This is a genomic window from Paracoccus sp. N5 (assembly GCF_000371965.1).
Lineage (GTDB): Bacteria > Pseudomonadota > Alphaproteobacteria > Rhodobacterales > Rhodobacteraceae > Paracoccus.
The window spans coordinates 931,831-987,244 of sequence record NZ_AQUO01000002.1 but is presented as its reverse complement, the minus strand read 5'-3'; the positions used below and the strand labels follow the sequence as shown (position 1 = coordinate 987,244).

At 67.6% G+C, this 55,414-nt stretch carries 54 protein-coding genes, 1 pseudogene and 1 riboswitch (2 of these 56 running past the window's edge); of the genes and pseudogenes, 25 read left to right on the top strand and 30 right to left on the bottom strand.

Annotated elements, in window-relative coordinates; translation table 11 throughout:
• Positions 1-427 carry the 3' portion of a nitrilase-related carbon-nitrogen hydrolase gene (locus PARN5_RS0119080; protein WP_018001374.1) on the top strand. The gene continues 359 nt to the left of window position 1, outside the view, so only the last 427 of its 786 coding nucleotides appear in the window; the start codon falls outside the window, past its left edge; its stop codon occupies positions 425-427.
• A 51-nt stretch (positions 428-478) separates the two neighbouring features.
• On the opposite strand, the gene PARN5_RS24625 is transcribed toward PARN5_RS0119080, so the two are convergent.
• From PARN5_RS24625 to PARN5_RS0119060, 4 genes are all read right to left on the bottom strand, one after another.
• The gene (locus PARN5_RS24625; RefSeq protein ID WP_198289623.1) at positions 479-655 is read right to left on the bottom strand and encodes a hypothetical protein; all 177 of its coding nucleotides are present in this window, start codon (positions 653-655) and stop codon (positions 479-481) included.
• 161 nt (positions 656-816) lie between these two features.
• Complete coding sequence (cysN, locus tag PARN5_RS0119070; protein WP_018001372.1) at positions 817-2,739, bottom strand: sulfate adenylyltransferase subunit CysN; 1,923 nt, start codon at positions 2,737-2,739, stop codon at positions 817-819.
• A 1-nt stretch (position 2,740) separates the two neighbouring features.
• Positions 2,741-3,679: a sulfate adenylyltransferase subunit CysD gene (gene cysD, locus PARN5_RS0119065; RefSeq protein ID WP_018001371.1), complete on the bottom strand. Its 939-nt coding sequence runs from the start codon at positions 3,677-3,679 to the stop codon at positions 2,741-2,743.
• Between the two features lie 161 nt (positions 3,680-3,840).
• Complete coding sequence (locus PARN5_RS0119060; RefSeq protein WP_018001370.1) at positions 3,841-4,338, bottom strand: cell wall hydrolase; 498 nt, start codon at positions 4,336-4,338, stop codon at positions 3,841-3,843.
• Between the two features lie 322 nt (positions 4,339-4,660).
• Here PARN5_RS0119060 and glpD point away from each other — a divergent pair, with 322 nt between their 5' ends.
• From glpD to PARN5_RS25020, 9 genes and pseudogenes are all read left to right on the top strand, one after another.
• Positions 4,661-6,208 carry a glycerol-3-phosphate dehydrogenase gene (glpD, locus tag PARN5_RS0119055; RefSeq protein WP_018001369.1) on the top strand — a complete coding sequence of 516 codons (1,548 nt, stop codon included), beginning with the start codon at positions 4,661-4,663 and terminating at the stop codon, positions 6,206-6,208.
• A gap of 38 nt (positions 6,209-6,246) precedes the next feature.
• Positions 6,247-7,323 carry an ABC transporter ATP-binding protein gene (locus PARN5_RS0119050; protein WP_018001368.1) on the top strand — a complete coding sequence of 359 codons (1,077 nt, stop codon included), beginning with the start codon at positions 6,247-6,249 and terminating at the stop codon, positions 7,321-7,323.
• A gap of 1 nt (position 7,324) precedes the next feature.
• The gene (locus PARN5_RS0119045) at positions 7,325-8,401 is read left to right on the top strand and encodes an ABC transporter ATP-binding protein (protein ID WP_018001367.1); all 1,077 of its coding nucleotides are present in this window, start codon (positions 7,325-7,327) and stop codon (positions 8,399-8,401) included.
• A complete protein-coding gene (locus PARN5_RS0119040) occupies positions 8,401-9,288 on the top strand; it encodes a sugar ABC transporter permease (protein ID WP_018001366.1) in 888 nt (295 codons plus the stop codon). The genes PARN5_RS0119045 and PARN5_RS0119040 overlap by 1 nt, the downstream gene beginning before the upstream one ends.
• Positions 9,288-10,091 carry a carbohydrate ABC transporter permease gene (locus PARN5_RS0119035; protein WP_018001365.1) on the top strand — a complete coding sequence of 268 codons (804 nt, stop codon included), beginning with the start codon at positions 9,288-9,290 and terminating at the stop codon, positions 10,089-10,091. Before PARN5_RS0119040 ends, PARN5_RS0119035 begins: the two co-directional genes overlap by 1 nt.
• A gap of 134 nt (positions 10,092-10,225) precedes the next feature.
• Positions 10,226-10,507, top strand: coding sequence for a DUF2160 domain-containing protein (locus PARN5_RS0119030; protein ID WP_026155572.1), 282 nt, complete (start codon positions 10,226-10,228; stop codon positions 10,505-10,507).
• Between the two features lie 27 nt (positions 10,508-10,534).
• Positions 10,535-12,259, top strand: coding sequence for an ABC transporter substrate-binding protein (locus PARN5_RS0119025; RefSeq protein ID WP_026155571.1), 1,725 nt, complete (start codon positions 10,535-10,537; stop codon positions 12,257-12,259).
• 55 nt (positions 12,260-12,314) lie between these two features.
• Positions 12,315-13,802 carry a glycerol kinase GlpK gene (gene glpK, locus PARN5_RS0119020; RefSeq protein ID WP_018001362.1) on the top strand — a complete coding sequence of 496 codons (1,488 nt, stop codon included), beginning with the start codon at positions 12,315-12,317 and terminating at the stop codon, positions 13,800-13,802.
• 181 nt (positions 13,803-13,983) lie between these two features.
• A pseudogene (locus PARN5_RS25020) lies at positions 13,984-14,654 on the top strand (IS5/IS1182 family transposase).
• Between the two features lie 13 nt (positions 14,655-14,667).
• On the opposite strand, the gene PARN5_RS0119015 reads toward PARN5_RS25020, so the two are convergent.
• Entirely contained in the window at positions 14,668-15,903 is a 1,236-nt protein-coding gene (locus PARN5_RS0119015) for a PLP-dependent aminotransferase family protein (protein WP_051071045.1), read from the bottom strand.
• A gap of 129 nt (positions 15,904-16,032) precedes the next feature.
• On the opposite strand from PARN5_RS0119015, the gene PARN5_RS0119010 reads away from it, so the two are divergent.
• Positions 16,033-16,479, top strand: coding sequence for an Lrp/AsnC family transcriptional regulator (locus tag PARN5_RS0119010; RefSeq protein ID WP_018001360.1), 447 nt, complete (start codon positions 16,033-16,035; stop codon positions 16,477-16,479).
• 69 nt (positions 16,480-16,548) lie between these two features.
• Entirely contained in the window at positions 16,549-17,514 is a 966-nt protein-coding gene (locus PARN5_RS0119005) for a bile acid:sodium symporter family protein (RefSeq protein ID WP_018001359.1), read from the top strand.
• Here PARN5_RS0119005 and nrdF read toward each other — a convergent pair.
• The 4 genes from nrdF to nrdH form a co-directional block, all read right to left on the bottom strand.
• On the bottom strand, positions 17,511-18,482 hold the full coding sequence (gene nrdF, locus PARN5_RS0119000) for a class 1b ribonucleoside-diphosphate reductase subunit beta (protein WP_018001358.1): 972 nt from the start codon (positions 18,480-18,482) through the stop codon (positions 17,511-17,513). The two genes, PARN5_RS0119005 and nrdF, sit on opposite strands and share 4 nt — an antisense overlap.
• 73 nt (positions 18,483-18,555) lie before the next feature.
• Entirely contained in the window at positions 18,556-20,682 is a 2,127-nt protein-coding gene (gene nrdE, locus PARN5_RS0118995) for a class 1b ribonucleoside-diphosphate reductase subunit alpha (protein WP_018001357.1), read from the bottom strand.
• Entirely contained in the window at positions 20,664-21,089 is a 426-nt protein-coding gene (gene nrdI, locus PARN5_RS0118990; RefSeq protein WP_018001356.1) for a class Ib ribonucleoside-diphosphate reductase assembly flavoprotein NrdI, read from the bottom strand. Before nrdI ends, nrdE begins: the two co-directional genes overlap by 19 nt.
• Before the next feature lie 4 nt (positions 21,090-21,093).
• Positions 21,094-21,315: a glutaredoxin-like protein NrdH gene (gene nrdH / locus PARN5_RS0118985; RefSeq protein ID WP_018001355.1), complete on the bottom strand. Its 222-nt coding sequence runs from the start codon at positions 21,313-21,315 to the stop codon at positions 21,094-21,096.
• Between the two features lie 90 nt (positions 21,316-21,405).
• Positions 21,406-21,548, bottom strand: a riboswitch (cobalamin riboswitch).
• A 181-nt stretch (positions 21,549-21,729) separates the two neighbouring features.
• Here nrdH and PARN5_RS0118980 point away from each other — a divergent pair.
• On the top strand, positions 21,730-22,491 hold the full coding sequence (locus tag PARN5_RS0118980) for an SDR family oxidoreductase (protein ID WP_018001354.1): 762 nt from the start codon (positions 21,730-21,732) through the stop codon (positions 22,489-22,491).
• On the opposite strand, the gene PARN5_RS0118975 is transcribed toward PARN5_RS0118980, so the two are convergent.
• Together PARN5_RS0118975 and PARN5_RS0118970 are read right to left on the bottom strand one after the other, a co-directional pair.
• A complete protein-coding gene (locus tag PARN5_RS0118975) occupies positions 22,488-23,312 on the bottom strand; it encodes a DUF6635 family protein (RefSeq protein ID WP_018001353.1) in 825 nt (274 codons plus the stop codon). The two genes, PARN5_RS0118980 and PARN5_RS0118975, sit on opposite strands and share 4 nt — an antisense overlap.
• A gap of 61 nt (positions 23,313-23,373) precedes the next feature.
• Positions 23,374-24,393 (bottom strand): YeiH family protein, encoded by a 1,020-nt coding sequence (locus PARN5_RS0118970; RefSeq protein ID WP_157404084.1) that lies wholly within the window; start codon positions 24,391-24,393, stop codon positions 23,374-23,376.
• 102 nt (positions 24,394-24,495) lie between these two features.
• Here PARN5_RS0118970 and PARN5_RS0118965 point away from each other — a divergent pair, with 102 nt between their 5' ends.
• Positions 24,496-25,374 carry a LysR substrate-binding domain-containing protein gene (locus tag PARN5_RS0118965; RefSeq protein WP_026155570.1) on the top strand — a complete coding sequence of 293 codons (879 nt, stop codon included), beginning with the start codon at positions 24,496-24,498 and terminating at the stop codon, positions 25,372-25,374.
• A 101-nt stretch (positions 25,375-25,475) separates the two neighbouring features.
• On the opposite strand, the gene PARN5_RS0118960 is transcribed toward PARN5_RS0118965, so the two are convergent.
• A complete protein-coding gene (locus PARN5_RS0118960; RefSeq protein ID WP_018001350.1) occupies positions 25,476-26,801 on the bottom strand; it encodes a C4-dicarboxylate transporter DctA in 1,326 nt (441 codons plus the stop codon).
• Between the two features lie 116 nt (positions 26,802-26,917).
• Here PARN5_RS0118960 and PARN5_RS0118955 point away from each other — a divergent pair, with 116 nt between their 5' ends.
• A complete protein-coding gene (locus tag PARN5_RS0118955) occupies positions 26,918-27,841 on the top strand; it encodes a LysR family transcriptional regulator (protein WP_026155569.1) in 924 nt (307 codons plus the stop codon).
• A 132-nt stretch (positions 27,842-27,973) separates the two neighbouring features.
• Complete coding sequence (locus tag PARN5_RS0118950) at positions 27,974-30,046, top strand: DEAD/DEAH box helicase (RefSeq protein WP_026155568.1); 2,073 nt, start codon at positions 27,974-27,976, stop codon at positions 30,044-30,046.
• On the opposite strand, the gene PARN5_RS0118945 is transcribed toward PARN5_RS0118950, so the two are convergent.
• The 3 genes from PARN5_RS0118945 to PARN5_RS0118935 all read right to left on the bottom strand — a co-directional run bounded on the left by PARN5_RS0118945 (position 30,043) and on the right by PARN5_RS0118935 (position 33,029).
• On the bottom strand, positions 30,043-31,275 hold the full coding sequence (locus tag PARN5_RS0118945) for an Hsp70 family protein (RefSeq protein WP_026155567.1): 1,233 nt from the start codon (positions 31,273-31,275) through the stop codon (positions 30,043-30,045). The two genes, PARN5_RS0118950 and PARN5_RS0118945, sit on opposite strands and share 4 nt — an antisense overlap.
• An 85-nt stretch (positions 31,276-31,360) precedes the next feature.
• Complete coding sequence (locus PARN5_RS0118940; protein WP_018001346.1) at positions 31,361-31,786, bottom strand: heme-binding protein; 426 nt, start codon at positions 31,784-31,786, stop codon at positions 31,361-31,363.
• 28 nt (positions 31,787-31,814) lie between these two features.
• A complete protein-coding gene (locus PARN5_RS0118935) occupies positions 31,815-33,029 on the bottom strand; it encodes a cyanate transporter (RefSeq protein WP_018001345.1) in 1,215 nt (404 codons plus the stop codon).
• A gap of 241 nt (positions 33,030-33,270) precedes the next feature.
• Here PARN5_RS0118935 and PARN5_RS0118930 point away from each other — a divergent pair, with 241 nt between their 5' ends.
• The gene (locus PARN5_RS0118930; RefSeq protein ID WP_018001344.1) at positions 33,271-34,659 is read left to right on the top strand and encodes an L-cystine transporter; all 1,389 of its coding nucleotides are present in this window, start codon (positions 33,271-33,273) and stop codon (positions 34,657-34,659) included.
• A gap of 75 nt (positions 34,660-34,734) precedes the next feature.
• Here PARN5_RS0118930 and PARN5_RS0118925 read toward each other — a convergent pair whose 3' ends face one another.
• Positions 34,735-35,922 carry a multidrug effflux MFS transporter gene (locus tag PARN5_RS0118925; RefSeq protein WP_018001343.1) on the bottom strand — a complete coding sequence of 396 codons (1,188 nt, stop codon included), beginning with the start codon at positions 35,920-35,922 and terminating at the stop codon, positions 34,735-34,737.
• Positions 35,923-36,295: 373 nt separating this feature from the next.
• On the opposite strand from PARN5_RS0118925, the gene PARN5_RS0118915 reads away from it, so the two are divergent.
• The 3 genes from PARN5_RS0118915 (at position 36,296) to PARN5_RS0118905 (ending at position 39,163) form a co-directional block, all read left to right on the top strand.
• Positions 36,296-36,988 carry a FadR/GntR family transcriptional regulator gene (locus PARN5_RS0118915; RefSeq protein ID WP_232419463.1) on the top strand — a complete coding sequence of 231 codons (693 nt, stop codon included), beginning with the start codon at positions 36,296-36,298 and terminating at the stop codon, positions 36,986-36,988.
• 189 nt (positions 36,989-37,177) lie between these two features.
• A complete protein-coding gene (locus PARN5_RS0118910; RefSeq protein ID WP_018001340.1) occupies positions 37,178-38,143 on the top strand; it encodes an asparaginase domain-containing protein in 966 nt (321 codons plus the stop codon).
• A 66-nt stretch (positions 38,144-38,209) separates the two neighbouring features.
• Positions 38,210-39,163 (top strand): LysR family transcriptional regulator, encoded by a 954-nt coding sequence (locus PARN5_RS0118905; RefSeq protein WP_036745004.1) that lies wholly within the window; start codon positions 38,210-38,212, stop codon positions 39,161-39,163.
• On the opposite strand, the gene PARN5_RS0118900 is transcribed toward PARN5_RS0118905, so the two are convergent.
• The 9 genes from PARN5_RS0118900 to ada form a co-directional block, all read right to left on the bottom strand.
• Positions 39,160-39,438 (bottom strand): hypothetical protein, encoded by a 279-nt coding sequence (locus PARN5_RS0118900; protein ID WP_198289622.1) that lies wholly within the window; start codon positions 39,436-39,438, stop codon positions 39,160-39,162. The genes PARN5_RS0118905 and PARN5_RS0118900 overlap by 4 nt on opposite strands.
• On the bottom strand, positions 39,435-40,127 hold the full coding sequence (locus PARN5_RS23005) for a hypothetical protein (RefSeq protein ID WP_018001337.1): 693 nt from the start codon (positions 40,125-40,127) through the stop codon (positions 39,435-39,437). Before PARN5_RS23005 ends, PARN5_RS0118900 begins: the two co-directional genes overlap by 4 nt.
• A gap of 2 nt (positions 40,128-40,129) precedes the next feature.
• The gene (locus PARN5_RS0118890) at positions 40,130-41,521 is read right to left on the bottom strand and encodes an amino acid permease (RefSeq protein ID WP_018001336.1); all 1,392 of its coding nucleotides are present in this window, start codon (positions 41,519-41,521) and stop codon (positions 40,130-40,132) included.
• Position 41,522: 1 nt separating this feature from the next.
• On the bottom strand, positions 41,523-41,696 hold the full coding sequence (locus PARN5_RS23890) for a hypothetical protein (protein ID WP_018001335.1): 174 nt from the start codon (positions 41,694-41,696) through the stop codon (positions 41,523-41,525).
• An 8-nt stretch (positions 41,697-41,704) separates the two neighbouring features.
• Positions 41,705-42,082 carry a hypothetical protein gene (locus tag PARN5_RS0118880; protein ID WP_018001334.1) on the bottom strand — a complete coding sequence of 126 codons (378 nt, stop codon included), beginning with the start codon at positions 42,080-42,082 and terminating at the stop codon, positions 41,705-41,707.
• Positions 42,075-42,347, bottom strand: coding sequence for a hypothetical protein (locus PARN5_RS0118875; protein WP_018001333.1), 273 nt, complete (start codon positions 42,345-42,347; stop codon positions 42,075-42,077). Before PARN5_RS0118875 ends, PARN5_RS0118880 begins: the two co-directional genes overlap by 8 nt.
• Positions 42,348-42,656: 309 nt before the next feature.
• Positions 42,657-43,070 carry a universal stress protein gene (locus PARN5_RS0118870; protein ID WP_018001332.1) on the bottom strand — a complete coding sequence of 138 codons (414 nt, stop codon included), beginning with the start codon at positions 43,068-43,070 and terminating at the stop codon, positions 42,657-42,659.
• Positions 43,071-43,224: 154 nt separating this feature from the next.
• A complete protein-coding gene (locus PARN5_RS0118865; protein WP_018001331.1) occupies positions 43,225-44,202 on the bottom strand; it encodes a siderophore-interacting protein in 978 nt (325 codons plus the stop codon).
• A 62-nt stretch (positions 44,203-44,264) separates the two neighbouring features.
• Entirely contained in the window at positions 44,265-45,326 is a 1,062-nt protein-coding gene (gene ada, locus PARN5_RS0118860) for a bifunctional DNA-binding transcriptional regulator/O6-methylguanine-DNA methyltransferase Ada (RefSeq protein ID WP_018001330.1), read from the bottom strand.
• 393 nt (positions 45,327-45,719) lie between these two features.
• Between ada and ugpB the strand changes: the two genes are divergently transcribed.
• From ugpB to PARN5_RS0118840, 4 genes are read left to right on the top strand one after another with little or no spacing between them, the layout of a single operon-like run.
• Complete coding sequence (gene ugpB, locus PARN5_RS0118855; protein WP_018001329.1) at positions 45,720-47,015, top strand: sn-glycerol-3-phosphate ABC transporter substrate-binding protein UgpB; 1,296 nt, start codon at positions 45,720-45,722, stop codon at positions 47,013-47,015.
• Positions 47,016-47,070: 55 nt separating this feature from the next.
• A complete protein-coding gene (ugpA, locus tag PARN5_RS0118850; RefSeq protein WP_018001328.1) occupies positions 47,071-47,952 on the top strand; it encodes a sn-glycerol-3-phosphate ABC transporter permease UgpA in 882 nt (293 codons plus the stop codon).
• A complete protein-coding gene (ugpE, locus tag PARN5_RS0118845) occupies positions 47,945-48,808 on the top strand; it encodes a sn-glycerol-3-phosphate ABC transporter permease UgpE (protein WP_018001327.1) in 864 nt (287 codons plus the stop codon). The genes ugpA and ugpE overlap by 8 nt, the downstream gene beginning before the upstream one ends.
• The gene (locus PARN5_RS0118840; protein WP_018001326.1) at positions 48,809-49,873 is read left to right on the top strand and encodes a sn-glycerol-3-phosphate import ATP-binding protein UgpC; all 1,065 of its coding nucleotides are present in this window, start codon (positions 48,809-48,811) and stop codon (positions 49,871-49,873) included. It abuts the gene before it with no gap.
• A 214-nt stretch (positions 49,874-50,087) separates the two neighbouring features.
• On the opposite strand, the gene PARN5_RS0118835 is transcribed toward PARN5_RS0118840, so the two are convergent.
• The 5 genes from PARN5_RS0118835 to cyoA are packed head-to-tail and all read right to left on the bottom strand — an operon-like array spanning position 50,088 to position 54,993.
• Positions 50,088-50,798: an SURF1 family protein gene (locus PARN5_RS0118835; RefSeq protein ID WP_018001325.1), complete on the bottom strand. Its 711-nt coding sequence runs from the start codon at positions 50,796-50,798 to the stop codon at positions 50,088-50,090.
• A complete protein-coding gene (gene cyoD / locus PARN5_RS0118830; RefSeq protein WP_018001324.1) occupies positions 50,795-51,157 on the bottom strand; it encodes a cytochrome o ubiquinol oxidase subunit IV in 363 nt (120 codons plus the stop codon). Before cyoD ends, PARN5_RS0118835 begins: the two co-directional genes overlap by 4 nt.
• On the bottom strand, positions 51,157-51,774 hold the full coding sequence (gene cyoC, locus PARN5_RS0118825) for a cytochrome o ubiquinol oxidase subunit III (RefSeq protein ID WP_018001323.1): 618 nt from the start codon (positions 51,772-51,774) through the stop codon (positions 51,157-51,159). The genes cyoD and cyoC overlap by 1 nt, the downstream gene beginning before the upstream one ends.
• Before the next feature lie 3 nt (positions 51,775-51,777).
• On the bottom strand, positions 51,778-53,784 hold the full coding sequence (gene cyoB / locus PARN5_RS0118820; protein ID WP_018001322.1) for a cytochrome o ubiquinol oxidase subunit I: 2,007 nt from the start codon (positions 53,782-53,784) through the stop codon (positions 51,778-51,780).
• Between the two features lie 12 nt (positions 53,785-53,796).
• Complete coding sequence (cyoA, locus tag PARN5_RS0118815; RefSeq protein WP_018001321.1) at positions 53,797-54,993, bottom strand: ubiquinol oxidase subunit II; 1,197 nt, start codon at positions 54,991-54,993, stop codon at positions 53,797-53,799.
• Between the two features lie 211 nt (positions 54,994-55,204).
• Here cyoA and PARN5_RS0118810 point away from each other — a divergent pair, with 211 nt between their 5' ends.
• Positions 55,205-55,414, top strand: the 5' end (the start) of a protein-coding gene (locus PARN5_RS0118810) for an MFS transporter (RefSeq protein WP_018001320.1). It continues 1,119 nt past the right edge of the window; the window shows 210 of its 1,329 coding nt (coding positions 1-210); the start codon lies at positions 55,205-55,207; its stop codon lies beyond the right edge, outside the window.

Below are 55,414 nucleotides of genomic sequence, written 5' to 3'. Positions count from 1 at the left end.
GGGCTTCCGGCGCGGCACCGAACTGCCACCGGTCTTTCAACTGGCGGGGCAAGGTGCGGCGACGCTGGTCTGCTATGACATCGAATTTCCCGGCCATGCCGCCGCACTGGCCCGGGACGGGGCAAGGCTGATCCTGGTGCCGACCGCCAATCCGCTGGGCTTCGAGCATGTCCAGCGCGTGCTGGTCCCGGCCCGCGCGCATGAGAGTGGCGCAGTGGTGGCCTATGCGAATTACGCGGGCGCCGAGGCCGGGCTGGACTATGGCGGCCTGTCGGTCATCGCCGGACCGGACGGCCAGCCTTTGGCCATGGCGGGCGCGCGGGGCGAGGCGCTGCTGGTCGTGGACCTGGCCGCGGCCGATGCCGTGCCGCCCGAAGGTCGGGCCGCGCTGGCGCGGGAATACCGCCCCGGCGGCAAGGGCGCCTGAGACACGCGCACCGGGCCGCATCGGCCCGGCACGAGGTTCATCCCGCCGGGATCAGCCCAGCCAGAGGTCGCGCAGCAGCGCCTGGGCCAGGTGATCGACCTGGCCGCCGTCGATGCGCACCAGCCGCTCCTGCCCGTCATAGAACACCCGCAGCCGGTCGCCGGTGACTTCGTATTCCCCGGACACCAGCGCGCCCCTGCGACCCGTGATCGTGACCGTGCCTTTCATGGTCATCTCCTGTTGTTCTTTCCCCAAGCCTGCCTCGCGGAACAGGGGAACAACAATACCACTTTCGGACAGTGTTGCCGAAACGGCGCAAGGCAAGGGCGGTGCCGTTGCCGACACCGCCCCTTTGCCTGGCTTTTACGTCAATCCTTAGGCATCCGGCCTCAGCTCATCCGGGTCAGCACATATTGCACGATGCGCTCGGCGGCGTCCTCGGGGGTCAGGTCGACGGTGTTGACGGTGATCTCGGCCTGCTGCGGCAGTTCATAGGGGCTGTCGATGCCGGTGAAGTTCTTCAACTGGCCGGCGCGCGCCTTCTTGTAGAGACCCTTGACGTCGCGCGATTCGGCGACCGCCAGCGGCGTATCGACGAAGACCTCGACGAACTCGCCCGGCGCCATCAGGTCGCGCACCATCTGCCGTTCCGAGCGGAAGGGCGAGATGAAGGCGGTCAGCACGATCAGCCCGGCATCGGTCATCAGCTTGGCCACCTCGCCCACGCGGCGGATGTTTTCCACCCGGTCGGCATCGGTGAAGCCCAGGTCGCGGTTCAGCCCGTGGCGGATGTTGTCGCCGTCCAAGAGGAAGGTGTGCTTGCCAAGCGCGTGCAGCTTCTTCTCGACGATATTGGCGATGGTCGACTTGCCCGAACCCGACAGGCCGGTGAACCAGACCACGGCGGGCTTCTGGTTCTTCAGGCTGGCATGGGCCTCGCGGTCGACATCCAGCGCCTGCCAATGCACGTTTTGCGAGCGGCGCAGCGCGAAATGGATCATGCCGGCCGCGACCGTGGCATTCGTCATTCGGTCGATCAGGATGAAGCCGCCCAGGTCGGGGTTCTGGGCATAGGCCTCGAAGGGGATCGGCCGGTCGGTCGAGATGTTCACCACGCCGATCGCGTTCAGGCCCAGCGTCTTGCTGGCCAGGTGCTCGAGCGTGTTGACGTTCACCTCATACTTCGGCTCGGTCACGGTGGCGGTCACGGTCTGGGTGCCGATCTTCAGGATATAGGGCCGGCCCGGCAGCATCTCCTGCTCGGCCATCCAGACGAGCGTCGCCTCGAACTGGTCGGCCACTTCGCAGGGCGCGTCCGACCGCACGATCACGTCGCCGCGCGAGCAGTCGATCTCATCGGCGAAGGTGATGGTGACGGATTGCCCGGCCACCGCCTGGTCCAGATCGCCGTCGAAGGTGACGATGGACTTGACCGTGGTGGTCTTGCCCGAGGGCAGCACCCGGATCGCGTCACCCGGGGCGACCTGCCCGGCGCCGATCTGGCCGGCGAAGCCGCGGAAGTCGAGGTTCGGCCGGTTGACCCATTGCACCGCCATGCGGAAGGGCTGTTCCTGCATGCGGGCGTCATTGACCGGCGCCTCTTCCAGGTGGCCCAGCAGGGTCGGGCCCTGGTACCAGGGCATCGCCGGGCTCCTGGTGACGATATTGTCGCCCTTGAGCCCCGAGATCGGGATCGGCAGGAAGCTCTCCATGCCGATCTGCTTGGCGAAATGGCTGTAGTCGCTGACGATCTCGTAGAACCGCTCGGCCGAGTAGTCGACCAGGTCCATCTTGTTCACCGCCAGCACCACGTTCTTGATGCCGAGCAGGTTCACCAGATAGCTGTGCCGCCGGGTCTGGGTCAGCACGCCCTGGCGCGCGTCGATCAGGATCACCGCCAGGTCGGCGGTCGAGGCGCCGGTGACCATGTTGCGGGTGTATTGTTCATGGCCGGGCGTGTCGGCGACGATGAACTTGCGCTTGTCGGTGGCGAAGAAGCGATAGGCCACGTCGATGGTGATGCCCTGCTCGCGTTCCGCCGCCAGCCCGTCGACCAGCAGCGCGAAGTCGATCTCGCCGCCCTGGGTGCCGACCGATCTGCTGTCGTTTTCCAGGCTGGCCAGCTGGTCCTCGAAGATCATCTTGCTGTCATAGAGCAGCCGGCCGATCAGCGTCGACTTGCCGTCATCGACCGAGCCGCAGGTGATGAAGCGCAGCATGGTCTTGTGCTGGTGCTTCAGCAGATAGGCGTCGATGTCCTCGGCGATCAGCGCGTCGGTGACGTAGACGGGGTCTTTGTCTTGAAGGTTCATTTCAGAAATACCCCTCTTGCTTCTTCTTCTCCATCGAGGCGGACTGGTCGTGGTCGATGGCGCGGCCCTGGCGTTCCGAGGTCGTGGTCAGCAGCATCTCCTGGATGACCTCGGGCAGGGTGCGGGCCTCGGATTCGACGGCGCCGGTCAGCGGATAGCAGCCCAGCGTGCGGAAACGCACCGATTTCATCATCGGCACCTCGCCCTCGCGCAGCGGGAAGCGCTCGTCGTCGACCATGATCAGCAAGCCGTCGCGTTCCACGACCGGGCGCTTCTCGCTGAAATACAGCGGCACGATGTCGATGCCTTCCAGGTGGATGTATTGCCAGATGTCGAGCTCGGTCCAGTTCGACAGCGGAAAGACCCGGATCGATTCGCCCTTGCCCTTGCGGGTGTTGTAGAGCTTCCACAGCTCGGGGCGCTGGTTCTTGGGGTCCCAGCGATGGTTGGCCGAGCGAAACGAGAACACCCGCTCCTTGGCGCGGGATTTCTCCTCGTCGCGCCGCGCGCCGCCGAAGGCCACGTCGAAATTGAACTTGGTCAGGGCCTGCTTCAGCCCGTCGGTCTTCCACATATCGGTGTGCAGGCTGCCGTGGTCGAAGGGGTTGATGCCCTTTTCGATCGCCTCGGGGTTGTGATGGACGATCAGCTCCATGCCGGCCGCGGCGGCGGCGCGGTCGCGCAGCTCGTACATGGCGCGAAACTTCCAGGTCGTGTCCACATGCAGCAGCGGGAAGGGTGGCGGCGCCGGGTAGAAGGCCTTTTTCGCCAGATGCAGCATGCAGGCCGAGTCCTTGCCCACCGAATAGAGCATCACCGGATTGTCGGCGGTGGCGACCACCTCGCGCATGATCTGGATGCTCTCGGCCTCAAGCCTTTGAAGGTGGGTCAGCGTGGCCGCCCGACCCTCGGTTTCTCTCTCGATGCTGCTCATCTGCATGGCCCCCGTTCAACGTTGCGCGTCCTTTGCCAGATTTCGCCGGCAATACCAAGACCACCACAGCGGGAATCCGCCTTGCCCGGCCGGCATATCCGGCAGACGGTCGCCGTGCCGCGCGCGCGCCTTTCGCAAATCTTCGCATCGGTTCGTTTGGCGCCGGCTTACCAGCCGGTAATGCCTTCGACCGGGCGCGGCGGCACCGGCTGGCTGACCAGGTGGCTCTTGCGCTTTTCGTAAAACGCATTGCCGCCCGCGACCAGAACGTAATGCATGTTGTCATAGCCGAAGCGGTGGCTGGCGGCGTGGAAGAACATGGCATTGCCGATCATCGGGTGACGCTCGCCGCGCAGGACGGCGCGGGCGGCCTCGCGCACCATGGGCAGGCCGCGGTCGTTCATGCGCCGCGTCATGATGCCCGGCGCGAACTGTCCGCGCTGACCGACGACACCGCAGATCGAGCGCGGATATTGTCCGGATTCGACCCGGTTCATCACCACGCTGCCCACGGCGATCATGCCGTCGCGGCTGGAGCGGTTCGATTCGAAATACATCGCCCGCTCCATGCATTCCAGCGGGCTGTGGCGCCGCAAGCCGCAACCCGCCAGCATCAGCAGGGCAAGGCCGGTCAGCAGCGCGGGCCGAAAGCTCGGGAAGGGCATGGCGGTTCCTTTGACGCGCGGCGCAGGGCCGCATTCGCCCGATGCTTAGCAAGAGCCACGCCGCTGCTTCAACCGTCATCGCGGCGATTCGCGGCGCCGCTTCGCCACGCGAAACGAAAGAAACCGCGTATGGACGCGGACGCCACGCTGCAATTGCAGCAATCCTGCCCGGATTTTTCTGCATTGCCGCGCAATTCAGTTCGTTTTTGCGCGAATCTACCAAAAAGCGAAAATCAATGCTTGACCGGGGTCACGCAGCCGTTACAAGTTTTCGGCAAGACAGGGGCGTGGCACCGGCGGAGGGGTTGGCGTGTCATCGGCAATGCGGCCAACGGCCGATCTTTTCATCATCGGCGGCGGCATCAACGGCTGCGGCATCGCGCGCGACGCGGCCGGCCGCGGGCTGACGGTGACGCTGGCCGAGATGGGCGATCTGGCGCAGGCGACCTCCTCGGCCTCGACCAAGCTGTTCCACGGCGGGCTGCGCTATCTGGAATTCTTCGAGTTCCGCCTGGTGCGCGAGGCGCTGGAGGAGCGCGAGACCCTGCTGCGCGCCATGCCGCATATCAGCTGGCCGATGCGCTTCGTGCTGCCCTATTCGCCCGAGATGCGCTTTGAAAGCGATACGCCGACCTCGCGGCTCTTGGGGCTCGTCATGCCCTGGACGCGCGGCCGCCGCCCGGCCTGGCTGATCCGGCTGGGGCTGTTTCTCTATGACCACTTGGGCGGGCGCAAGATCCTGCCCGGCACCACGCGGCTGGATCTCGCCAGCGACCGCTTCGGCAAGCCGCTGAAGCCCGGCTTCCGGCGCGGCTGGGAATATTCCGACTGCTGGGTGCAGGATTCGCGGCTGGTGGCGCTGAACGCGCGCGATGCGGCAGCCCGCGGCGCCAGCATCCTGACCCGCACCCGCGTCACCCGGGCCGAGCGGGTGGGCGACCTGTGGCAGGTCACGACCGAAGGCCCAGACGGCCCGCAGACCCATCACGCCCGGGCGCTGGTCAACGCCGGCGGTCCCTGGGTCGAGGACGTGATCCGCAATGTCGCGCATATCCGCTCATCCGAAGGGGTGCGGCTGGTGCGCGGCAGCCATATCGTCGTGCCCAAACTCTACGACCACGACCGCTGCTATTTCTTCCAGGGCAGCGACGGGCGCATCATCTTCGCCATCCCCTATGAGCAGGATTTCACCCTGATCGGCACCACCGACATGGACCATCAGGGCCCGCCGGGCGAAGCGCGCTGCACGGAGGCCGAGCGCGACTATCTCTGCGCCTTCGCCAGCCAGTATTTCGCCAAGGCCGTGACGCCCGAACAGGTGGTCTGGACCTATTCCGGCGTGCGGCCGCTCTATAACGACGGCGCCAAATCGGCGACGGCGGCGACGCGGGACTATGTGCTGAGCCTCGACACCCAGGGGCCGCCGCTGCTGAATGTCTTCGGCGGCAAGATCACCACCTATCGCCGGCTGGCCGAAAGCGCGCTGGAGAAGCTCGCGCCCTTCTTTCCGCAGGCAGGCCAGCCCTGGACGGCCGGCGTGGCGCTGCCCGGCGGCGATTTCCCGGTCGACGGCGCCCCCGAACTGATCGCGCGACTTCAGGCCGGCTTTCCGTTCCTGCCGGCGCGCCTGGCGCAGCGGCTGGTGCGCACCTATGGCACCGAGGCTTTCCTAATGCTGGACGGCGCGCAGAGCCTTGCGGACCTGGGCCGCGATTTCGGTGCCGGGCTGAGCGAGACCGAGGTAAACTGGCTTATCGCCAACGAATTCGCCTGCACGGCCGAGGACATCCTGTGGCGCCGCACCAAGCTGGGGCTGCACATGAGCGACAACCAGATCCGCGAGTTGGAAGGCTTCGTCGGATCGCGATGATCCGCCGCCCGGAGGGGGCGGCGAGGGGAGGAGAAGGAATGGCGCTGGAATTGCAGGGCGTCTCGCGTCTTGTCGGCGGAAGGGTGCATATCCACCCGACCAGCCTGACCTTGCGCGAGGGCACGATGAACGTGCTCCTGGGCCCGACGCTCTCGGGCAAGACCAGCCTGATGCGGCTGATGGCCGGGCTGGACCAGCCGACCACCGGCCGCATCCTGTGGCAGGGCCGGGACGTGACCGGCCAGCGCGTGCAGGACCGCGGCGTCGCCATGGTCTATCAGCAGTTCATCAACTATCCCGGGCTTTCGGTCTATGAAAACATCGCCTCGCCGCTGCGCATCCTGGGTCGGCCGCGGGACGAGATTGACCGCAAGGTGCGCGAGACCGCCGAGATGCTGCGCCTGACGCCGATGCTGGCCAGGAAGCCCTTGGAACTGTCCGGCGGCCAGCAGCAGCGCTGCGCCCTGGCCCGCGCGCTGGTCAAGGGCGCCGGGCTGGTGCTGCTGGACGAGCCGCTGGCCAACCTCGACTACAAGCTGCGCGAGGAATTGCGCGTCGAGATCCCGCGCATCTTCGAGGCCTCCGGCGCGATCTTCGTCTATGCCACCACCGAGCCCGAGGAGGCGCTGCTGCTGGGCGGCCATACCGCGACGCTGTGGCAGGGCCGGGTGACGCAATTCGGCCCGACGCCGCAGGTCTATCGCGCGCCGGTCGATGCGGCGACGGCGCGGGTGTTTTCCGACCCGCCGATGAATTTCGTCCCCGCCACCCGGCGCGGCGACCGGCTGCTGCTGGGTCAGGTCGCGGTGCCCGCGGTCCCGGGCCTGCCCGACGGCGACTATCTGGCCGGCTTTCGCGCCAACCACCTGTCGCTCTCGCGCCACAGCCCGGCGGCGGTCGAGTTTCCCTGCACCCTGGTCGCGACCGAGATCACCGGCTCGGAAACCTTCATCCATGTCGATCACGGCGCCGAGCGCTGGGTCGGGCTGGTCGAGGGCGTGCATGTGCTGACGCCGGGCCAGCCGCTTTCGGTCTGGCTGGACCCGGCGCATGTCTATCTGTTCGACGCGGACGGCCGGCTGGCCGCGCCCGCATCCTATGCGAAGGCGGCCTGAGATGGCGCAGATCACGCTGAAGAACCTGGCGCACAGCTACAATCCGCATCCGAAGTCGGAAGCGGATTACGCGCTGAAGGAGATGGACCATGTCTGGCAGGACGGCGGCGCCTATGCGCTGCTGGGCTCGTCGGGCTGCGGCAAGACCACGCTTCTGAACATCATCTCGGGGCTTCTGACCCCCAGTCACGGCCGGGTGCTGTTCGGCGACCGCGACGTGACCGATGCGCCGACGGCGGCGCGCAACATCGCCCAGGTGTTCCAGTTCCCGGTCGTCTATGACACCATGACCGTGCGCGAGAACCTGGCCTTTCCGCTGAAGAACCGTGGCAAGGACGCCGCCTATATCAAGGCGCGGGTGGACCAGATCGCCCGGATGATCGGCATGGAGGCGATGCTGTCGCGCAAGGCCCAGGGCCTGACCGCCGACGCCAAGCAGAAGATCAGCCTTGGCCGCGGCATGGTGCGCGAGGACGTGAACGCGATCCTCTTCGACGAGCCGCTGACCGTCATCGACCCGCATATGAAATGGGAACTGCGCACCCAGCTCAAGGAACTGCACCGCCAGTTCGGCCATACCATGATCTATGTCACCCATGACCAGACCGAGGCGCTGACCTTCGCGCAGAAGGTCGTGGTCATGTATGACGGCCGCGTGGTGCAGATCGGCACGCCCGAAGAGCTGTTCGAGCGTCCGGCCCATAGCTTCGTCGGCTATTTCATCGGCTCGCCGGGGATGAACTTCCTGGACGCCGAGGTGCAGGGCGATCAGGCCCGGTTGCCGGGTGGCGAGATCGTGGCGCTCGGCGCCCGCTATCCGGCGCTGTCGGGCCGGGTGCAGATCGGCATCCGCCCCGAACATGCCGTGCTTGCGGCGGACGGCCTGCCGCTGGCCGTGCGCCGGATCGAGGACGTCGGCCGCCACCGCCTCTTGCGCGGCGAGGTCGCGGGCCGGGCGCTGAACCTGGTGCTGCCCGAGGGCGGCGCCCTGCCGGCCGAGCCGCGCGTCGCCTTCCTGCCGCAGAAGATCAACGTCTATGCCGATGACTGGCGCGTGGCGCCGCAGGAGGGCCGCTGATGGAAAAGACCCAGAACAACAAGGCCTGGTTCCTGGTGCTGCCGGTCCTGGTGATCGTCGCCTTCTCGGCGGTGATCCCGCTGATGACGGTGGTGAACTACGCCTTCAACGATACCTTCGGCAACAACGAATTCTTCTGGGCCGGCCTCGAATGGTTCGACGAGATGGTCCATTCCTCGCGCCTGCACGAAGCCCTGGGGCGGCAGGCGCTGTTCTCGGCCATCATCCTGGCCATCGAGGTGCCGCTCGGGATCTTCGTGGCGCTGAACATGCCCAAGAAGGGCTTCTGGTCCAGCCTGGTGCTGGTGCTGATGGCGCTGCCGCTGCTGATCCCCTTCAACGTCGTGGGCACGATCTGGCAGATCTTCGGCCGCGTCGACATCGGCCTTCTGGGCCATACGCTTGAGGCCCTGGGGCTGGACTACAACTATACCAACGACCCGATCGACGCTTGGGTGACGGTGATCGTCATGGACGTCTGGCACTGGACCAGCCTTGTCGCGCTCTTGTGCTATGCCGGGCTGCAATCCATCCCGCAGGCCTATTACCAGGCGGCGCGCATCGACCAGGCCAGCCGCTGGGCGGTGTTCCGCCATATCGAGCTGCCGAAGATGAAGGGCGTGCTGCTGATCGCCGTGCTGCTGCGCTTCATGGACAGCTTCATGATCTATACCGAGCCTTTCGTCGTCACCGGCGGCGGTCCCGGCAACTCGACCACCTTCCTGTCCATCGACCTGGTGAAGATGGCGGTCGGGCAGTTTGACCTGGGCCCGGCTGCGGCCTTCAGCCTGATGTATTTCCTGGTGATCCTGCTGGTCTCCTGGGTGTTCTACACCGTCATGACCAGCATGGACCGCAACCCGTCCGACATTCCGGAGGGCCTGTGATGCGCCTCAAACCCTCGGCCATCGTCATGGTGCTTTACCTGCTGTTCCTGCTGATCCCGATCTATTGGCTGGTCAACATGAGCCTGAAGACCAATGCCGAGATCACCGGCACCTTCAGCCTTTATCCGCACAACCTGACACTGCGGAACTACCGCGTGATCCTGACGGACCCCAGCTGGTACATGGGCTATGTCAACTCGATCATCTACGTGGTGATGAACACGGTGATCTCCATCGCCGTGGCGCTGCCCGCTGCCTATGCCTTCAGCCGCTACAGCTTCATGGGCGACAAGCACCTGTTCTTCTGGCTTCTGACCAACCGCATGTCGCCGCCGGCGGTCTTCGCGCTGCCCTTCTTCCAGCTTTATTCCTCGATCGGGCTCTTCGACACGCATATCGCGGTGGCGCTGGCGCATTGCCTCTTCAACGTGCCGCTGGCGGTCTGGATCCTGGAAGGCTTCATGCGCGGCGTGCCGAAGGAGATCGACGAGACCGCCTATATCGACGGCTACAGCTTCCCGCGCTTCTTCGTGCGGATCTTCATGCCGCTGATCGCCAGCGGAATCGGGGTCGCGGCCTTCTTCTGCTTCATGTTCTCCTGGGTCGAGCTGCTCTTGTCACGCACGCTGACCAGCGTGAACGCCAAGCCCATCGCCGCGACCATGACCCGCACGGTTTCGGCCTCGGGCATGGACTGGGGCGTGCTGGCGGCGGCGGGGGTGCTGACCATCATCCCCGGCGCGCTCGTGATCTGGTTCGTGCGCAACTACATTGCCAAGGGCTTCGCCCTGGGGAGGGTGTGATGACCGACCTGGCCGTTCGTCGCGTCAACTGGACCGCGATCTGCATCGCTGCCGTCGCCGTGCTGGGCGCCGCGCTGGCTTTCCTGATCTGGGCCACCCCCAGCCTTGAGGGCGAAAAGCAGTGGTTCGACCCGATGATCCCCGGCGGCTGGATGGCCTGGACCTTTCCGGTGGCGCTGTTCTTCTGGGTGATCGCCAGCCTGCTGACGCTCTTCACCATTCTTGCGCTGCGGTTTCCCGAAACCCCGCGCACCGGCATCCTGCGCATCGAGACGACGCGCGGGGACCGGCTGTTCATCAGCCTGCTCGGCTCGGCCTTCATCTGCCTGGGCTGGCTGTTCTTCGCGGGCCCGCCGCTGTGGTGGGCGCTCGCGCTGTGCCTTGTCTTTGCCGCAGCGGTGTTCCGCTGGGTCTAACCAAGAAGTCTCACTAGGGAGGAAACCATGAGACCGACAAGAGCGACCACCGCCATAGCCCTGGCGCTGATGGTCATGGGAGGCGCGCCGGCCTGGGCCGACATGGAGGCCGCCAAGACATTCCTGGACGCCGAGATCGGGGATCTGTCCACGCTCTCGCGCGCCGACCAGGAAAAGGAGATGCAGTGGTTCATCGACGCCGCGAAGCCGCTGGCGGGGATGGAGATCAAGGTGGTCTCGGAAACCATCACCACGCATGAATACGAAGCCAAGGTGCTGGCCCCGGCCTTCAGTGCCATCACCGGCATCAAGGTCACCCACGACCTGATCGGCGAGGGCGACGTGGTCGAAAAGCTGCAGACCCAGATGCAGACCGGCGAGAACATCTATGACGGCTACGTCAACGACAGCGACCTGATCGGCACGCATTGGCGCTATCAGCAGGCCCGCGACCTGACCAAGTGGATGGCGGAAGAGGGCAAGGACTTCACCAGCCCGACCCTGGACCTGGATGACTTCATCGGGCTGAAATTCACCACCGCCCCGGACGGCGACCTCTACCAGCTGCCCGACCAGCAGTTCGCGAACCTCTACTGGTTCCGCTACGACTGGTTCAACGACCAGAAGACCAAGGACGATTTCAAGGCCAAATACGGCTATGACCTGGGCGTCCCGGTGAACTGGTCGGCCTATGAGGACATCGCCGAATTCTTCACCGGCCGCGATATGTCCTATATCGAGGGCGGCCCGGCGAAGGCCTGGGGCAACATGGACTATGGCAAGAAGGATCCGTCCCTGGGCTGGCGCTACACCGACGCTTGGATGTCCATGGCCGGCATGGGCGACAAGGGCGAGCCGAACGGGTTGCCGGTGGACGAATGGGGCATCCGCGTCGACGAGAACTCGCGCCCGGTCGGCTCCTGCGTGGCGCGCGGCGGCGCGACCAACGATGCGGCGGCGGTCTATGCCGTGACCAAGGCCATCGACTGGCTGAAAAAATACACCCCGCCGGAAGCCATGGGCATGACCTTCGGCGAGGCCGGCCCGGTCCCGGCGCGCGGCGACATCGCCCAGCAGATGTTCTGGTATACCGCCTTCACCGCCGACATGGTCAAGCCCGGCACCCCGGTGATGAACGAGGACGGCACGCCGAAATGGCGCATGGCCCCCAGCCCGCATGGCGCCTATTGGTCCGAGGGCACCAAGATCGGCTATCAGGACGTGGGCTCCTGGACGCTCTTGAAATCCACGCCGGTGGATCGCGCGCAGGCCGCCTGGCTCTATGCGCAATTCGTCACCTCGAAAACGGTCGATGTGAAGAAGTCCGACGTCGGCCTGACCTTCATCCGCCAGTCCACCATCGACAGCCAGCATTTCAGCGACCGCGCGCCCAAGCTGGGCGGGTTGATCGAGTTCTATCGCTCGCCCGCGCGCACGCAATGGTCGCCGACCGGGACCAACATCCCCGACTATCCGAAGCTGGCGCAGCTCTGGTGGCAGAACATCGGCGACGCGCTGTCGGGCGCCAAGACCCCGCAAGAGGCGCTGGACGCGCTTTGCGCCGAGCAGGAAAAGGTGCTGGCCCGCCTGGAGCGCTCGAAGGTGCAGGGCGACCTGGGTCCCAAGCTGAACGAGGAAAAGGACCCGCAGGAATGGCTCGACGCCGAGGGCTCGCCCGTCGGTCCGCTGGAAAACGAAAAGCCGCAGGGCGAGACGATTTCCTATGACGAGCTGATCAAGTCCTGGCAGTAATGCCCATCCGGGGGGCGGTGCGCCGCCCCCCGTTCCCCAAGACGCCGGACCCGCCATGACCCATATCCTTGCCATTGACCAGGGCACCACCTCGTCCCGCGCCATCATCTTCGATGCGGATCTGAACCCCGTCGCCTCGGCGCAGAAGGAGTTTCCCCAGCATTTCCCGGCCTCGGGCTGGGTCGAGCATGACGCCTCGGACCTCTGGGTCAGCGTGGCGGGCGTGGCGCGAGCGGCGGTGGAAAAGGCCGGGCTGCACGCCGGCGACATCGCCGCCATCGGCATCACCAACCAGCGCGAGACCACGCTCATCTGGGACCGCAAGACCGGCCAGCCGCTGCACCGCGCCATCGTCTGGCAGGACCGCCGCACCGCCGATCTGTGCGAAGCGCTGAAGGCCCAGGGCCATGAGCCGATGATCGCGGCGCGCACCGGGTTGCTCCTGGACCCATATTTCTCGGGCACCAAGCTGAAATGGCTGCTCGACAATGTGGACGGCGCGCGGGCGCGGGCGCAGGCGGGCGAACTGGCCTTCGGCACCGTCGACAGCTGGCTGATCTGGAACCTGACCGGCGGCCGGGTCCATGCCACCGATGCGACCAATGCCGCCCGCACGCTGCTTTACAATATCGCCGAGAACCGCTGGGACGCGGACATCTGTGCGCTTCTGGACATTCCCATGGCGCTGCTGCCCGAGGTCAGGGACTGCGCCGACGATTTCGGCATGACCCGCGCCGATCTTTTCGGCCGCGAGATCCCGATCCTGGGCGTCGCCGGCGACCAGCAGGCCGCGACCGTGGGCCAGGCCTGCTTCCAGCCCGGGATGATGAAATCGACCTATGGCACCGGCTGCTTCGCGCTTCTGAACACCGGGACCGAGCGGGTGCCGTCCTCGAACCGGCTGCTGACCACCATCGCCTATCGCCTGGAGGGCCGGACCACCTATGCGCTGGAGGGCTCGATCTTCATCGCCGGGGCGGTGGTGCAATGGCTGCGCGACGGGCTGAAGATCATCCGCCACGCCGCCGAGACCCAGCCGCTGGCCGAAGCCGCCGATCCCTCGCAGGAACTGCTGCTGGTCCCGGCCTTCACCGGCCTTGGCGCGCCTTATTGGCGGCCGGATTGCCGGGGGGCGATCTTTGGCCTGACGCGCAATTCGGGCCCGGCGGAATTCGCCCGGGCGGCGCTGGAAAGCGTCGGCTTCCAGACCCGCGACCTGCTCGAGGCGATGCGCGCCGACTGGCCCGGCGCCGGCGACAGCGTGCTGCGCGTCGACGGCGGCATGGTGGCCAGTGACTGGACCATGCAATTCCTGGCCGATATCCTGGGCGCCCCCGTGGACCGTCCGCGCGTGACCGAGACCACGGCGCTTGGCGCGGGCTATCTCGCCGGTTTGCGCGCCGGCCTCTGCCCGCCGCCCGGGGAGTTCGCCCGCAACTGGGCGCTCGACCGCCGCTTCGAGCCCGGGATGCCGCCCGAGCACCGCGAGGTCCGCTACAAGGGCTGGAAAAAGGCGGTCACGGCGACCATGGCCGCCGTCTAGGCCCCTGAATCTCAAGTTCGACACATAGGTTTTACTGTGTTCCCAGGCAGAAGCGTTTGACCGACCCGAGGATTTCGTCGGCGGATTTGACCCGTCGGTAGGGCTTGGGGTTGTCGTTGTGTGCGTCGATGAAATGCGACAATATCTGAGTTCTGATTCAAGATCGAAAGCGGAGGTGATCTTGAGCAGGCGAACCGTTACGGACGAACCATGGGACCGGATCGGACCCCTTCTGCCTCGAGGTCGCACCGGTGCCGACAACCATCTGTTCATCGACGCGGTGCTGTGGCTGACGCGGGCGCCTCGCCTTGGCGCAACTGCCACTGGAGTTGGCACCGGAGCTCAAGCGTCGAGCAAGCGATCCGAGGAGTCGAGCGCCGATCCCGACTTCGAACACGTGCTGATCGATGCGACCTCGCAAAAGGGGGCTTGAGGCTCACGCCATCGGCCGCTCCCGCGGCTGGCCGACGACCAGGATCCATGCGGCGGTGGACGCGCTCGGGCCTGCCGGCCGCTTCACGATCACGCCGGGCCATCGGGCCGACAGGCCGCAGGCCGAGGGGTTGATCCGCGATGACGGGCGTCGGCCATGTCATTGCCGATGCCGGATAGACACGGATGCGCCGCGCCGCTTCATCGTCCACGACCTGCGGGCCAAAGCCCGGACCAAGCGCAACCGCAACCGCGCCGAGAGCAGGCTACTGGACCGAGCGCTCTATGGAGAACATCACATCGCGGAATTTTATCAAACAATATCAAAACTTCCGCCGCACAACCCTGCGATGCGAGAAGACCGTCGCCTCATGCAAGGCGCTTGTCGACCTCGCCTGCGCAATGGCTTGGATCGCTTGAATGAAGACGCCTTTTAGGCCTCGGCCAGCGCGGCGCGGATGGCGCGTGCGAGCCGCAGGAAAGCCTCGTCCAGCATCTCGGGCGGGTTCAGGGTGAAGTTCAACCGCAGCCCGCCGCGGTCGCGCCCCTCGGGGTCGAAGACGCTGGAGGGCGAGATGCAGACGCCGTGCTGCAACGCATGGCGCAACAGCCGGTCGGTATCGAGCCTGGCATCGCGCGCCCGCGCCCAGACGAACATGCCGCCGACCGGCCGCTGCCAGTCCAGCTGCTCGGCCAGATGCGCCTGCATCGCCGCGCAAAGCGCGTCGCGGCGCTGGCGATAGGTTTCCAGGATACGCGGCCGGATCCGTTCGGCCAGGCCGGTTTCCAGCGCCCGCAGCGCCAGCACCTGGGACAAGCCGCTGCTGCACATATCTGCGCCCTGCTTGGCCAGCGCCAGCGCCGCGATCATCTCGGGCGCGGCGATGACCCAGCCGATGCGCAGCCCCGGTGTCAGCTCCTTCGACAGCGACCCCATATGGACCACCGGCCCGGCATAGGCACCCGGCGCCTGTGCCCCCGACAGGTCCAGCAGACGGGGCAGGGGCGCCGCGTCGTAATGCAGCACGGCATAGGGATCGTCCTCGATCAGCCAGGTGCCGGTTTCATGCGCCGCCGCGACCAGCGCCCGGCGTTCCTCCAGCGGCACCAGCCGGCCGCTGGGGTTCGAGAAATTCGGCACGGTATAGGCGAATTGCGCCCCCGCCAGCGCGGTGCGCGGATCGAAGCCCGGCCGCTCCAGCAGCATCGGCCGATAGGCCGGATCATGCGGACGCCAGGCGTCCAGCGCACCCAGATAGGCCGGGCTTTGCGCCGCGATCACCGCACCCGGACGCATCAGCACCCGGCCGACCAGGTCCAGCCCCTGCATCCCGCCCGAGGTGATCAGCACGTTCTCGCGCGTCAGGCGCAGGCTTTCGGTCGAAGCCCGGGCCGCGATCCGGTCGCGCAGCGCCGGCAGGCCGGGGATCGGACCATAGCCCAGGCAATCCTGCGGCTGGCTGCGGATCGCCTCGGCCGCCAGCGTGGCCAGTTCCTCGGCCGGGAACAGGGCGGGATCGGGCAGCCCGCCGCCCAGGTTGATCAGCCCCGGGATCTGCCCGGCGGCCAGAAAGACCGAGGTCACGTCATTGCCCCGCCCCAGCCATTCGGCAAAATCGGGACGGGTGGCGGTTTCGGGCGCGGCGGCGGCGGCGACTGGGGCGGGCATGGCAACCTCATGGACGGCGGGCGCAGGATACAGGCGCCATCGCGGCATGTCCCTGCAAAGACATGCTGCAATCGCGCAAGCTGCGCGCTATTACGCCAAGAACGGCCTTTACAGCGACCGGATTCGCCAATGATCGAACTCGACGCCATCGACCACCGCATCCTGACCCATCTGCGGGCCGAGGGGCGGATCTCGATTCTCGACCTGTCCGAGCGGGTCGGCCTGTCGCCCACGCCCTGCGGCCGCCGGGTCCGGCGGCTGGAAGAGGCCGGCGTCATCACCGGCTATGCCGCGCAGATCGACCCCCGGGCGCTGGGGCTGAACGTCAGCGTGCTGATCGCGGTGCGCCTGGCGCGCAGCGGCGCCGAGGGCAGCGCGGAGTTCCTCGCCGCCCTGCGCGACCGGCCCGAGGTCATGGCCTGCTTTCTCGTCACCGGCAACAACATCGACTACATGCTGCGGGTGCAGGTCCAGGACATCGACGCGCTTGGCCATTTCATCCGCGACGTGCTGCAACGCATCCCGGCGGTGGGCGAGACCTCGACCATGGTGGTGCTGCAGCAGGGCTTCGACTGATCCCGGGCTTGCTTGTATCCGGCGGCCATGTGGTCCAGAACCGCCGAAACGCCAGCCACGGGAACCGCCATGAACGCGCTGAAACGCATCGGCATCGACACCTACATGCTGCTTCTGCTGGCCACCGTGGCGCTGGGGCTGCTGCTGCCGGCCCGCGGCATGGCGGCCGAGGCGCTGCGGCTCGCGACCTGGTGGGCGGTGGTGCTGCTGTTCTTCCTCTACGGCGCCAAGCTGGACCCGGCCTCGATCCGGGCCGGGATGCTGAACTGGCGGCTGCAGGGGCTGACCTTCGCCGCGACCTACGGGCTGTTCCCGATCCTGGGCCTGGCCTTGGCGGCGGTGTTCGGCGGCATGCTGGGCCCGGAACTGACGCTGGGCCTGCTGTTCCTGGCCGTGCTGCCCTCGACGATCCAGAGCTCGATCGCCTTCACCTCGATCGCGCGCGGCAATGTCCCGGCGGCGATCTGCGCCGCTTCGATGTCGAACCTGGTCGGAGTGGTGCTGACGCCGCTGCTGGTCACGCGCATCCTGCACCAGGAGGGCGCGGCCGTCAGCCTCGAGGCGGTGGAAAAGATCGCGCTGCAGATCCTGCTGCCCTTCGTGGTCGGACAGGTGCTGCGGCCCTGGATCGGCAGCTTCGTCCAGCGCCACAGGCTGCTGACCATGATCGTGGACCGCGGCTCGATCCTGCTCATCGTCTATTCCGCCTTCGGCGCCGGCACGGTGGCGGGGATCTGGTCGACCATCCCGGCCTCGGGACTGGTGCTGTGCTTCCTGGTGGTGGCCCTGTTCCTGGCGCTGGCCATGACGATCATGGTTTTCGCCGGCCGCGCCTGCGGCCTGCCGCCGGCCGACCAGGCGGTGCTGTTCTTCTGCGGCTCGACGAAAAGCCTCGCCTCGGGCCTGCCCATCGCCTATGCGATCTTCCCGGCAGCGACGGTCGGGGCGACCGTGCTGCCGGTGATGATCTATCACATGACGCAATTGCTGGTCTGCTCGGCTGTGGCGCAGCGCCACGCCCGGGCCGCAGCCTAGAAGTTCCAGTCCTCGTCCTCGGTCGCGACCGCCTTGCCGATGACATAGGACGAGCCCGAGCCGCTGAAGAAGTCATGGTTCTCGCTGTCGGGCGACAGCGCGGCCAGGATCGCCGGGTTCACCTCGCAGGCGGCGGGCGGGAACAGCGCCTCATAGCCCAGGTTCTGCAAGGCCTTGTTGGCGTTGTAATGCAGGAAGGCCTTCACGTCCTCGGTCAGGCCGATGCCGTCGTAAAGCTCGGCCGTATAGCGCGACTCGATCTCGTAAAGATCGAAGATCAGCGAAAAGGCGAAGTCCTTCAGCTCCTGCTGCTTTTCGGCGCTCAGCTTCTCCAGCCCGCGCTGGTACTTGTAGCCGATGTAATAGCCATGCACCGCCTCGTCGCGGATGATCAGGCGGATCAGGTCGGCGGTATTGGTCAGCTTGGCGCGGCTCGACCAGTACATCGGCAGGTAGAAGCCGGAATAGAACAGGAAGCTCTCCAGAAAGACCGAGGCGATCTTGCGCTTCAAGGGATCGGCCCCGGCCGCATATTTCTCGACGATGGTGCGCGCCTTGGTCTGCAGATGCGGGTTCTCCTCGGCCCAGCGAAAGGCCTCGTCCACCTCCTTGGTCAGGCACAGCGTCGAGAAGATCGAGCTGTAGGAGCGCGCATGCACCGCCTCCATGAAGCTGATGTTCGACAGCACCGCCTCTTCATGCGGCGTCAGCGCATCGGGCATCATCGAGGGCGCGCCGATGGTGTTCTGCACCGTGTCGAGCAGCGTCAGCCCGGTAAAGACCCGGATGGTCAGCTCACGCTCGGCCGGGCGCAGCGTGGCCCAGCTCTGTACGTCGTTCGACAGCGGCACCTTCTCGGGCAGCCAGAAATTGACGGTCAGCCGGTTCCAGACCTCCAGGTCCTTCTCGTCCTCCAGCCGGTTCCAGTTGATCGCCCGCAAGGGGGTCCGGAGCGCGTGATCCTTCATCCGAAGAACCTTTCTTTCTTGTGCAAATATCCTCGGGGGTGTGGGGGCAGACAGCCCCCACCGCTACGGCCGATCACAGCGTGCAGGACACGCAGCCCTGCACCTCGGTGCCCTCCAGCGCGGTCTGGCGCAGGCGGATGTAATAGATCGTCTTGATGCCCTTCTTCCAGGCATAGATCTGCGCGCGGTTGATGTCGCGCGTCGTGGCCTCGGCCGGGAAGAACAGCGTCAGCGACAGGCCCTGGTCGACATGCTCGGTCGCGGCGGCATAGGTGTCGATGATCGCCTCGGGCCCGATCTCATAGGCGTCGCGGTAGAACTCGATGTTCTCGTTCGACATGAAGGCGGCGGGGTAATAGACCCGGCCGATCTTGCCTTCCTTGCGGATCTCGATCTTGGCGACGATCGGGTGGATCGAACTGGTCGAGTTGTTGATATAGCTGATCGAGCCGGTCGGCGGCACCGCCTGCAGGTTGCGGTTGTAAAGCCCGTGCTGCATCACCGATTGCTTCAGCGCCGCCCAGTCCGCGCGCGTGGGCAGGGTGACGTTCTCGAACACCCGCTCGACGTCGGGCAGCGTCGGCAGCCAGTCGGCTTCGGTGTATTTGTCGAAGAACGAGCCGTCGGCATATTTCGACTTCTCGAAATCCTTGAAGGTGCTGCCATGCTCCTGCGCCAGCAGGTTCGAGGCGCGGATGGCGTGATAGGCCACGGCGGCGAAATAGACCGAGGTGAACTCGACCCCTTCGGGGCTGCCGTAATGGATACGCTCGCGGGCCAGGAAGCCGTGCAGGTTCATCTGGCCCAGGCCCACGGCATGGGCCTCGTCATTGCCGCGCCGGATCGAGGGCACGGCGTCGATGGCCGACATTTCCGATACCGCGGTCAGCGCCCGGATCGCCGCCTCGACGGTGGCGCCCAGGTCCGGGCCGTCCATGGTCGCAGCGATGTTCAGCGAGCCGAGATTGCACGAAATATCAGTGCCCAAATGGGAATAGCTGAGATCCTCGTTGAACTCGCTCGCCTCGTTCACCTGCAGGATCTCGCTGCAAAGGTTCGACATGGTGATGCGGCCATGCACGGGATTGGCGCGGTTCACCGTGTCCTCGAACATGATATAGGGATAGCCGCTTTCGAACTGGATCTCGGCCAGGGTCTGGAAGAATGCGCGGGCGTTGATCTTGCGCTTCTTGATGCGCTTGTCGTCCACCATCTCGGCATATTTCTCGGTCACCGAGATTTCCGAGAAGGGCACGCCATAGACCTTCTGGATGTCATGCGGCGAAAACAGATACATATCCTCGTTGCGCTTCGCCAGTTCGAAGGTCACGTCGGGAATGACCACGCCAAGGCTCAGCGTCTTGATGCGGATCTTCTCGTCGGCGTTCTCGCGCTTGGTGTCGAGGAAGCGCAGGATGTCGGGGTGATGCGCGTTCAGATAGACCGCGCCCGCGCCCTGTCGCGCGCCCAGCTGGTTGGCATAGGAAAAGCTGTCTTCCAGCAGCTTCATCACCGGGATCACGCCCGAGGACTGGTTCTCGATGCCCTTGATCGGCGCGCCGGCCTCGCGCAGGTTGGTCAGCATCAAGGCCACGCCGCCGCCGCGCTTCGACAGTTGCAGCGCCGAGTTGATCGAGCGGCCGATGGACTCCATGTTGTCTTCCAGCCGCAGCAGGAAGCACGAGATCAGCTCGCCCCGCGACTTCTTGCCGGCGTTCAGGAAGGTCGGCGTCGCCGGCTGGAAGCGGCCCGACAGGATCTCGTCCATGAAGCGCATGGCCAGGCCCTCGTCGCCGCGCGCCAGCGCCAGGGCGACCATGACCACGCGGTCCTCATAGCGTTCCAGGTAGCGCTGGCCGTCGCGGGTCTTCAGCGTGTAGCTGGTGTAATACTTGAACGCGCCCAGGAAGGTCGGGAAACGGAACTTCTTCTGATAGGCGGCATCCCAGATCGCGCGCTGGAAATTCTTGGAATACTGGTCCAGCACCTCGGGCTCGTAATAGCCCTCGTCGACCAGATAGCGCAGCTTCTCGTCGAGGTTGTGGAAAAACACCGTGTTCTGGTTGACGTGCTGCAGGAAATACTGCCGCGCGGCCTTGCGATCCGCATCGAAGCGGATCTTGCCCTCGCCGTCGTAAAGGTTCAGCATCGCGTTGAGCGCGTGATAATCGAGCTCGGCCTTTACGCCATCGTCAAGCATTCCGTCCCCCAGAATTTGTTGAGCCCCGCCAGCACGCGGGAAATGTCCAGATCAGTCCCCGCCAGTTCGAATCGATACAGCACGGGGACGTTGCACTTGTCAGAAATCACCCTGCCGGCCAAGGCGTAAGTCGCCCCGAAATTCCGGTTGCCGGTGGCGATGACGCCGCGCAGCCCGGCGCGGCGGTCGGGGTCGTTCAGGAAATGGATGATCTGCTTCGGGACAGCCCCGCGCCCCTCGCCATCGGCGAAGGTCGGGCAGATCAGCACATAGGGCCGAACCGGCGCCGGCATCGCATCCTTGGGCGAGATCGGGACGCGCGAGGCGGGCAGGCCCAGCCGCGCCACGAAACGCGCCGTATTCCCCGAGGCCGAGGAGAAATAGACCAGATCGCCCCCGCCGGCCATGGCCTTAGGACAGGCGGCCGATCATGTCCGGGCGGAAGCCGGCCCAATGCGCCTCGCCGGCGACGACGACCGGCGCCTGACGATAGCCCAGCGAGGTGACCAGTTCCATTGCCGCGTCATCCTCGGTCAGGTCGACCAGGTGATAGTCCAGGCCGCGTGCGTCGAGCGCGCGGGTGGTGGCGGTGCATTGCACGCAGGCGGGCTTGGAATAAACGGTGATGGACATGCCTCTGCTCCTTTTTTGCTGTGGGCAGCACAAGGCCGGGCCGATGGTCATGCCATCGCACCGATCAAGCCCCGCGCCCGCCGCACGGTGTCGTCATTTCGGTGCCATGGCAGGTCTTGCGACTCGCAGTCCCCGGGACCGGGCTTCCGACTGCGGGGGCCGTGCCGGAAATCGCCGGCTGCCCTCTGTGTCTCCCGGTCGAAACCGGGTTAACCATGACCGCCCCAATAAGCCATGTCGGAAGGCGCGCGTCAATCCAGATATGGTGTTCCCGGGCGATCTATCCCCCGCTATCTGGTGGTCGCAGGCATTTTGGACCTTAACGCGAACACCCGGTTACCAGCGCAAGAAACCGGGTTTCCCGATGCGGGTTCCGGCCCATGCTGGGCTCGCAACAAGCAAGGGAAAAGCAGAATGCTGCTCAAGGACAAGACCTTCATCATCACCGGCGCCTCCAGCGGCATCGGCGCCGCCGCGGCGCAGATCTTCGCGGCCGAGGGCGCGCGGCTGGTGATCTCGGCCCGGCGCGAGGATCGGCTTGCCGACCTCGCCGCCCGAATCGATCAGGGCACGGGCCGCGTCGCGGTGCTGGCCGGCGATGTCACGGCGCCCGGCCATGCCGAGGCGCTGGTCGCGCTGGCGCAGGACCGCTTCGGCGGGCTCGACGGCGCCTTCAACAATGCCGGGCAGATCGGTTCGGACGCGCTGGTGCACGAGATCCCGGACGCGGAATGGCAGCGGCTGATCGCCACCAACCTGACCGCCGCCTTCCTGGCCGCGCGGGCGCAGGTGCCGGCGCTGCTGGCGCGGGGCGGCGGCGCGCTGGTCTTTACCGGCAGTTTCATCGGCCATACCGCGGTGCTGCCGGGCATGGGCGGCTATGCCGCGGCCAAGGCCGGGCTGATCGGGCTGGTGCAGGCGCTGGCGGTGGATTACGGCCCGCAGAATATCCGGGCCAATGCCCTGCTGCCCGGCGGCACGCTGACCGAGATGGCGGGCGATGCCGCGACCAACCCCGAAACCGCCGGCTTCATCGCCGGCCTGCATGCCCTGAAGCGCATGGCCCGGCCCGAGGAGATCGCCCGCGCGGCGCTGTTCCTGCTGTCCGACCACGCGAGCTTCGTCACCGGCACGGCGATGCTGGCCGATGGCGGCAATTCGATCTGCAAGGCCTAGCCCTTCAGGCTGCGCCACAGGCTCAGGCAGGCATCGGTCAGGTCGCCCATCCGGGCCAGCAGGTGCTCGCGCTCCAGCGCCGGCGCCTCGGCGGCGCGGTCGAGCCGCGAAAGCAGCCGCATGATCCGGCGCCGATGCGTGCCCGCGGCCAGTTGCAGCGGGTCGGCGAGCAGCCCGGCGAAGGTCGTCACCACCGAGGCCAGGACCGCCAGCCCGAACCCGGTCGCGATCACTTCGAGCGTGGAAAGCTCGCGCGGGAAGATGCCATACCACAATCCGCCCGCCCAGCTTCCCAGCGCGAAGTCCTGGATCGCCTGGCTTTGCGCCCGCATGTCGGCCAGCGGCCCGGCCAGCGAGATGACGCCCGGCGTCGCGCGGTGAAACAGCAAAAGCCCCGCCAGCAGCACCAGGACCGAGGTGGTGATCTCGGACACGGCATTGCGCGTCTCGGCATAGTCGGCGGTGGCGCGGGCCACGGCCTCGGGCGGGGCCTTCGGGCCCAGCCCCTGGGCATCCAGCGCGGCGATGAAGCCGGTCAGGTCGTCCACGATATGATGCGACAGGTCCGAGGGCAAGAAGATCCGCCGCCGCGCCATCCAGTCGGCCGCCCGCACCGCGCCCAGGCGGCGCAGCAGCGGCACCGCCAGCCGCGTCAGCAGGAAGACCGGCGACAGCAGGACATTGACCGGCGCCCGCAGCAGGTCCAGCCCCAGCGCGTGGCGATGCAGCGCCAGGGTGCCGCGCAAGCCGAAGCGGGCGCGGACAAAGCGGCGCACCTCGGTCTCGCGCCGGGTCATCGGGCGGGTGTCGGCGGGCGGCATGGCGGCTCCGGTCGGCAGGGTCGCCTTCTACCTAGGGCCGCCGGCCCGGCCGATCAATGGCTCAGACCAGCCCGACCAGGGCAAATCCCAGGCCCGAGATGAAAAGCCAGGCCTGCGCCCCCAGCGCCAGCGGCCGGACGCCCTTGGCGCGCAGCTTGCGCAGGTCGGTCTCCAGCCCCATCGCGGCCAGCGCCACGGTCAGCAGGAACGAGGTCAGGGTGACGACCTGGGCCTTGGCGCCCTCGGGCAGCGGCAGGGCGCTGTTCAGCAGCACGACGGCGATGAAGCCCAGCACGAACCAGGGCGCGGGCGCGCTGCCATGGGCGCTGCCGCCGCGACGGCGGGCCAGCGCGCCCAGGATCAGGATCATCGGCGCCAGCAGGATCACCCGGCTCAGCTTGGCGACGGTGGCGGCCTGGCCGGCCTCGGCCCCGTGCTGGAAGCCGGCGCCGACGACCTGTGCCACCTCGTGGATGGTCGCGCCGGTCCAGATGCCGTAATGCGCCGCGTCCATGCCCAGCAGGCTGCCGAGCACCGGCATGGCGATCATCGACAGCGAGCCGAAGACCGTCACGCAGGCGATGGCATAGGCCACGTCCTCATCCGCGCCGCGGGTGACGGTATTCGTCGCGATCACCGCCGAGGCGCCGCAGATCGAGGTGCCGGCGGCGATCAGCTCGGCCAGCCGCCGCTCGACCCCCAGCGCCCGGCCGGCCCATTTCGTGAACAGGAAGGTCGCGGCCAGCGTGACCGAGATCACCGCCAGTCCCGGCAGCCCGACGGCGCGCAGCTGCGCCAGCGTCAGCTGGAAGCCCAGCAGGACGATGGCGAGGCGCAGGATCCGCCGCAGCGAAAAGGTGATCCCCGGCTGCGCCAGTGCCGGCGTGCCGATCAGGTTCCTGACCGCGATGCCCAGCACCATGGCCACCACCAGCGGGCTCAGCGCCGGGATGCCCGACAGGCGCTGCACCGCCATGGCCGCCACCGCAAGGATACAGGTCAGCCCCAGCCCCGGCAGGGTCGCCGCAAGCCCGGCGATGAAACCCGGGGTTCCGCCTTGTGCATGATCCATCTGGGACATGATTCCGCTCCTTTGCCGTTACGGTGGAACATGGTTCCTGCGCAATCATCATTCCATCGCATTATATTTGTCAGATCGTTCGATTTGACTTATGGGTTGGTCATGACGCTTGAACAGCTCCGCATCTTTCTGGCCGTGGCCGAGCGCCAGCATGTCACCCGTGCCGCCGAGGTTCTGGGCCTGACCCAATCCGCGGTCAGCGCCGCGATCTCGGCGCTCGAGGCGCGCCATGGCGTGCGGCTGTTCGACCGCGTCGGCCGGCGCATCGTGCTGACCGATGCCGGCACCGCCTTCATGGCCGAGGCCCGTGCGGTGCTCGACCGGGCCGAGACCGCCGAGATGGTGCTGGAGGATCTGGCGCGCGAACCGCGCGGCCGGCTGCGCCTGCATGCCAGCCAGACCGTCGCCAGCTATTGGCTGCCGCCCCGGCTGGTGGCGCTGCGCGACCTGCATCCGGGCATCGAGCTGCGGCTGACGGTCGGCAATACCACGCAGGTCGCCGATGCCGTGGCCGAGGGCGCGGCCGACATCGGCCTGGTCGAGGGCGAGGTCGCGCATGGCGGTTTGCATCTTCAGGTCGTGGCGCGCGACCGGCTGGTGCTGGTCATGGCGGCGGACCACCCCTGGGCCGGGCTGACCGAAGCGCCGCTGGCGCAGCTTGCCGCCTGCCCATGGGTATTGCGCGAGCCGGGCTCGGGCACGCGCTCGGCTTTCGAGCATTGGCTGGCGGGGCAGGGGCTTGCGGTCGCCGACCTGCCCGAGGCGCTGGACCTGCCCTCGAACGAGGCGGTGCTGAGCGCGGTGGCCGCCAGCCGCCGGCTGGCCGCGCTATCGCATCGCGCGGTCGAGACGGCGGCCGCCGCCGGGCGCATCCGCAGCCTGCCGCTGCCGGGGGCCGAGCGGCCGTTTTCGCTGCTGACCGATCCCCGGCGCCATCGCACCCGCGCCATGCAGGCGCTGATCGGCCTGCTGGTGGGCTGATGCGAAAAGACCTGCGCCTTCGGGAGGGAAGGCGCAGGCCGTCTTCTCGGCGATGCGGGCCGGGAGGTGTCGCGCGACCCGTCCCGCAGCGCGAGGGACTTCTAGCCGTGCTGCGGCACGGTATTCGAGACGGGCGTGTCCTCGTCCAGGATGTCCAGCGTCGGCATGTCCTCGCCGTCCAGCACCCGGCGGGCGCGGTCGCGGTCGATGTCCCCGACCCAAGAGGCGACGACCACGGTGGCCACGCAATTGCCCAGGTAGTTCCCCAGCGCCCGAGCGATGCCCATGAACCAGTCCACCGACAGCACCAGCACCAGGCCGATGGCGGGGATGGCCGGGATCGCGGCCAGCGTCGCGGCCAAGATCACGATGGCCGAGCCGGGAACCCCATGCGCGCCCTTCGAGGTGATCAGCGCCACGCCCAGGATCGCCAGCAGATCGCCCGTCGCCAGCGGCGTGTTCGTCGCCTGGGCGATGAAGACGGCGGCCAGCGTCAGGTAGATCGAAAAGGCGTCCAGGTTGAAGGAATAGCCGGTCGGAACCACCAGGCCCACGGTCGAGTCCTTGATGCCCAGATGCTCCAGCTTGCGCATGGTCTGCGGCAGCACCGAGTCGCTGGAGGCGGTGCCGGCGACGATGCCGATCTCCGTGCGCAGATAGCGCAGCAGCTTGAAGATGCTGAAGCCCGCGACCCGCATCACCAGTCCCAGCACCACGAAGACGAAGATGGCGATGGTGACGTAGAACAGCGCGACCAGCGAACCCAGCTGCGCCAGCGAGCCGACGCCGTATTTGCCGGTGGTGAAGGCGATGGCGCCGAAGACGCCCAGCGGCGCCAGCCGGACGATGAAGGACATGATCTTGAAGGTGGTGTCGCCGACCAGCTCGATCATGCCCAGCAGCGGCGCGGCCCGCGGCCCGACCAGCGACAGCGCGCAGCCGAACAGCACCGAGACCAGCAGCACCTGCAGCACGTCACCCTCGGCGAAGCCGCTGACCATGGTGGTCGGGATCAGCTTCATCAGGAAGGCGATGGTGCCGCCGTCGCTGACCTCATGCGCCCGGTCGACATAGGCCGACAGCGCCGAGGCATCCAGCGTGCTGACGTCGATGTTCATGCCGTGGCCCGGCCCGAACAGATAGGCGATGGCCAGGCCCAGGGCCAGGGCGACGGTGGTGATGACCTCGAAATAGATGATGGCGCGCACGCCGACCTTGCCGACCTTCTTCAGGTCGCCCGCGCCGGCGATGCCATGCACCACGACGCAGAAGACGATGACCGGGATCAGCATCTTGATGAGCTTGATGAAGCCGTCTCCCAGCGGCTTCATCTTGGCGGCGAATTCGGGCGCGAAGAAGCCGGCGGCAATCCCCAGCACCAGCGCCACGCAGACCTGTCCAAACAAGGACCGGGACCAATTCGGCATATGTCGTTCCTCCCTGCGACCGGCGGCGCTTCTTGGGCCGCCCGATACTGGAATTCTTGGTGAAATGTCACCTGTGTGTCTAATATTGATTTATGGGGAATCTATAGGGTGACGATATGAGAATACGCCAATTGCGCTGTTTCGTGGTCATGGCCGAAGAGCTGAACTATACCCGCGCAGCCAAGCGCCTGCATATGTCGCAGCCGCCGCTCAGCACGCAGATTCAGACACTTGAGCGCGAAGTCGGCGCCGAGCTGATCAACCGCACCAGCCGCCGCGTCGCCCTGACCCGGGCCGGAGAGGTGTTCCTGCAACGGGCGCGCACCATCCTGGACCAATACGAGCGCAGCCTGCAAGAGATCCGCGAAATTCAGCAGGGCCAGGACGGGATGCTGGAAATCGGGGCAACCGGATCGATCCTGCGCGGCGGGCTGGCCGAGCTTCTGGCCCGTTTTGCCAAGGCGCACCCGCGAATCACGCTGCGGGTGCACGAGCAGTCGCCAACCGTGCAGATCAGCGAGATCCTCAGCCGCCGCACCGATGTCAGCTTCAACCGCTCGGTGCCGCGCGACCCGGAGCTGGCGCATGAATACGGCTGGCGCGAGGAGATGGTGGCCCTGGTGCGCAGCGACCACCGGCTTGCCGGGCGCACCTGCGTCTCGATCCAGGACCTGCGCGAGGACCAGCATGTGGTGCTGCGCCCCGACAGCTCGGATTTCGCCGCCTATGTGATGGCCTGCATCGTCGCGGCGGGCTATCGGCCGCGGGTGTCGCAGCAGGTGGTCGATGCGCAGTCGATCCCCAGCCTGATCGTCGCGGGCTTCGGCGTCAGCATCGTGCCGGCCGGCATCGCCCGGCTGACCGCGGGTCCGCTGAGCTTTCTGCCGATCCGGCCCGATCCGCCGATCTCGGAGGTCTATATCGTCTATCACCACGACGACCCGGTGCCGGCGCTGCGCATCTTCCTGGACGAGATCCGCCGCAGCCTGGCCCGGGACCGCGGCCGTGACGCCGGGTCGGGCGGGCCGAATACGCTTTGACTTGCGGGCCCGAAAGCGTTAGGCGGGCGGCTTGGCTCCGCGTTCCGGGCCGGCGGGCTGTGGAGGGCCCGGCCGCAAAGGGGAATGGTGCCGTCACCCGGATGCGACCGCATCCCCTTTCTGGCGAAGAACATGAACGACTATGATATTGCCGCGCCTCTGGCCGCGGCGCTGGCGGCCAAGGGCTATGCCAGCCTGACCTCGGTGCAACAGGCGGTGCTGGCGCCCGAGGCGCGGGGACGCGACCTCTTGGTTTCGGCCCAGACCGGTTCGGGCAAGACCGTGGCTTTCGGCCTGACCATGGCCGGCGACATCCTGGACGGCGATGCCCTGCCCGCGGCGGATCGGCCGCTGGCGCTGGCCATCGCGCCGACGCGCGAGCTGGCGCTTCAGGTCGCGCGCGAACTGGCCTGGCTTTACGCCGGCGCTTCGATCGCGACCTGCGTCGGCGGCATGGATTATCGCAACGAGCGCCGGGCGCTGGAGCGCGGCGCGCAGATCGTCGTCGGCACCCCCGGCCGCTTGCGCGACCATATCGAGCGCGGCTCGCTGGACCTGTCGGGCCTGCGCGCCGCCGTGCTGGACGAGGCCGACGAGATGCTGGACCTGGGCTTCCGCGAGGATCTCGAGTTCATCCTGGGCGCGGCGCCGGCGGATCGCCGCACACTGATGTTCTCGGCCACCGTGCCGCCGGCCATCGAGGCGCTGGCCCGCGATTTCCAGCGCGATGCGCTGCGCATCCAGACCCAGGGCGAGGCGCGCCAGCATGGCGACATCGAATACCGCGCCTTTTCGGTCCAGACCCGCGACCGCGAGCACGCGATCTTCAACACGCTGCGTTATTATGAGGCCAGCCGCGCGATCATCTTCTGCAAGACCCGCGCGAACGTGAACCACCTGCTGGCGCGCATGGGCAATCGCGGCTTCAAGGTCGTGGCGCTGTCGGGCGAGCTGAGCCAGCAGGAGCGCAGCCATGCGCTTCAGGCGCTGCGCGACGGCCGCGCCCGGGTCTGCATCGCCACCGACGTGGCGGCGCGCGGCATCGACCTGCCGGGGCTGGAGCTGGTGATCCATGCCGACCTGCCGACCAATCCCGACACGCTGCTGCACCGCTCGGGCCGCACCGGCCGGGCCGGGGCCAAGGGCACTTCGGTGTTGATCGTGCCGTCCTCGGAATACAAGCGGGCGCAGCGGCTCTTGCAGCGCGCCAAGCTGGTGGCGGAATGGGGCAAGGCGCCCTCGGCCGACGAGGTGCAGGCCCAGGACGACCAGCGCATGCTGGAGCATCCCGGCCTGAACGAGGCCCCGGGCGAGGATGCGGCCCTGGCCGGCGCGCTGCTGGAGCGGTTCGGCCCCGAACAGGTCGCGGCCGCCTTCCTGCGGCTGTGGCGCGAAGGCCGCCCGACGCCCGAGGAACTGTCGGACAGCACCGGTCCCGCGCCCACCGCCCCGCGCGAGCGCGGCGAATTCGGCCCCTCGGTCTGGTTCATCCTGTCGGTCGGCCATTCCGGCCGGGCCGAGGCGCGCTGGCTCTTGCCCAAGATCTGCGAGACCGGCGGCATCACCCGCGACGAGATCGGCGCCATCCGGGTCAAGACCGACCAGACCTTCGTGCAGATCGCCGCGGCGGTCGCAGGCCAGTTCGGCGAGCGGGCCGAGCTGGAGCCGGGCCTGACCATGCGCCGCATCGAGGGCGAGCCGGTGTTCGAGCCGGCGGCGCCGCGCGAGCGGAAGCCTCGGCAGGGGTATTTGGAAAACAGAGAAGAGCAGGCGCCGCGCGAGAAGAAGCCGCATCGCGGGCAAGGCGGCGAGCGGGCCGCTTATGCCGAGACGCCCCGGCCGCAGCCGGTGGAACGGCCCGCGCCGAAAAAGCGCCCGGCGCTGCTGGACCCGGCCGATGTGACGCCGTGGCCCGCGGCCGAGGCCGAGCCTGCCGAGGCGCCGGTTCGCAAGGCGCGCTGGAGCGCCGAGAAGAAGCAGACGCAGAAAGGCGTGCCCGCGGCGCCGCGCGCGGCCGGATACCGCTCGCATGGCGGGGCCCCGCGCGAAGAGCGCGACGGCGCCGAGGCCCGGCCGCGGCGCGCGGTCGGCTTCAAGTCGCACAAGGCCGAGGGCAAGCCGTTCCGCGACGGCGCCAAGCCCGGCTTCAAGGCGGCGCCGAAATCCGGCGCCAAGCCCGGGCCCAAGGGCAAGCCGAAGCGCTAACGCGCCGTCGCCAGCGCCAGCCCGTCGACGACGGCGGTAAAGGCCTGGGCGCGCAGCTGGCTTGCGCCCGGGCAGAGCCGCCGGGCCTCGTCCGCGACCAGGCCCATCAGGCTCGAGCCGCCGACCAGCACCACGCTGCCGATCCGGCCGGGCGTGACGCCGGCCAGGCGCAGCGTCTCGGCCGCCGCCTCGGCCAGCGCATGGCGGTTGGCCGACAGTGCCGCCTCCAGCGTCTCGGGCGTGATGGCCCGCGCCAGCCCGGGTTCGATGAAGCCCATGGCGATGCGGGCTTCGGTGCCGGTATTGGCCGCGATCTTGCCGCGCTCGACCGCGAAGGCCAGCTCATGGCCCAGTTCCTCGTCCAGCACCGCGACCAGGCGATCCAGCGCCGGCCGGTCCACCGCCATGCGCACCATCCCGGTCGCCATGCGCCGGGTCTCGGGCGTATAGAGGAAGGGGATGCGGGCCCAGGTCGCCAGATCCACATAGACCGCGTTCGGCACCGGCAACAGGCCCGGGCCCATCTCGCGCCGCAGGCTGCCGCCCTGTCCCAGCGCCGGCATGGCATGGCTCAGCGAGACCTGCTGGTCGAAATCCGTGCCGCCCAGCCGGATGCCGTGATTGGCCAGGATCTGCGCCTTGCCGCCCTGGCTGCGGAACACCGAGAAATCCGAGGTGCCGCCGCCGATGTCGACGATCAGCCCCAGCTCGCCCTCGCGCCCCAGACCATGGCTGGCCAGCGCCGCCGCCTCGGGTTCGGGCAGGAAATCGACCTGCGCGAAGCCGGCGGCCAGATAGCAGCCGCGCAGGTCGGCCTCGGCCCGGGCGTCGCTGGCGGGGTCGGCGTGGAAATGCACCGGCCGGCCCGACAGCGCGCGGGCAAAGCGCAATCCCGTCGCCGCCTCGGACCGTTCGCGCAGCGCGGCCAGGAAGGCCGCGACGATCTCGGCCAGCGTGCGGCGCCGGCCGGCGACCAGCCGCGATTCATGGAAAAGCTCGGTGCCGAGCACGCTTTTCAGCGCCCGCATATAGCGGCCCTCGGCGCCGGCGATCAGCGCCTCGGACGCGGCCTCGCCGATGCGCATGGCGCCGCCGCGCGCCGGGAAGAAGACGGCGGTGGGCAGGGTCTCGGCCCCCGGCTCGATGGCCAGCCGCAGCGGCCGGCCGCCCCGCAGCACGGCGGCGGCCGAGTTCGATGTGCCGAAATCGATGGCCAGCGTCTCTGCCATGGCGTCCCCCGGGATCTGCAAAGGGCGCGCTGGTAGCGGCTTTCCGGCCGGCGTGCAAGCGGGCGCCGGCCCGCCCGCCTCGCCGTCACCCCTGGGTGCTGCGCCAGTGGTCGATGCCGGCCTGGGCCACCGATTGGTCCTGGGACGGGCTGCCCGAGGATACGCCGATGCCGCCGATGACTTGGCCGTCATGTTCCACCGGCAGACCGCCCGCGACCACCATCAGCCGGCCGCCCAGCGCCGAGGAGATCCCCCAGGCCGGGGCGCCCGGCTGGCTGGCGGTGCCGTATTCATGCGTCGGCTTGCGGGCCGCGGCGGCGGTGAAGGCCTTGTCGATGGCGATGGTGGCCGAGGTGATCTTGCCGCCGTCCATGCGCGAAAACGCCAGCAGATGCCCGCTTTCGTCGGTCACGGCGATGCACATCGGCACGCCGATCAGGCGCGAATGCGCCTCGGCGCCCTCGATCAGGCGCCGGGCGTCCTGCTGGTCGAGCCGGGTGATGGTCAGCATGGGTTTCTCCTCCTCGTGAAAATCTCGGTCATTCGGCGGGGGCGGGCCGGGGCGCGCCCGCGGCCGTGGCGGCGCCATAGCCCCGCGGGTCGAGCCGCAGGACCAGCAGACCGACCAGCAGCACCGCGGCCAAGTGCAGCTGCCAGCCGGCGGCGAAGCCGCCGCGCGACTCGTGCAGCAGGGCCAGGAGCCAGGGCGGCACCGCCGCCAGCAGGAAGCCGCCGCCCTGCATCAGCGCGGCCAGCGCGCCGGCGCCGGCCGGGTCGGGCAGGTGGTCCAGCGCCACCAGCATCATCAGCGAAAAGCAGCCGCCCAGGCCCGCGCCCAGCAGGAAGGCGGTCGCCCAGGGCGCGGCCAGCGGCTGCACCGCCAGCAGCCCGAACCCCAGCGCCTGCAGGGCGAGGCAGACCCAAAGCCAGGGCCTGCGGTCGGGGCGGCGCCCGGCCAGCACCGGCATCAGCAGCGCGGCGACCGCCTGGCCCACCGCCAGCACGGCCAGCAGCCCGCCGCTGGCGCCCGCCGACCAGCCAAGCTCGCGGAACGCCGGCGAGAGCCAGGCGACCGAGGACGAATATCCGCCGTTGATCAGGCCGAAACAGGCCATCAGCAGCCAGACCCGGGGCAGGCGCAGCCAGCCGAGCAGCCCCGCCGCCTTCGCGGCACGCGCGGGACGGGTATCGCGCGGCAGCACCCGCGCCACAAGCCAGGCGGTCAGCGCCGCCGGCAGCGCCAGCCAGCCAAGCGCCAGCCGCCAGCTGCCGCTCGCCTCGGCGATCAGCGGCGCGACCTGCGCGCCAAAGGCGCCGCCGCCCATCATCGTCGAGGCGTAAACTCCCATGGCAAGGCTGATGCGGCGCGGAAACTCGCGCTTGATGATGGTCGGGAACACCGCCTGCACAACCGCCGCGCCCAGGCCCAGGAGCAGCGCCGAGCCCAGCATCTGCGCCCCCGAGCCCGCCACCAGCCGCAGGCCCGAGCCCATCGCCAGCACCAGAAGCGCCGCCGCCGTGGCGCGGCGCGCGCCCAGCCGGGCCTGCAAGGCCGGGCCGAAGAAGGCGCCGGCGCCCATCAGCAGCACCGGCAGCAACGTCAGCAGCGCCAAGCCCTGCATGCCAAGACCGGTCGTCGCCGCGACCTGCGGCGACACGGGGCCGAGCCCGGTCAGAAAGGGCCGCAGCGCCAGCCCGACCAGCGCCACCAGCCCCAGAAGCAGGGGTCGGTCGCCGGATCTGGTCTGCTCCATCGCTTGCCTTCCTGGCCCGGGGCCGCCTGTCTCGCGCCCGGTCCCATGCCCGGCACGACGGCAGATTATCCCGGCGGGGTCGCTGCGATAATCAACAATCTCCGAAAGCTGACGCAATTTTTGCTATATAATGGCCTCCGGCCCCTGCAGCCGCGCCATGGCGGCCCTGCGCCGGCACCTCTATACGACGGGCGTGCATTGTGGCTTAACGGGACAATCTCAAATTGCCAGAGGCGCGCAAATGGCATCCGTTCTCATCAACCTCGCAATCTTCGCCGCGCTGATCATGGCGCTGGCCCGCCTGCAGGGCGGGCATCTGTCGCTGTCGGTGCGGGTCTTCATCGGCCTGGTGCTGGGCACCCTGTTCGGCATCGGCCTGCAACTGGCCTATGGCACCGGGTCCGAGGCGTTGCAGACCACGATCAACTGGATCAACATCGTCGGCAACGGCTATGTGCAGCTCTTGCAGATGGTGGTCATGCCGCTGGTCTTTGCCGCCATCCTCAGCGCGGTGGCGCGGCTGCACGACGCCTCGGCCTTGGGCAAGATCTCGGCGCTGACGCTGGGCACGCTCCTGGGCACCACGGCGATCGCGGCCTTCGTGGGCGTGGTCATGTCGCTGACCTTCGGGCTGACGGCCGAGGGGCTGGCGCAGGGCGCGGCGGAAACCGCCCGGCTGACCGCGCTGGAATCGACCTATGCCCCCAAGGTCGCCGACCTGACCGTGCCGCAGCTGATCCTGTCCTTCATTCCGAAAAACCCCTTCGCCGACCTGACCGGGGCCAACCCGACCTCGATCATTTCGGTGGTGATCTTCGCGGCCTTCCTGGGCGTGGCGGCGATCCGGCTGGTCCGGCGCGACGCGGAAAAGGGCCACAGCCTGCTGGCGCTGATCGACATGCTGCAAGCTTGGATCGGCCAGCTCGTGCGGCTGATCATGGGGCTGACGCCCTATGGCGTCATGGCGCTGATGACCAAGATGGCGGCGACCTCGAACGCGGCCGACATCCTGAACCTCGGCAAGTTCGTCATCGCCTCCTATATCGGCCTTGCGATCATGTTCGTGGTGCATGGCGTGCTGCTGACCCTGACCGGCGTGAACCCGCTGACCTTCTTCCGCAAGATCGTCCCGGCGCTGAGCTTCGCCTTCTCCAGCCGTTCGAGCGCCGCGACCATTCCGCTGAATGTCGAGATCCAGACCCGCCGCCTGGGCATCCCGCAGACCATCGCCAGCTTCTCGGCCTCGTTCGGGGCGACCATCGGGCAGAACGGCTGCGCCGGGCTCTATCCGGCGATGCTGGCGGTGATGGTGGCGCCGACGGTCGGCATCAACCCGCTGGACCCGGCCTGGATCGCCACGCTCATCGCCATCGTGACGCTCAGCTCGGCCGGGGTCGCGGGGGTCGGCGGCGGCGCCACCCTGGCGGCGCTGATCGTGCTGCCGGCCATGGGCCTGCCGGTCACGCTGGTCGCGCTGCTGATCTCGGTCGAGCCGCTGATCGACATGGGCCGCACCGCGCTCAACGTCTCGGGCTCGATGACGGCAGGCACGGTGACCTCGCAGATCCTCGGCCAGACCGACCGCAGCGTGCTGCAGAACCCCGAGGCGGGCGAGCTGCAGAACGCCTGAACGAACCGGGGCGCCGCAACGGAACGGCGCCCCGGCTTTCTCTGTTTTCCAAATACCCAGAACCCGGCCGCGCAGCTAGCGCAGGCGCAGCCGCGGCAGCGATGCCGCCGCCGCCATCCAGGCCAGCACCGCGCAAAGCGCGATGGCCGGCACCATGGTCGCGGCGGTATTGTCCAGAAACGGCCCGGTGACGGCGATCATCAGCCCGCCGGTCAGCATCTGCACCGTGCCGCCCAGCGACGAGGCCAGCCCCGCGATCTCGGGATGCGGGTCCAGCGACATCACCATGGCCGTGGGCATCACCAGCCCCAGGCAGGCATTGCCGGCAAACAGCCCCGCGACCACCACCGGCAGCGCGTCGATCCCGGCCAGCACCACGGCCGCAAGCAGCAGCGTCGCCAGCGCGAATCCGGTGATCGCCAGCGAGATCACCCGCTCCATCCCGAAACGCTCGGCCAGCCGCCCGGCGAATTGCGAGGCCGAGAAGAAGCCGATGGCATTGACCGCGAAGGCCAAGGAAAAGCCGGTCGGGCTAAGCCCGTATTGCCGGGTATAGACGAAGCTCGCCGAGGCCAGGAACACGAAGAAGCTGGCCATGCCGAAGCCGCCGATCATCGTCAGCCCCAGGAAACGGCGGTCGCCCAGCAGCCGGCGCGCGCCGGCCAGCATCTCGGCCAGCCGCACCGGGCGGCGCTGCGCGACCGCCAGCGTCTCGGGCAGGGCGAAGACGATCAGCCCCAGGCTGACGGCGGCCGCGACGGCAAGGACTGCGAAGATCTCGCGCCAGCCGCCCCAGGCCATCACCGCCGAGCCGGTCAGCGGCGCCAGCATCGGCGAGACCGAGATCACGATCATGATCGCCGCCATCATCCGCGCCGCGGCGGGTCCGGTCGCCATGTCGCGGATCACCGCGCGCGGCACCGCCATCAGCGTCGCCGCGCCCAGGCCCTGCACGGCGCGGGCCGCGATCAGCCAGCCGATGTCGGGCGCAAGGCTGGCGGCGATGGTCGCGGCCAGGAAGATCGCGACGCCGATCACCAGCGGCGGCTTGCGGCCCAGGGCATCTGACAGCGGGCCATAGATCATCTGCGCGATGCCGAAGACGATGAAATAGGCGGTCAGCGTCAGCGCGGCGCCGGCCTCGCTGGTGCCGAGGTCGCTCGCCACCTCGGGCAGCGCGGGCAGATACATATCGATCGCGAAGGGACCGACGGCGGAAAGCAGGCCAAGCAGCAGGGCCATGCGGAACAGGGGATCACGCATCGGGAAACCTGTAATGTCTCAGGATAGGGGAAAGCGGACGCAGAATCGCGCCAATGGGTCATTCGCCGCCGCCGCGGGTCTGATGCCATGATCGCGCCCCGCCCGCAACCCCGTCCGCGCGGTTGATAAATGTTCATCGGCGCGAATGCGGCTTTCCCAAGGCCGACCGCTCGCCGCACCATGGCCATCTGTCGCCATCTTCTGTCGCGGAGGTCGCGGATGAGACTCTATCACCTGATTTTCATGGCCCAGGTCGCCGGGATGCTCGGACTGGTCGGGGCCGCAGTGTTTTATTGGTAGCGCCGTCAAAGCCATGGCTTGACAGCTTCGCCGGACGTGCAACATTGGCGCCATGAACAAAGTGGCTGATTGGTTGACACACAAAAGCCCGGTCAGTCGGAAAAACGCCGCCGAGACGGTGTTCGAGGATCTGAGAGGCGCCATCCTTGCCGGCCAGCTGCCGGTCGGCACCCGCTTGCCTTCCGAGGCCAAGCTGGCCGAGCGTTATGGCGTCAGCCGCCCGATCATCCGCGAGGCCATGCGGTCCTTGCAGACGCTGGGCCTGACCCGCAGCCGCAGCGGCAGCGGCAGCTTCGTGATCTCGGATCGCCAGGCGCCGGAGCTGGCCTATGGCCATTACTCGGCGCGCGAACTGATCGAGGCCCGGCCCTTCATCGAGATCCCGGCCGCCGGCTGGGCCGCGCTGCGCCGCACGCCCGAGCAGATGGCGCGGCTGATGCAGCTATGCGACAGCATGGAACGCCAGGAGGACGCGCTGAAATGGGTGCGGCTGGACAGCGATTTCCATTTCCTGATCGCCGAGGCGGCGCAGAACGCGGTCTTTGCCCGCATCGTCACCGATTCCCGCGACGCGCTGATGCGGCAGTCCGAGCTGGTGAACCTGATGGCCGACCGCCGGCTGACCTCGAATGACGAACATCGCCGCATCGCGCAGGCGATCTCGGCCGGGTCCGAGGACGAGGCGCGGGCGGCGATGCGCGACCATCTCGACGAGGTCGAGCAGGCGATGACCTGGATCATCGGCCAAGCGCCGCGCGGCGCCTGAGGCCGATCCTTGCGGGAAGCGCCGCCCCGCGGCAACTTTCCTGCGCGCGATGGCGGATTTCGGCATATTTCCAAACCAGGGTGCTTGACCCGGGGCAGGGCTTGGCGCTAATCCGGTAAATCTGTCAGACAGGTTCGCGGGCGGCGCGTCCGCTCCTCGGCAGCCCGCGACCAGCGAGGGGGAAGGACGATGCGCACCCATGCCGAAGGCACGGCGACCATGACCGGCAGCCCGCCGGTGCTGGCGGTGCTGGCGACCGGCGGCACCATTGCCAGCCGCCGCGGTGCCGATGGCGCCGCCCGGCCCAGCCTCAGCGGCCGCGAGTTGCTGGCGCTGGTGCCGCCGATGCAGGTCGAGCTGCGCCCGCGCGAGGTGCTGGCCAAGGATTCCGCCAGCCTGACCCTGGCCGACATGCAGGCGATCAGCGACGCGGTGGGCGCGCAGCTGGCCGACCCGGCCATCGACGGCGTGGTCGTACTGCACGGCACCGACGCGATGGAGGAAACCGCGCTGCTGGTCCAGCTTCAGCACCAGCCCGGCAAGCGGGTGGTGTTCACTGGCGCGCAATTCGCCGCCGATCATCCGCAGTCGGACGGGCCGCGCAACCTGGCCGATGCGCTCGGCGCGGCCATGGCGCCGGGCAGGGGGGTGTCGCTGGTCTTCGGCGGCCGGGTGCTGCCGGCCTGGGGGCTTTACAAGGAAGTGTCGGATTCCCCCGAAGCCTTCGAGCGCGCCGCCGAAGAGGAACCGTCGCTGGACCGCGCCCTGCCGGCGCCGGTCGCGGGCCTGCGCGTCGACATCGTCGCCACCCATCCCGGCAGCGACGGGCTGCATCTGGACGCGAGCCTTGCGGCGGGGGCGCGGGGCATCGTGATCTCGGCCATGGGCTCGGGCAATGCGACGCCGGAACTGGTCGCGGCCATCGTCCGGGCCCGGGCGCAGGGCGTGCCGGTGGTGGTGTCCAGCCGGGTGCCGCGGGGGCTTCTGGCGCCGATCTATGGCGGCGGCGGCGGCGGTCACGACATGCGCCGGGCCGGGGCGATCCATGCCCGCATCCTGCGGCCCGGACAGGCGCGCATCCTGCTGGCGGCGCTGCTTGCCAATGGCTGCCCCGAGGCCGAGATCGCCCGCGCCTTCGAGGCGGCACCCGTCTGAGGCTTGGCGCAGGCCTGGCCATAATGCTAGGGTCATGCGGACCCTCGCATGAATAGCGATTTTGCCATGTCCCTGCCCCCCGCCCGGCTGATGCTGAAGCCGGCCCAATTGCGCCTGATCCAGCAGATCGCCGAGCATGGCCAGTTGCAGCTGGCCGCCGAAACGGTCGGCATGACCCAGCCCGCCGCCTCGCGCATGTTGGCCGAGATCGAGAACCAGGTCGGCGCCCAGCTGTTCCTGCGCCAGCCCAAGGGCATGGAGCCGACCGAGATCGGCCGCGCCGTGCTGCGCCGCGCCCGCGTCATCCTGCGCGAGATGGTCAGCATGGCCGCGGACGTGCGGGCGCTGCGCGAGGGGTTCGGCGGCACGCTGCGCGTCGGCGCGGTGACCGGGCCGGCGGTCGGCTACCTGGTCTCGGCCATTCGCGAGATCAAGCAGAGCGCGCCCGATGCCGACATCACCGTGGACGTGATGCCCTCGCGCGAGCTTCTGGGCCATCTCGCGGCGGGCGAGATGGATTTCGTCCTGGCCCGCATCCTGCCGGAATTCGACAGCCAGGATTTCAACATCCTGCCGATGCGGGATGAAAAGGTGACCTTCCTGACCCGCGCCGGCCATCCGCTGAGCCGCGCGCCCGCCGTCACCCTGACCGAGCTTGCCGGGCAGGAATGGATCATGCAAAGCCGCGGCGCCCCGATCCGCGAGGCGGCGCTGGCGGCCTTTGCCGATGTCGGGCTGGCCGAGCCGAGGAACATCGTCAACAGCCCGTCGCTTCTGCTGACCATCGCTTACCTCGCGCAATGCGACGCCGTGGCGCCGATGTCCGAGGAGGTGGCCGAGCTGTTGATCCGGCCGCCGGTCTCGGCCGGCTTTGCCATGCTGCAGATCCCGCACGAGATCCGCGTCTCGGCCTATTACCTCCTGGACCTGAAGCGCCGGCCGCTGTCGCCCCTGGCGCAGCGGCTGCGCGAAAGGCTGATTGCGCTGTCGCAGAGTCCGGTGCGGGCGGTGTTTTCCTAGGCCCGGCCGGCCACTCCGTGCTGCCAGACCGCATGACGGATGCGCGCCCGCTTGTAGGCGTCGAAGATCGCCATGGCCTGCACGAAGAAGCCGCCGGCGAACTGGCCGACGAAGGACACGTCCGGCGCCGCCGTCTTCAGCGTGAAGCCGCCGAGCAGCAGCATGAAGAACAGGAAGATCAGCCCGCGCAACGGCTCGCGGTTCCAGACCTGGCCCGAGCCGGGCAGCACGATGGCCGAGGCCAGCACCAGATAGGGATTGGGCGGAGGGGTCATGCGCATCTCGCTTGTTCGGAAGGGGCCGCGCCGGCCAGGATGTCGCGGCGCAGCCGGGCCAGCGCCTGCAAGAGCGGCGCCAGGCTGTGCGGCGCCAGCGGCGCGCGGCCCATCTCGGCCTCGCGGAAGATCAGGTAGCGGCCGCGCTCGGCTTCGTCGGCCAGCCAGGTGATGCGCAGCCCGGCGGGCGAGATCACCAGTTCCTTCACGCGCGGATCGTCGAAGATCGCGCGGTGGCGCGACAGCAGCGCCGCCTCGGCCGGGCTCAGCGCGGTCTCGCTGCGCAGCGTCGCGTCATGGGGAAAGCCCTCGGGCAGCAGCGTCTGGTGCGGCAGCTGGTCGAAGGCGGAAAACGGCTCGATCCCGCGCGGCCGGGCCATCATGTGGATGCGCTGCCCGACCGGCAGGGGCCCGGGCTGCGTGACCAGAAGCCACAGCGCCGGCAGCTTGCGGAAGGTCAGCGTGTCGGGCACCGCCTGCAGGTCGGTCTCGGTCCCGGCGATGCGGCCCGAGACCCGGGCGAAGCCGGTGGGCGCCAAGGCCCGCCGCGCCGCCCGCATCTGCGGCAGCACCAGGTCGAAATAGCCGGCGCGGGCGGCCTGGCGCCGGCCCGCGTCGGTGTAAAGCCGCAGGGCCAGCCAGGCCAGCCCCAGGCCAAGGATCGCGGCAGTCCAGGCTGCTGCCGGCATCGTCAATAGCCCTTCGGCTTGGGCCAGGGCATGGTGAACTGCGCGCCCCGGTTCACGAAGCGATAGCGCCAGAAGTGGAACCACAGCGACACGACGATGTAGAAGGCGATCATCGCGACAAGCTGGGTGCCATAGCCCAGGAACACCGCGAAGAAGGCCATGCCGCACAGCGCCAGCAGCGCAAAGGCCGGCAGCGGGTGGAACGGGTGCTCATAGCCGCGCTTGATGGTCTCGAGCGGCCATTTGCGCCGGAACAGGATGATGTTCAGCGGCATGAAGGTGTATTCCAGCAGGCCCGACAGGATCGAGAAGGTGATGACCTGGTCGATCGGCGCGCCCAGGGCGAAGATCAGCGCGATCGGCACCAGGAAGATGATCGAGCGATAGGGCGTGCGGTATTTCGGATGCACCGCGCCGAACCAGCCCGGCAGATAGCGGTCGCGGGCCATGGCGAACCAGGCGCGGCTGGCGTCGTTGATGCAGCCGTTGGCCGAGGCCAGGGTGGCGAACATCGTGCCGATGCCCAGGAACACCATCAGGAAGGTCGAGCCCGAGAGCCGCGCCGCATCGAAGAGCGGCACTCCGGCCTGGCCCAGGTATTCCCAAGGCATCAGCCCCGAGCATACGTACCAGGTCAGCGTTGCGGCGATGGCCAGCGTCATCACCCCGGCCAGCGTGCCGAAGGGCAGCGACCGGGCCGGGCTGCGCACCTCTTCGGCGGCCTGGGTGGTGCCCTCGATCCCGAGGTAATACCACAGGCCGAAATGCATCGCCGCCAGCACACCCAGCCAGCCATAGGGCATGGCCGCCGCGCCGCTCATCAGCTCGGCATGGCGCAGCGGGCTGGTGCCGATCACGCCCGAGGTGGCCAGGAACAGCACGATCACCGCGGTGAAGGCGATGGCGGTGATGACCAGGTTGAAGGTCAGCGTCGCCAGCACCCCGCGATAGTTCAGCCAGGCCAGGAACATGATCGCCAGGATGATGAACGGCCGCTGGTCCAGGCCGGAATGCCCGCTCATCGTCGCCACCGTATCGACCAGGAAGCCGAAGGTGATGGCATTGGCCGCCTCGAGCATCGTATAGGCAAAGACCAGATACAGCCCGACGTTGAAGGCCATCAGCGGCCCGACGATATGCTTGGCCTGGGTGTATTGCCCGCCGGCCGCGGCGACGGTCGATGTCACCTCGCTGTCGATCATGGCCACGCAGGTGTAAAGGATGCCCGCGAACCAGCAGGCCATCAGCGCGGCATAGGCGCCGCCCTTGCCGACCGAGAAGTTCCAGCCCATGTATTCGCCGACCAGAACGATGCCCACCCCCAGCGCCCAGACGTGGGCGGGGCCCAGCACCCGGGCAAGGCCGACGTGTTCGGTTTGTTGTGCCTGCGCCATGTTACCCCCGGTGATGTTGTTCTTCGGTCAGGGCCTCCAGCTCGCCTTCGCGCGAAGAGGTCAGGAACTCTTCGCTGTAGGTGCTGTCGGTCTTGATCCAGTTGAGCACGATGAACAGCCCGAACAGGGCCGAGGCAGCCCAGGCCGCGTATTCCAGATAGTTCCACAGATCCATGTTCGCCCTCACTCGCCGAACTTCTCGGCGATCACGTCGCGGTATTCCTTTTCGGAAAAGCGCAGCAGGATCGCGTAATACCCGACGATGACCACGATCATCACGACCAGCGCGCCGATCGAGAAGCTGTAGTCGAAGCGGGCGGTGATCAGTTCGGCCGCCGAGGCCGGGTCGGCATAGCCGAGCTTCTGCCACTGCTCGACCATGGCCGGGTTCTGGCCCAGTGTTTCCCAGGTCGGGTTTTCGATGGGCTGGGGGTTTTTCGCAGAGCCGGCCAGGCCGAGCCACAGCGGAATGTAAAGGGCGCCGATGGCCATGATCAGCAGCACGATCACGTCGATGATCTGGCCCACCTTGCCCTGGACCGGGGCGACATATCTAGCCATGGCGCAGCGCCCTCTTGGCCTCGCGGGCCTCGTCCAGGAACTGGATATCGAGCCCGTACATGAAGTCGCGGTCCTCGCGGTAATGGCGCAGCATCGCCATGATGGCGGCCGAGTTGAACAGCAGCACCACCGCCCCCGCGATCAGCAGGATGGTCCGCGCCGCGCCCGTGGGCGCCAAGGCCCAGGTTTCCAGCGCCACGAAGATGATGGCGAACCAAAGTCCCAGGATGAATGCCACGGCCACGGCGATGTCGCGCCGGTGCATGGACTCGATCCGTCTTGTCAGATCTGACACGTTCTCTCCTCCCTAGAGGCCCGCTTTTTGGTTGGTCTTTCGGCGCCGGGCCACAACACCAGTGTTTCTGCGGTCGAAAACTTTTTTCTCTCCAAGAAACGTGGGCTGCGGCAATCTGTCAAGTTTCTTCTGCCGCGGAATGCTGATCGATTGCAGAATCGGGCTCGCGGCACCTGCCGGACAGCAAGGCGCCCCGCAGCCGGAACCGGGCGCGGGGCGCGTGTTTCATTGTCATCTCATGGGGTTGTCGTCAGGCCGGGACGCCGGCCCGGGCGCGGCCTAGCGTGCCACGGTTACGGTGCAATGGGCGCGGGCCATGACATCGGCCGCGACCGAGCCCAGCATCAGCCGCGACAGGCCGCGCTTGTCGCCGGTGCCGACGACGATCTGGTCGTAGCCATTGCCCTCGGCATAGGAAACGATGCCGGCCGCGGCCTCGCGGCTGACGATGTCGACGCGCTTCGGATCGGCCACGCCGTTCTCCTGGGCCAGCGCGGTGGCGCGGTCCAGCTTTTCCTCCATCTCCTTGTCGGTCCAGTGATGGATGACCGGGCCGCGCGCCCCGCCATGCGCGATGTTGACCACGCAGATGGTCAACGGCACGCCGAATCGGGCCGCCAGCTGCGCGGCATAGATGACGGCCAAATCGGAATGTTCGGTGCCATCGGTCGGACATAATATCTTCTGGATCATCGGATCTCCTCCCCTCCTGCTATCCACGAGTCGGGACGCTTCCATGAATCATGCCGTTCTGCCAAGGGTTTTCGCGATCCGCGACGAAGCATCGCGGGCGGCGTGATCCGAATCATCCCGCGGTCCGGCGCCTGGAAAAGAGCGCCGGCGCCGGTCAGCCCCAGTAGGCGGCGGCCATGAATTCGCGCTTGTCGCAGCCGCGCGCGAGCAGGCGCTGGCGGGCGGCGCGGGCGGCCTCGGCCGGGCCCGCGAACCAGATATGGCGGTCCGGCGCGCCGTCCAGATCGGCCGCGTCGAGCGCCGCCAGCAGGTCGTCGCAGCGGGTGACGCGCGGGTCCTGGGCCAGGGCGCCCATGTCCTCGGGACGGCAGAACAGGCTGGCGCTGACCCGGCCCGGCGCCTCGGCCAGGATGCGCGCGATGGCCGGCAGCGCGGTCTCGTCGCCGAAAAGCCAGAGCCGCGCCGCGTTCGGGATGCCGCCGCCGCCGGGGCCGATGATTCCGATCTGATCGCCCGGGCGGGCGCGGTCGGCCCAGTCGCAGGTCGGGCTGCCGGCGTGGCGGAAGATGTCGAACTCCAGCCAGTCGCCCTGCTGTGCGGCGGTGGTGTAGACGGCGCGATGCGGCGCGTCGGCGCCCTCGGGCCAGACGGTGCGGCCGTTCGGTGCCACGCGCGGCCATTGCGGCGCGCGCCCCTCGGGCGGCAGCAGCAGGCGGAAATGCAACGCGCCGGTGCCGAATCGCCCGGCTTCCTCGCCCGCCAGCCGCACCCGGATGAAGCCCGGCGTGCGCGAGGCGACGGACACCACCCGCATCAGCACCAGGCCCGGCGCCAGCGCGCCGGCATCGACCCGGTCCCATTCCACCGTGATGCCCAATTCGTCCAGCAGCGTGGCCGCCGTGTCCTGCAAGGTGCCGATCAGCCGCTTTTCCGGTGCGTGCAACTCCAGCCGCGCGCCATGGCCGTCGCTGGACAGGGTCATGGCGCAGCCCCAGACCAGCAGGGTCAGGCTGTCCGGGGTCTCGACCAGTTCCAGCTCCCATGCGGCGGCCCGCGCCTTCAGCGCCGCCGCAACCGCGCCCGAGGCCGGGCCCAGCGTGCCGGTGCTGCGATAGGGTCGGATCGGGAACATGGCGCGTCCTTTCGGCCTGCGGTCGGTCGCCCCGGTATATATCCAAGCGAAACGCTCGGCAATCAGCCCTGCGCCTCGCGGTCCAGCAGCGCCTGCTTGCGGGCGACGCCCCAGCGATAGCCCGACAGCCCGCCGTCGCTGCGGACGACCCGGTGACAGGGGATGGCGACGGCCAGGCGGTTGGCGCCGCAGGCCTGGGCCACGGCGCGGGTGGCGGCGGGGGCGCCGATGCGGGCGGCGATCTCGGCATAGCTGGCGGTGCTGCCCGGCGGGATCTGGCGCAGCGCCTGCCAGACACGTTGCTGAAAGGCGGTGCCGCGAATGTCCAGCGGCAGGTCCAGCCCGATGCCGGGGGCCTCGACGAAACCGACGACCCGGGCGACCACGGCCTCGAACTCGGCGTCGCCGCCGATCAGCTGCGCGGCGGGAAAGCGGTCCTGGAAGTCGCGCAGCAGCGCCTCGGGCGTATCGCCAAGCGCGATGGCGCAGATGCCCTGCCGGCTTTGCGCGACCAGCAGGGCACCAAGCGCGCATTGCGCCAGCGCGAAGCGGATCTCGGCCCCGGCGCCGCCCTTGCGATAGGCCGAGGGCGCCATGCCCAGCAGGGCGCCGGCGGTCTCGTAGAAGCGGCTGTTCGAGTTGAAGCCGGCCTCGTAGAGCGCGCCGGTCACGCTGTCGCCGTCTTCGAGCCGGGCGCGCAGCCGGCCCGCGCGATGGGCGCCGGCATATTCGCGCGGCGTCAGCCCGGTCTGCGCCTTGAACAGCCGATGGAAATGAAACCGGCTGAGCCCGGCGGCCTCGGCCAGTGCGTCCAGCGATGGCGGGGTCTCGGCCGCCTCGATCAGCCGGCAGGCGGCGGTGACCAGCGCGGCATTGGCCTCGGCCAGACCGGCGCCGCGCGGGTTGCAGCGCCGGCAGGGCCGGAAGCCCGCCGCCTCGGCCGCCGCCGGATCGGGAAAGAAGCCGACATTCTCGGGCTTCGCCCGGCGCGCGGGGCAGGAGGGCCGGCAATAGACCCCGGTCGTGCGCACCGCATAGACGAAGCGGCCGTCGGCGCCGGCATCGCGGGCCAGCACCCGCTGCCAGCGCGGATCCTTGGCTGTCGCAAGGGGCTCGTGCTGCATGGTCTGTCCTTTCGTCGCTGATGTCATAGCATCTTTGCACGCGCGGGGCAGCGGGCGCCTCCGGTCGCTTGCGGTCAAACTCCCGGGGTGCGATTTTTGGCGAACCGCGCCGAAAGAATGATTTTTCGCGCCATGCGCTTTGCAGGGAATTCGCGCGAAATTCTTCCTGGAACGATTTGTTGTCGCAAGACATTCACAAATCCATGCGACAGGGCGACGGTGATCGGCGGCCGTCCGCGCCCGCTTTCACCGCATGAAGCGAATTGACAGCGCGCCCCTCCGGGGGCGACAGTTCCTTCGGGGAGAGGCGGAGCGGGCGCGCGAGGAAAAGGGCCCCGTGCCCCTGCCGGCCGAAAGCGGAGACGCCGTAAAGGCACGATTCGGAGGAAGACCATGCAAAAGACCGTATTCTGGCTTGCCGGGCTGATGGCGCTGCCCGTCGCGGCCGAGGCCAAGACCGAGATTTCCTGGTGGCACGCCATGTCCGGCGCCAATGCCGAGGTGGTGGCCAAGATCGCCGGCGACTTCAACGCCAGCCAGTCCGATTACGAGGTCAAACCCGTCTTCAAGGGCACCTATCCGGAGACGCTGAACGCCGGCATCGCCGCCTTCCGCGCCGGCCAGGCCCCGGACATCATCCAGGTCTTCGACGTCGGCACCGGCGTGATGATGGGCGCCGAGGGGGCGATCATGCCGGTCGCGCAGGTGCTGGAAAAGGGCGGCACCAAATTCGACAAGAGCCAGTATCTGCCCGGCATCGTCGGCTATTACTCGACGCCCGAGGGCGAGATGCTGTCCTTCCCCTACAACTCCTCCTCGCCGATCCTGTATTACAACAAGGACATCTTCGCGAAGGCCGGGCTGGACGTGGACAACCCGCCCAAGACCTGGGCCGAGGTCTGGGCCGCCGCGCGCAAGATCAAGGAATCCGGCGCCGCTACCTGCGGCTATACCTCGACCTGGCTGACCTGGATCCATACCGAGAATTTCGCCGCCTGGAACAACGTTAGCTGGGGCACGAACGAGAACGGCCTGGCCGGCACGCCCGAACTGAAGATCGATGGCCCGCTGTTCGTCAAGCATTTCCAGGAGCTGGCGGACCTGTCGAAAGAGGGCGTCTTCGTCTATGGCGGCCGCACCAGCGAGGCCAAGCAGAATTTCACCTCGGGCGAATGCGGCATCCTGACCGAAAGCTCGGGGGGGTTGGGCGACATCGTCAAGTCGGGCATGAACTACGGCATCGGCCAGCTGCCCTATGACGAGACCGCCGAGGGCGCGCCGCAGAACACCACGCCGGGCGGTGCCTCGCTGTGGGTGATGGGCGGCAAGTCGGACGAGACCTACAAGGGCGTCGCCGCCTTCTTCCAATACCTGTCGCAGACCGATGTGCAGCAATATCTGCACGAGCAGTCGGGCTATCTGCCGGTGACGCTGGCGGCCTATGAGGCGACCAAGGCCACGGATTTCTACCAGAAGAATCCGGGGCGCGAGACGCCGATCCTGCAGATGATGGGCAAGGCGCCGACCGAGAATTCCAAGGGCGTGCGGGCGCCGAACCTGCCGCAGCTGCGCGACATCCAGAACGAGGAATACGAAAAGATGCTGTCGGGCCAGCAGGACGCCGCGACGGCGCTGAAGAACGCAGTCACCCGCGGCAATGCCGCGATCAAGGAAGCCGCCGGCGGCTGAGCCATGACGCGGGCCGGGCGCGCCCCTCGCGCCCGCCCATCCCAAAGGGGGACGGATGAGACGCACGGTCTTTCCGCACAAGCTGTTGCCCTGGCTGCTGGTGGCGCCGCAGCTGGCGATCACGCTGATCTTCTTCTACTGGCCGGCCGCGCAGGCCTTTCGCCAGTCGATGCTGAAGGAGGATGCCTTCGGCCTGAAGACCAGCTTCGTGGGCCTGGCGAATTTCCGCAAGGTGCTGGCCGATCCGGCCTATCTGAACGCGCTTCAGGTCACGGTGATCTTCTCGGCGCTGGTGGCGTTCCTGGCCATGGCGATCGCGCTGTTCCTGGCGGTGCAGGCCGAGAAGGTGGTGCGCGGCAAGGGCTTCTATCGCACGCTGATGATCTGGCCCTATGCGGTCGCGCCGGCCATCGCCGGCATGCTGTGGCTGTTCATGTTCAACCCCAGCTTCGGCACGCTGGCCTGGCCGCTGCGGCAGATGGGCATCCGCTGGAATCCGCTGTTGAACGCCGACCACGCCATGATCCTGGTGGTGGCCGCGGCGACATGGAAACAGATAAGCTATAATTTCCTGTTTTTTGTCGCAGGCTTGCAGGCGATTCCTCGATCTCTTCTAGAGGCGGCGGCCATCGACGGCGCCTCGCGCCGGCATGCCTTCTGGACCATCGTCTTTCCGCTGCTGGCGCCGACGACGTTTTTCCTGCTGGTCGTCAACACCGTCTATGCGCTGTTCGACACCTTCGGCATCATCCATGCGGTGACCGGCGGCGGCCCCGGCAAGGCCACGGAAACGCTGGTCTACAAGGTCTATAACGACGGTTTCGTGAACCTGATCATGGGCGATTCCGCCGCGCAATCGGTGATCCTGATGGTGATCGTGATCGCGCTGACCGCCTTCCAGTTCCGGTTCATCGAGCGGAGGGTGCATTATGGCTGAAGCCTCGCCCCTGGCCCCGCGCGGCGCCGGCCGCATGGTGGCGCATTTCTGGATGATCCTCGGTGTGATCGTCGTGGCCTTTCCGGTCTATTACGTCTTCATCGCCTCGACCCACAGCACCCAGACCATCCTGCGCCCGCCGCTGCCGCTGCTGCCCGGACCCGAGGCGGCGGCGAACTACCAGGACGCCTTCACCGGCGGCATCAGCAAGATCGGCGGCGTCAGCCTGTGGCGGCTTCTGGCCAATACCACCATCGTCGCCATGGGCATTGCGCTCGGGAAGATCGCGATCTCGATGGCCTCGGCCTATGCCATCGTCTTCTTCCGCTTTCCGCTGCGCATGGCCTGTTTCTGGCTGATCTTCATCACCCTGATGCTGCCGGTCGAGGTCCGCATCCAGCCCACCTACAAGGTCATGGTCGACCTGGGGCTGATCGACACGTATCCGGGGCTGATCCTGCCCTTGATCGCCTCGGCCACGGCGACGCTGCTGTTCCGGCAGTTCTTCATGACCATACCGGACGAGCTCTTGGAGGCGGCGCGGGTCGATGGCGCCGGGCCTTGGCGGTTCTTCAAGGACATCCTGTGGCCTCTGTCGCTGACCAATGTCGCGGCGATCTTCGTGATCCAGTTCATCTATGGCTGGACGCAATACCTGTGGCCGCTGCTGGTCACCAATTCCAACGAGATGAACACCATCGTCATCGCGCTGAAGAAGATGATCTCCTTTGCCGATGCCGATACGCCCTGGAACCTCGTGATGGTGACCTCGGTGCTGGCGATCCTGCCGCCGATCCTGGTCGTCGTGCTGATGCAGCGCTGGTTCGTCAAGGGCCTGGTCGAGACGGAGAAATAGATGGCCGGCATCATCCTTACCGACGTTCGCAAGAGCTATGCGGGCAACCAGGTCATCCACGGCATCAGCGCGCGGATCGCCGACGGCGAATTCGTGGTCATCGTCGGGCCCTCGGGCTGCGGCAAGTCCACGCTGCTGCGCATGGTCGCGGGGCTCGAGGCGATCACCTCGGGGACCATCGAGATCGGCGGCAAGGTGGTCAACGACCTGGAGCCGCGCGCCCGCGACATTGCCATGGTGTTCCAGAACTATGCGCTCTACCCGCATATGTCGGTGCGCGAGAACATGGCCTACGGCCTCAAGATCGCCAGGATGTCCAGGTCCGAGATCGAATCCCGCGTCGCGAGGGCCGCCGAGATGCTGGAGCTTCAGCCCTATCTGGACCGCAAGCCGCGCGCGCTGTCGGGCGGCCAGCGCCAGCGCGTCGCCATGGGTCGCGCCCTGGTGCGCGAGCCGGCGGCGCTGCTGCTGGACGAGCCGCTGTCGAACCTGGACGCCAAGCTGCGGGTGCAGATGCGCTTGCAGATCAAGGAGATGCACCTGCGCACCGGCCAGACCACGCTTTACGTCACCCATGACCAGGTCGAGGCGATGACGCTGGCCGACCGGCTGATCGTGATGAACAAGGGCGTGGCCGAGCAGATCGCCACGCCGCTCGAGGTCTATGAACGCCCGGCCAGCGAATTCGTCGCCGGCTTCATCGGTTCGCCGGCCATGAACATCCTGTCCGTCGATTCCGAGGCCGGCACGGTCACGCTGCCCGGCGGCACCCGGCTGCCGCTCTCGGGCCTGCCGCGCGCCGGCGCCCTGCGGCTGGGGATCCGGCCCGAGCATCTGCGGCTGGCGCAGCCCGGCGAGGCGGCGATCCCGGTGGTGCTACGCTCGGTCGAGCGGCTGGGCGCCGATGCCTTCGGCTATGGCCTGGTCGAGGACACGGACCTGGCCATGGTCCTGCGCCTGCCCGGCACCAGCCCGGCCGCGCGCGGCGACCGCATCGGCGTGGTGCCGGACATGGCGCATCTGCATTTCTTCGATCCCGAGACCGGCCGCCGCATCGAGGCGTGAGGTTTCCCTCGTCGCGGCGCGATTTCCCCCAGCAATGCGGGATTTCCGTGGCCCGCGCCAAGCGAGGGACAAGGATATGGGCATGACATGCCCGGCGGCGCTGACGCCGGTCCTGGGAATGGGGCTGGCTGCGCCGGCCATGGCCCAAGGCGAGGCGGGCGAGCGCAATATCTGGGCGCCCTTCGAGGCGGCGACGCCCGAGAACCTAGGCCGATTACCGCTGATCGTCGCGCGGCGCCGGCCCCCGGCGCCACAGCCAGCCCAGCCACAGCGCCCAAAGCGCGGCGAGCGCAAACCAAGTCAGCGCATAGCCGAGATGGCTGTTGCGAAAGCTGACCACGGTCAGCCCGCCGATGGGCAGGCGCGCGTCGGCGCGGGCATCGGCGTCGATGAAATAGGGCGCGACCTCGCCCAGACCCAGCGTCTCGGCAATGGCGGCGGTGTCGCGGGAATACCAGCGTCCGGCCTCGGGCCGGTTGCTGCGCAGGAACGCCCCGCCGGGCTGGCTGAGGCGCAAGAGCCCGCTGACGCTGACCGGGCCATGCGGCAGGATGCGGTCGGCCTCGGCGCGCTTGTCCTCGGGGACGAAGCCGCGGTTGACGAGCAGGGTCCAGCCCTCGGGCGTGGTCAGCGGCGTCATCACCCAGAAGCCCGGGCCGCGCGAGGTCACCGCCTTGACCAGCGTGTCGGCCCCCTCGGCATAGCGGCCCCGGGCCGAGACGCGGCGATATTCGTCGGCCGGGGAGAGCCCCGCCCAACCGGCGGGGCCGGGGGCAGGGACGGGGGCGGCGGCCAGCCGCGTCTCGACCCGCGCGATCAGGTCGGTCTTCCAGGCCAGGCGCTGGACCTGCCAGACCCCGAGCGCGCAGAAGCCCAGGAAAATCGCCAGCGCCCCGGTCAGCAGCGCCAGCCGGCGCAGCGTCACGAGCCGAAGCCCTGCATCGCCTCGTGGTCCATCTGCGGCATCATGTTGGTGTTCATGTGATACATGACCCAGATCGAGCCGGCGAGCAGGATCACCACGATGACGATGGTGAAGATGGTGGACATCAGCGTCCAGCCTTCTTCCTGGTTGCCGGTCATGTGCAGGAAATAGACCATGTGGACCAGGATCTGCACCACCGCGAAGGCAATGATGACCAGGGCCGTCACGCCCCGGCTTTCGAAACCGCCGGACATGGCGATGGCGAAGGGGATGGCCGTCAGGATCACCGACAGCACGAAGCCCTTCATGTAGGAGCCGAAGCTGCCATGGTCGTGGTCGTGATGAGAATGGGCGGACATCAGATCATCCCCAGCAGATAGACGAAGGTGAAGACGCCGATCCAGATGACGTCGAGGAAGTGCCAGAACATCGACAGGCAGGCCATGCGGCGCCGGTTCGCCGGGATCAGCCCCTTCTGCATGATCTGCACCATCAGCGTGATGAGCCAGATCGAGCCGAAGGTGACGTGCAGCCCGTGCGTGCCGACCAGCGTGAAGAAGGCCGACAGGAATCCCGAGCGTTGCGGACCCGCGCCCTCGTGCAGCAGATGCGCGAATTCGTAAAGCTCGATCCCCAGGAAGCACAGGCCGAAGAGCAGCGTCACGATGAGCCAGCGCAGCGTGCCGCCCTTGTCGCCCCTGGCCATGGCGAGCATGGCGAAGCCGAAGGTGATCGAGGACAGAAGCAGCATCGCGGTGTTGACCGCGACCAGTTCCAGGTCGAACAGGTCCTTGGGCCCCGGCCCGGCGGCGAAGCTGGTGCCCAGCACGCCGAAGACCGCGAAGAGCACCGCGAACATCAGGCAGTCGCTCATCAGATAGACCCAGAAGCCCAGGCTGGTCGAGGCGCCCTCGGGGTGGTGATGGGGCTCGAGCTCCCAATACTGGCCCATGGTGTCGGTCGTCGTGCTGCTCATGGCTCAGGCCCCCTGCGCAAGCTGGCGCGTCCGGGCATCCTCGGTCGCCTGAACCTCGGAGACCGGGATGTAATAGTCGCGGTTGTAGTTGAAGGTATGCGCGATCGAGACCGCGATGATGCCGAGGAAGCTGACGGCCGCCAGCCACCAGATGTACCAGACCAGCGCCAGGCCGCAGATCGTCGACAGCGCGGCCAGGATCACCCCGGTGCCGGTGCCCTTGGGCATGTGGATGTCCATGAAGCCCGAGGTCGGGCGCGGCACGCCGGCCTCTTTCATCGCCCACCAGCTGTCCAGCCCATGCGAGATCGGGTTGAAGGCGAAATTGTAGTCCGGCGGCGGGGACGAGGTCGCCCATTCCAGCGTGCGGCCGTCCCAGGGATCGCCCGTCACGTCGCGGTAGTCGGCGCGGTTGCGGCGCAGGATCGAGACGCCGAACTGCACGAACATGGCCGCGATGCCGCAGGCGATCAGCACCGCGCCGAAGGCGGCGATGGCGAACCAGATCCGCAGGTCGGGATCGTCGAAGACCCGCAGCCGGCGCGTCACGCCCATCAGCCCCAGCACATAGAGCGGCATGAAGGCGACCCAGAAGCCGACGACCCAGAACCAGAACGAGACCTTGCCCCAGAACACGTCCAGCTTGAAGCCGAAGGCCTTGGGCCACCAGAAGTTGATCGCCGCGAACAGGCCGAACAGCACGCCGCCGATGATGACGTTGTGGAAATGCGCGATCAGGAACAGCGAGTTGTGCAGCACGAAATCGGCCGGCGGCACCGCCAGCAGCACGCCCGTCATGCCGCCCACCACGAAGGTCAGCATGAAGGCCACCGTCCACATCATCGGCAGCTCATAGCGGATGCGGCCGCGATACATGGTGAAGAGCCAGTTGAAGAGCTTGGCCCCGGTCGGGATCGAGATGATCATCGTGGTGATCCCGAAGAACGAGTTCACGGAGGCGCCCGAGCCCATGGTGAAGAAGTGGTGCAGCCAGACCAGATAGGACAGCACCGTGATGCAGACCGTGGCATAGACCATCGAGCTATAGCCGAACAGCCGCTTGCCCGAGAAGGTCGAGGTGACCTCGGAAAACACGCCGAACAGCGGCAGGATCAGGATATAGACCTCGGGGTGGCCCCAGATCCAGATGAGGTTGATATACATCATCGGATTGCCGCCAAGGTCGTTGGTGAAGAAATTGGTGCCGACATAGCGGTCCAGCGTCAGCAGGATCAGCGTCATGGTCAGCACCGGGAACGAGGCGACGATCAGGATGTTGGCGCAGAACGAGGTCCAGGTGAAGATCGGCATGCGCATCATGGTCATGCCCGGCGCCCGCATCTTCAGGATGGTGACCAGCAGGTTGATGCCCGACAGCGTGGTGCCGACGCCCGCCACCTGCAAACCCCAGATATAGTAATCCACCCCGACCCAGGGGCTGTAGCCGATGCCCGACAGCGGCGGGAATGCCAGCCAGCCGGTCTGGGCGTATTCGCCGACGAACAGCGAGACCATGGTGATGATCGCCCCGCCCACCGTCATCCAGAACGAGAAGTTGTTCAGGAACGGAAAGGACACGTCGCGCGCGCCGATCTGCAAGGGCACGACATAGTTCATCAGCCCGGTGATGAAGGGCATGGCCACGAAGAAGATCATGATGACGCCATGCGCCGTGAAGATCTGGTCGTAGTGGTGGCTGTTGAGATAGCCCTCGGAGCCGCCGAAGGCCCAGACCTGCTGCAGCCGCATCATCACCGCATCGGCAAAGCCGCGCACGAACATGATCAGCGCCAGCACCACATACATGATGCCGATCTTCTTGTGGTCGACCGAGGTGAACCACTCGTTCCAGAGATAGCCCCAGAGCCGGTATTTCGTCAGCACCGCCACAAGTGCGATGCCGCCGATGGCGACGGCGACGAAGGTGGCCCAGACGATGGGCTCCTTCGGGACGGCGTCCCAGTTCAGGCGGCCGAAAAGCAAGGTGGTCTCGTTGGAAAACGTAGCCATGGACGGGTCCGATCAGAAATTCCGCGCCTGACCCGGGGCCGGGTCGAGCTGGGTCACGTCATTGTCATGCGAAGGGGCGAGCGCGCTCTGCGGCGGGGTCAGCGCCCGGCCGCGCAGCGGCGTCAGGTCCATCGGCGCCTGCACGACCTGGGCCGTGCGGCCGAACATCAGCGCCGAATCCTCGGGCGTGCAGTAGGAGGCGACCTGGAACGGCTTCCAGCCCAGCACCGGCGCGCGGCTGCCGCGGGCATGTGCGTCATGGCTGGGCGCGGTGTTCATGGTGCCGGCCAGACCGCCGCCGCCCTGCCTGTCGATGGCCATCATCTCGGCCATGCACATCTTGCCCTCGGCCACGCACATATTCACCACGCGCTGGAACAGCGTCGGATCGACATGGGCAAACTGCATCGGCGGCACGTTCTCGCTGGGCGCCTCGAGCTCCAGGTAGCGGGCGCGGTCCAGCGTGCCGCCGCCGGCGCGGGTCCTTTCGACGAAGGCGTCGAAGCCCGCCTCATCCGTGGCGAAGGTCTTGAAATGCATGCCCGAAAAGCCGTGGCCGGAATAATGCGAGGCGATGCCCTTGTATTCGCCGGCATTGTTGAAGACGCCGTGCAGCTTGGTCTGCATCCCCGGCATGGCATAGATCATGCCCGCCATGGCCGGGATGTAGAAGGCGTTCATCACCGAGGTCGAAGTCAGCGTGAATTCGACCGGCCGGTTCACCGGCACGGCCAGCTCGTTCACCGTGGCGATGCCCTGCTCGGGATAGATGAAGAGCCATTTCCAGTCCATCGCCACCACATCGACCCGCAGCGGCTGCATGTCATGCGCGGCAGGCACCTCCTCGCTGATGCGGTCGAGCCGGCGATAGGGGTCCAGAAGATGGGTGCCGACCCAGGTCAGCGCCCCCAGCGAGATGATGATCAAGAGCGGCGCCGCCCAGATCACGAACTCCAGCTTGGTCGAATGGTCCCAATCGGGCGCGTAATCGGCCGCGCGGTTTTTCGCGCGATATTTCAACGCGAACCACACGGTCAGCGCCATCACCGGCACGATGATGATCAGCATCAGGAGCGTCGACATGACCAGAAGGTCGCGCTGCCGTGCCGCAACGTCACCGGCCGGGGCCAGCACCTCGGCCTTGCATGCAGCAAGCGGGATCAGAAGCGAAAGCCCTGCGAGGCGGATGATTTTATCTTTTCTTTTCATTGGACTACCTGCTGTCCGATGGGTGGCGCAAGGCGAGTGAGTCGGGAATGCACCGGGCAAGTGGCGTCTGCCTACCTTGATCTTGGTCAAGGCGACATGCGACGTTTTGCCCTATGCTGTCCGGCCCGCTTCTGATGCAGGGAGAGGGCGGGACGCCGGGTGGCTCAGGCCCAAGCCCGGCCGGAATCTGGATCAGATCGAAATCACCGCCATGTCGAGCACATCTTCTTCGGCCAATGCCGGCCGCCCTGCCGCCCCGGTTTCCAAGCATCAGGGGCATGCGGTTTCGCCCTCTGACATCGCCGTGGGCGTCATCATCGGACGAACCTCCGAGTTCTTCGATTTCTTCGTCTTTGCCATCGCCTCGGTGATCGTGTTCCCGCAGCGGATCTTTCCCTTCACCGATCCGCTGACCGGAACG

Coding starts and splice junctions, on each gene's coding strand:
- PARN5_RS0118890 (WP_018001336.1), bottom strand. CDS start 41,521: ATGGCGCAGGCACAACAAACCGAACACGTCGGCCTTGCCCGGGTGCTG.
- PARN5_RS0119035 (WP_018001365.1), top strand. CDS start 9,288: ATGCGCCTCAAACCCTCGGCCATCGTCATGGTGCTTTACCTGCTGTTC.
- PARN5_RS0118980 (WP_018001354.1), top strand. CDS start 21,730: ATGCTGCTCAAGGACAAGACCTTCATCATCACCGGCGCCTCCAGCGGC.
- PARN5_RS0118930 (WP_018001344.1), top strand. CDS start 33,271: ATGGCATCCGTTCTCATCAACCTCGCAATCTTCGCCGCGCTGATCATG.
- cyoB (WP_018001322.1), bottom strand. CDS start 53,784: ATGGCTACGTTTTCCAACGAGACCACCTTGCTTTTCGGCCGCCTGAAC.
- PARN5_RS23890 (WP_018001335.1), bottom strand. CDS start 41,696: ATGGATCTGTGGAACTATCTGGAATACGCGGCCTGGGCTGCCTCGGCC.
- PARN5_RS0118870 (WP_018001332.1), bottom strand. CDS start 43,070: ATGATCCAGAAGATATTATGTCCGACCGATGGCACCGAACATTCCGAT.
- PARN5_RS0119060 (WP_018001370.1), bottom strand. CDS start 4,338: ATGCCCTTCCCGAGCTTTCGGCCCGCGCTGCTGACCGGCCTTGCCCTG.
- PARN5_RS0118945 (WP_026155567.1), bottom strand. CDS start 31,275: ATGGCAGAGACGCTGGCCATCGATTTCGGCACATCGAACTCGGCCGCC.
- nrdE (WP_018001357.1), bottom strand. CDS start 20,682: ATGCTTGACGATGGCGTAAAGGCCGAGCTCGATTATCACGCGCTCAAC.
- PARN5_RS0118975 (WP_018001353.1), bottom strand. CDS start 23,312: ATGCCGCCCGCCGACACCCGCCCGATGACCCGGCGCGAGACCGAGGTG.
- PARN5_RS0118965 (WP_026155570.1), top strand. CDS start 24,496: ATGACGCTTGAACAGCTCCGCATCTTTCTGGCCGTGGCCGAGCGCCAG.
- cysN (WP_018001372.1), bottom strand. CDS start 2,739: ATGAACCTTCAAGACAAAGACCCCGTCTACGTCACCGACGCGCTGATC.
- PARN5_RS0118960 (WP_018001350.1), bottom strand. CDS start 26,801: ATGCCGAATTGGTCCCGGTCCTTGTTTGGACAGGTCTGCGTGGCGCTG.
- cysD (WP_018001371.1), bottom strand. CDS start 3,679: ATGCAGATGAGCAGCATCGAGAGAGAAACCGAGGGTCGGGCGGCCACG.
- nrdF (WP_018001358.1), bottom strand. CDS start 18,482: ATGAAGGATCACGCGCTCCGGACCCCCTTGCGGGCGATCAACTGGAAC.
- PARN5_RS0119025 (WP_026155571.1), top strand. CDS start 10,535: ATGAGACCGACAAGAGCGACCACCGCCATAGCCCTGGCGCTGATGGTC.
- PARN5_RS0119010 (WP_018001360.1), top strand. CDS start 16,033: ATGATCGAACTCGACGCCATCGACCACCGCATCCTGACCCATCTGCGG.
- nrdH (WP_018001355.1), bottom strand. CDS start 21,315: ATGTCCATCACCGTTTATTCCAAGCCCGCCTGCGTGCAATGCACCGCC.
- PARN5_RS0118970 (WP_157404084.1), bottom strand. CDS start 24,393: ATGTCCCAGATGGATCATGCACAAGGCGGAACCCCGGGTTTCATCGCC.
- cyoD (WP_018001324.1), bottom strand. CDS start 51,157: ATGTCCGCCCATTCTCATCACGACCACGACCATGGCAGCTTCGGCTCC.
- PARN5_RS0118840 (WP_018001326.1), top strand. CDS start 48,809: ATGGCCGGCATCATCCTTACCGACGTTCGCAAGAGCTATGCGGGCAAC.
- PARN5_RS23005 (WP_018001337.1), bottom strand. CDS start 40,127: ATGCCGGCAGCAGCCTGGACTGCCGCGATCCTTGGCCTGGGGCTGGCC.
- ugpA (WP_018001328.1), top strand. CDS start 47,071: ATGAGACGCACGGTCTTTCCGCACAAGCTGTTGCCCTGGCTGCTGGTG.
- PARN5_RS0118925 (WP_018001343.1), bottom strand. CDS start 35,922: ATGCGTGATCCCCTGTTCCGCATGGCCCTGCTGCTTGGCCTGCTTTCC.
- PARN5_RS0118875 (WP_018001333.1), bottom strand. CDS start 42,347: ATGCACCGGCGCGACATCGCCGTGGCCGTGGCATTCATCCTGGGACTT.
- glpD (WP_018001369.1), top strand. CDS start 4,661: ATGCGGCCAACGGCCGATCTTTTCATCATCGGCGGCGGCATCAACGGC.
- PARN5_RS0119030 (WP_026155572.1), top strand. CDS start 10,226: ATGATCCCCGGCGGCTGGATGGCCTGGACCTTTCCGGTGGCGCTGTTC.
- PARN5_RS24625 (WP_198289623.1), bottom strand. CDS start 655: ATGAAAGGCACGGTCACGATCACGGGTCGCAGGGGCGCGCTGGTGTCC.
- cyoA (WP_018001321.1), bottom strand. CDS start 54,993: ATGAAAAGAAAAGATAAAATCATCCGCCTCGCAGGGCTTTCGCTTCTG.
- PARN5_RS0119040 (WP_018001366.1), top strand. CDS start 8,401: ATGGAAAAGACCCAGAACAACAAGGCCTGGTTCCTGGTGCTGCCGGTC.
- PARN5_RS0118880 (WP_018001334.1), bottom strand. CDS start 42,082: ATGGCTAGATATGTCGCCCCGGTCCAGGGCAAGGTGGGCCAGATCATC.
- PARN5_RS0119015 (WP_051071045.1), bottom strand. CDS start 15,903: ATGCCCGCCCCAGTCGCCGCCGCCGCCGCGCCCGAAACCGCCACCCGT.
- ugpE (WP_018001327.1), top strand. CDS start 47,945: ATGGCTGAAGCCTCGCCCCTGGCCCCGCGCGGCGCCGGCCGCATGGTG.
- nrdI (WP_018001356.1), bottom strand. CDS start 21,089: ATGGCCGGCGGGGGCGATCTGGTCTATTTCTCCTCGGCCTCGGGGAAT.
- PARN5_RS0118935 (WP_018001345.1), bottom strand. CDS start 33,029: ATGGAGCAGACCAGATCCGGCGACCGACCCCTGCTTCTGGGGCTGGTG.
- PARN5_RS0118900 (WP_198289622.1), bottom strand. CDS start 39,438: ATGACCCCTCCGCCCAATCCCTATCTGGTGCTGGCCTCGGCCATCGTG.
- cyoC (WP_018001323.1), bottom strand. CDS start 51,774: ATGAGCAGCACGACGACCGACACCATGGGCCAGTATTGGGAGCTCGAG.
- PARN5_RS0118955 (WP_026155569.1), top strand. CDS start 26,918: ATGAGAATACGCCAATTGCGCTGTTTCGTGGTCATGGCCGAAGAGCTG.
- PARN5_RS0118910 (WP_018001340.1), top strand. CDS start 37,178: ATGCGCACCCATGCCGAAGGCACGGCGACCATGACCGGCAGCCCGCCG.
- PARN5_RS0119045 (WP_018001367.1), top strand. CDS start 7,325: ATGGCGCAGATCACGCTGAAGAACCTGGCGCACAGCTACAATCCGCAT.
- ada (WP_018001330.1), bottom strand. CDS start 45,326: ATGCAGCACGAGCCCCTTGCGACAGCCAAGGATCCGCGCTGGCAGCGG.
- ugpB (WP_018001329.1), top strand. CDS start 45,720: ATGCAAAAGACCGTATTCTGGCTTGCCGGGCTGATGGCGCTGCCCGTC.
- glpK (WP_018001362.1), top strand. CDS start 12,315: ATGACCCATATCCTTGCCATTGACCAGGGCACCACCTCGTCCCGCGCC.
- PARN5_RS0118865 (WP_018001331.1), bottom strand. CDS start 44,202: ATGTTCCCGATCCGACCCTATCGCAGCACCGGCACGCTGGGCCCGGCC.
- PARN5_RS0118905 (WP_036745004.1), top strand. CDS start 38,210: ATGTCCCTGCCCCCCGCCCGGCTGATGCTGAAGCCGGCCCAATTGCGC.
- PARN5_RS0119005 (WP_018001359.1), top strand. CDS start 16,549: ATGAACGCGCTGAAACGCATCGGCATCGACACCTACATGCTGCTTCTG.
- PARN5_RS0118940 (WP_018001346.1), bottom strand. CDS start 31,786: ATGCTGACCATCACCCGGCTCGACCAGCAGGACGCCCGGCGCCTGATC.
- PARN5_RS0118950 (WP_026155568.1), top strand. CDS start 27,974: ATGAACGACTATGATATTGCCGCGCCTCTGGCCGCGGCGCTGGCGGCC.
- PARN5_RS0119050 (WP_018001368.1), top strand. CDS start 6,247: ATGGCGCTGGAATTGCAGGGCGTCTCGCGTCTTGTCGGCGGAAGGGTG.